Source organism: Aestuariivirga sp. (assembly GCF_047600585.1).
Lineage (GTDB): Bacteria > Pseudomonadota > Alphaproteobacteria > Rhizobiales > Aestuariivirgaceae > Aestuariivirga.
In genome coordinates this window covers 1,470,677-1,526,344 of sequence record NZ_JASGKP010000001.1, presented here as the reverse complement: position 1 = coordinate 1,526,344, position 55,668 = coordinate 1,470,677, and the positions used below count along the sequence as shown (strand labels likewise).

Annotated in this window: 58 protein-coding genes, 1 tRNA gene and 1 riboswitch (2 of these 60 only partly in view); of the genes, 22 read left to right on the top strand and 37 right to left on the bottom strand. The window is 63.2% G+C overall.

Annotation, left to right across the window (positions count from 1 at the left end; translation table 11 throughout):
• The 3 genes in view from QM801_RS07460 to QM801_RS07450 are tightly spaced (at most 42 nt apart) and all read right to left on the bottom strand, a layout consistent with a single transcriptional unit that may run on beyond the window.
• Positions 1-1,675 carry the 5' portion of an SPOR domain-containing protein gene (locus tag QM801_RS07460; protein ID WP_415018577.1) on the bottom strand. 821 nt of this gene lie to the left of the window's left edge, so the window shows 1,675 of its 2,496 coding nt (coding positions 1-1,675); the start codon lies at positions 1,673-1,675; its stop codon lies beyond the left edge, outside the window.
• A gap of 14 nt (positions 1,676-1,689) precedes the next feature.
• Entirely contained in the window at positions 1,690-3,432 is a 1,743-nt protein-coding gene (gene argS, locus QM801_RS07455) for an arginine--tRNA ligase (protein WP_415018576.1), read from the bottom strand.
• A gap of 42 nt (positions 3,433-3,474) precedes the next feature.
• Entirely contained in the window at positions 3,475-4,668 is a 1,194-nt protein-coding gene (locus tag QM801_RS07450) for a deoxyguanosinetriphosphate triphosphohydrolase (protein WP_415018575.1), read from the bottom strand.
• Between the two features lie 57 nt (positions 4,669-4,725).
• Here QM801_RS07450 and QM801_RS07445 point away from each other — a divergent pair, with 57 nt between their 5' ends.
• Complete coding sequence (locus tag QM801_RS07445) at positions 4,726-5,049, top strand: HesB/IscA family protein (RefSeq protein ID WP_415018574.1); 324 nt, start codon at positions 4,726-4,728, stop codon at positions 5,047-5,049.
• 6 nt (positions 5,050-5,055) lie between these two features.
• On the opposite strand, the gene ribH is transcribed toward QM801_RS07445, so the two are convergent.
• The 4 genes from ribH to ribD are packed head-to-tail and all read right to left on the bottom strand — an operon-like array spanning position 5,056 to position 7,750.
• Positions 5,056-5,523: a 6,7-dimethyl-8-ribityllumazine synthase gene (gene ribH / locus QM801_RS07440; protein WP_415018573.1), complete on the bottom strand. Its 468-nt coding sequence runs from the start codon at positions 5,521-5,523 to the stop codon at positions 5,056-5,058.
• 10 nt (positions 5,524-5,533) lie between these two features.
• The gene (gene ribA / locus QM801_RS07435; protein ID WP_415018572.1) at positions 5,534-6,169 is read right to left on the bottom strand and encodes a GTP cyclohydrolase II; all 636 of its coding nucleotides are present in this window, start codon (positions 6,167-6,169) and stop codon (positions 5,534-5,536) included.
• On the bottom strand, positions 6,145-6,753 hold the full coding sequence (locus tag QM801_RS07430) for a riboflavin synthase (RefSeq protein WP_415018571.1): 609 nt from the start codon (positions 6,751-6,753) through the stop codon (positions 6,145-6,147). Before QM801_RS07430 ends, ribA begins: the two co-directional genes overlap by 25 nt.
• Before the next feature lie 13 nt (positions 6,754-6,766).
• The gene (gene ribD, locus QM801_RS07425; protein ID WP_415018570.1) at positions 6,767-7,750 is read right to left on the bottom strand and encodes a bifunctional diaminohydroxyphosphoribosylaminopyrimidine deaminase/5-amino-6-(5-phosphoribosylamino)uracil reductase RibD; all 984 of its coding nucleotides are present in this window, start codon (positions 7,748-7,750) and stop codon (positions 6,767-6,769) included.
• An 87-nt stretch (positions 7,751-7,837) separates the two neighbouring features.
• A riboswitch (FMN riboswitch) is annotated at positions 7,838-7,985 on the bottom strand.
• A gap of 153 nt (positions 7,986-8,138) precedes the next feature.
• On the opposite strand from ribD, the gene QM801_RS07420 reads away from it, so the two are divergent.
• Complete coding sequence (locus QM801_RS07420) at positions 8,139-8,573, top strand: MarR family winged helix-turn-helix transcriptional regulator (protein ID WP_415018569.1); 435 nt, start codon at positions 8,139-8,141, stop codon at positions 8,571-8,573.
• 49 nt (positions 8,574-8,622) lie between these two features.
• Positions 8,623-9,012: a tautomerase family protein gene (locus QM801_RS07415; RefSeq protein WP_415018568.1), complete on the top strand. Its 390-nt coding sequence runs from the start codon at positions 8,623-8,625 to the stop codon at positions 9,010-9,012.
• Positions 9,013-9,068: 56 nt separating this feature from the next.
• Here QM801_RS07415 and glmS read toward each other — a convergent pair whose 3' ends face one another.
• Together glmS and glmU are read right to left on the bottom strand one after the other, a co-directional pair.
• The gene (glmS, locus tag QM801_RS07410) at positions 9,069-10,895 is read right to left on the bottom strand and encodes a glutamine--fructose-6-phosphate transaminase (isomerizing) (RefSeq protein ID WP_415018567.1); all 1,827 of its coding nucleotides are present in this window, start codon (positions 10,893-10,895) and stop codon (positions 9,069-9,071) included.
• Between the two features lie 37 nt (positions 10,896-10,932).
• The gene (gene glmU, locus QM801_RS07405; RefSeq protein ID WP_415018566.1) at positions 10,933-12,288 is read right to left on the bottom strand and encodes a bifunctional UDP-N-acetylglucosamine diphosphorylase/glucosamine-1-phosphate N-acetyltransferase GlmU; all 1,356 of its coding nucleotides are present in this window, start codon (positions 12,286-12,288) and stop codon (positions 10,933-10,935) included.
• Between the two features lie 238 nt (positions 12,289-12,526).
• Here glmU and QM801_RS07400 point away from each other — a divergent pair.
• A tRNA-Lys gene (locus QM801_RS07400) sits at positions 12,527-12,601 on the top strand.
• Positions 12,602-12,770: 169 nt separating this feature from the next.
• On the opposite strand, the gene QM801_RS07395 is transcribed toward QM801_RS07400, so the two are convergent.
• Complete coding sequence (locus QM801_RS07395) at positions 12,771-13,538, bottom strand: DeoR/GlpR family DNA-binding transcription regulator (protein WP_415018565.1); 768 nt, start codon at positions 13,536-13,538, stop codon at positions 12,771-12,773.
• A 176-nt stretch (positions 13,539-13,714) separates the two neighbouring features.
• Here QM801_RS07395 and QM801_RS07390 point away from each other — a divergent pair, with 176 nt between their 5' ends.
• The 8 genes from QM801_RS07390 to QM801_RS07355 are packed head-to-tail and all read left to right on the top strand — an operon-like array spanning position 13,715 to position 19,754.
• Entirely contained in the window at positions 13,715-14,998 is a 1,284-nt protein-coding gene (locus QM801_RS07390) for an aspartate aminotransferase family protein (RefSeq protein ID WP_415018564.1), read from the top strand.
• Positions 14,998-16,515, top strand: a complete 1,518-nt coding sequence (locus QM801_RS07385) for an aldehyde dehydrogenase family protein (protein ID WP_415018563.1) — start codon at positions 14,998-15,000, stop codon at positions 16,513-16,515. The genes QM801_RS07390 and QM801_RS07385 overlap by 1 nt, the downstream gene beginning before the upstream one ends.
• Entirely contained in the window at positions 16,515-17,114 is a 600-nt protein-coding gene (locus tag QM801_RS07380; RefSeq protein WP_415018562.1) for a BMC domain-containing protein, read from the top strand. Before QM801_RS07385 ends, QM801_RS07380 begins: the two co-directional genes overlap by 1 nt.
• Before the next feature lies 1 nt (position 17,115).
• Entirely contained in the window at positions 17,116-17,505 is a 390-nt protein-coding gene (locus QM801_RS07375; RefSeq protein ID WP_415018561.1) for a hypothetical protein, read from the top strand.
• On the top strand, positions 17,506-17,760 hold the full coding sequence (locus QM801_RS07370; protein WP_415018560.1) for a EutN/CcmL family microcompartment protein: 255 nt from the start codon (positions 17,506-17,508) through the stop codon (positions 17,758-17,760).
• 24 nt (positions 17,761-17,784) lie between these two features.
• The gene (locus tag QM801_RS07365; protein WP_415018559.1) at positions 17,785-18,063 is read left to right on the top strand and encodes a BMC domain-containing protein; all 279 of its coding nucleotides are present in this window, start codon (positions 17,785-17,787) and stop codon (positions 18,061-18,063) included.
• A 12-nt stretch (positions 18,064-18,075) separates the two neighbouring features.
• Positions 18,076-18,729, top strand: a complete 654-nt coding sequence (locus QM801_RS07360) for a microcompartment protein (RefSeq protein WP_415018558.1) — start codon at positions 18,076-18,078, stop codon at positions 18,727-18,729.
• A gap of 14 nt (positions 18,730-18,743) precedes the next feature.
• Positions 18,744-19,754 (top strand): phosphotransferase enzyme family protein, encoded by a 1,011-nt coding sequence (locus QM801_RS07355; protein WP_415018557.1) that lies wholly within the window; start codon positions 18,744-18,746, stop codon positions 19,752-19,754.
• 9 nt (positions 19,755-19,763) lie between these two features.
• Here the strand turns inward: QM801_RS07355 and fabG are convergent, their stop codons facing one another.
• The 10 genes from fabG to QM801_RS07305 all read right to left on the bottom strand — a co-directional run bounded on the left by fabG (position 19,764) and on the right by QM801_RS07305 (position 28,697).
• On the bottom strand, positions 19,764-20,534 hold the full coding sequence (gene fabG, locus QM801_RS07350; RefSeq protein WP_415018556.1) for a 3-oxoacyl-ACP reductase FabG: 771 nt from the start codon (positions 20,532-20,534) through the stop codon (positions 19,764-19,766).
• Complete coding sequence (locus QM801_RS07345; RefSeq protein ID WP_415018555.1) at positions 20,531-21,355, bottom strand: ABC transporter permease; 825 nt, start codon at positions 21,353-21,355, stop codon at positions 20,531-20,533. Before QM801_RS07345 ends, fabG begins: the two co-directional genes overlap by 4 nt.
• A 3-nt stretch (positions 21,356-21,358) precedes the next feature.
• Positions 21,359-22,195 (bottom strand): ABC transporter permease, encoded by an 837-nt coding sequence (locus QM801_RS07340; protein WP_415018554.1) that lies wholly within the window; start codon positions 22,193-22,195, stop codon positions 21,359-21,361.
• A gap of 4 nt (positions 22,196-22,199) precedes the next feature.
• Positions 22,200-22,553, bottom strand: a complete 354-nt coding sequence (locus QM801_RS07335; RefSeq protein ID WP_415018553.1) for a TOBE domain-containing protein — start codon at positions 22,551-22,553, stop codon at positions 22,200-22,202.
• Positions 22,546-23,268, bottom strand: a complete 723-nt coding sequence (locus QM801_RS07330) for an ABC transporter ATP-binding protein (protein WP_415018552.1) — start codon at positions 23,266-23,268, stop codon at positions 22,546-22,548. Before QM801_RS07330 ends, QM801_RS07335 begins: the two co-directional genes overlap by 8 nt.
• A gap of 68 nt (positions 23,269-23,336) precedes the next feature.
• Positions 23,337-24,500, bottom strand: coding sequence for an ABC transporter substrate-binding protein (locus tag QM801_RS07325; protein ID WP_415018551.1), 1,164 nt, complete (start codon positions 24,498-24,500; stop codon positions 23,337-23,339).
• Between the two features lie 95 nt (positions 24,501-24,595).
• A complete protein-coding gene (locus QM801_RS07320; protein WP_415018550.1) occupies positions 24,596-25,288 on the bottom strand; it encodes a cysteine hydrolase family protein in 693 nt (230 codons plus the stop codon).
• Positions 25,289-25,296: 8 nt separating this feature from the next.
• Complete coding sequence (locus QM801_RS07315) at positions 25,297-25,716, bottom strand: diol dehydratase small subunit (RefSeq protein WP_415018549.1); 420 nt, start codon at positions 25,714-25,716, stop codon at positions 25,297-25,299.
• Positions 25,713-27,983, bottom strand: a complete 2,271-nt coding sequence (locus QM801_RS07310) for a propanediol/glycerol family dehydratase large subunit (protein ID WP_415018548.1) — start codon at positions 27,981-27,983, stop codon at positions 25,713-25,715. Before QM801_RS07310 ends, QM801_RS07315 begins: the two co-directional genes overlap by 4 nt.
• A gap of 165 nt (positions 27,984-28,148) precedes the next feature.
• On the bottom strand, positions 28,149-28,697 hold the full coding sequence (locus tag QM801_RS07305; protein WP_415018547.1) for a cupin domain-containing protein: 549 nt from the start codon (positions 28,695-28,697) through the stop codon (positions 28,149-28,151).
• Positions 28,698-28,812: 115 nt separating this feature from the next.
• On the opposite strand from QM801_RS07305, the gene hisD reads away from it, so the two are divergent.
• From hisD to QM801_RS07275, 6 genes are all read left to right on the top strand, one after another.
• Positions 28,813-30,132: a histidinol dehydrogenase gene (gene hisD, locus QM801_RS07300; RefSeq protein WP_415018546.1), complete on the top strand. Its 1,320-nt coding sequence runs from the start codon at positions 28,813-28,815 to the stop codon at positions 30,130-30,132.
• A 19-nt stretch (positions 30,133-30,151) separates the two neighbouring features.
• A complete protein-coding gene (locus QM801_RS07295) occupies positions 30,152-31,681 on the top strand; it encodes an amidase (protein WP_415018545.1) in 1,530 nt (509 codons plus the stop codon).
• Between the two features lie 25 nt (positions 31,682-31,706).
• Entirely contained in the window at positions 31,707-32,810 is a 1,104-nt protein-coding gene (locus QM801_RS07290) for an ABC transporter substrate-binding protein (protein WP_415018544.1), read from the top strand.
• A 71-nt stretch (positions 32,811-32,881) separates the two neighbouring features.
• Positions 32,882-33,991, top strand: a complete 1,110-nt coding sequence (locus tag QM801_RS07285; RefSeq protein WP_415018543.1) for an ABC transporter ATP-binding protein — start codon at positions 32,882-32,884, stop codon at positions 33,989-33,991.
• 5 nt (positions 33,992-33,996) lie between these two features.
• The gene (locus tag QM801_RS07280; protein ID WP_415018542.1) at positions 33,997-34,902 is read left to right on the top strand and encodes an ABC transporter permease; all 906 of its coding nucleotides are present in this window, start codon (positions 33,997-33,999) and stop codon (positions 34,900-34,902) included.
• Entirely contained in the window at positions 34,899-35,735 is an 837-nt protein-coding gene (locus QM801_RS07275) for an ABC transporter permease (protein ID WP_415018541.1), read from the top strand. Before QM801_RS07280 ends, QM801_RS07275 begins: the two co-directional genes overlap by 4 nt.
• Positions 35,736-35,792: 57 nt before the next feature.
• Here QM801_RS07275 and QM801_RS07270 read toward each other — a convergent pair whose 3' ends face one another.
• The 7 genes from QM801_RS07270 to QM801_RS07240 all read right to left on the bottom strand — a co-directional run bounded on the left by QM801_RS07270 (position 35,793) and on the right by QM801_RS07240 (position 42,889).
• The gene (locus QM801_RS07270; RefSeq protein WP_415018540.1) at positions 35,793-37,502 is read right to left on the bottom strand and encodes a methyl-accepting chemotaxis protein; all 1,710 of its coding nucleotides are present in this window, start codon (positions 37,500-37,502) and stop codon (positions 35,793-35,795) included.
• 200 nt (positions 37,503-37,702) lie between these two features.
• On the bottom strand, positions 37,703-38,455 hold the full coding sequence (locus tag QM801_RS07265) for a hypothetical protein (protein WP_415018539.1): 753 nt from the start codon (positions 38,453-38,455) through the stop codon (positions 37,703-37,705).
• A 190-nt stretch (positions 38,456-38,645) separates the two neighbouring features.
• The gene (locus tag QM801_RS07260) at positions 38,646-39,809 is read right to left on the bottom strand and encodes a M20 aminoacylase family protein (protein WP_415018538.1); all 1,164 of its coding nucleotides are present in this window, start codon (positions 39,807-39,809) and stop codon (positions 38,646-38,648) included.
• Positions 39,806-40,495: an ABC transporter permease gene (locus tag QM801_RS07255; protein WP_415018537.1), complete on the bottom strand. Its 690-nt coding sequence runs from the start codon at positions 40,493-40,495 to the stop codon at positions 39,806-39,808. The genes QM801_RS07260 and QM801_RS07255 overlap by 4 nt, the downstream gene beginning before the upstream one ends.
• Before the next feature lie 7 nt (positions 40,496-40,502).
• Positions 40,503-41,213 (bottom strand): ABC transporter permease, encoded by a 711-nt coding sequence (locus QM801_RS07250; protein ID WP_415018536.1) that lies wholly within the window; start codon positions 41,211-41,213, stop codon positions 40,503-40,505.
• Positions 41,214-41,272: 59 nt separating this feature from the next.
• Entirely contained in the window at positions 41,273-42,067 is a 795-nt protein-coding gene (locus QM801_RS07245; protein WP_415018535.1) for a transporter substrate-binding domain-containing protein, read from the bottom strand.
• 63 nt (positions 42,068-42,130) lie between these two features.
• Positions 42,131-42,889 (bottom strand): ABC transporter ATP-binding protein, encoded by a 759-nt coding sequence (locus QM801_RS07240; protein ID WP_415018534.1) that lies wholly within the window; start codon positions 42,887-42,889, stop codon positions 42,131-42,133.
• Between the two features lie 247 nt (positions 42,890-43,136).
• On the opposite strand from QM801_RS07240, the gene QM801_RS07235 reads away from it, so the two are divergent.
• The 4 genes from QM801_RS07235 to QM801_RS07220 are packed head-to-tail and all read left to right on the top strand — an operon-like array spanning position 43,137 to position 47,111.
• A complete protein-coding gene (locus QM801_RS07235; RefSeq protein ID WP_415018533.1) occupies positions 43,137-44,318 on the top strand; it encodes an ABC transporter substrate-binding protein in 1,182 nt (393 codons plus the stop codon).
• Positions 44,319-44,378: 60 nt separating this feature from the next.
• Complete coding sequence (locus QM801_RS07230; RefSeq protein ID WP_415018532.1) at positions 44,379-45,389, top strand: ABC transporter ATP-binding protein; 1,011 nt, start codon at positions 44,379-44,381, stop codon at positions 45,387-45,389.
• The gene (locus QM801_RS07225) at positions 45,386-46,300 is read left to right on the top strand and encodes an ABC transporter permease (RefSeq protein ID WP_415018531.1); all 915 of its coding nucleotides are present in this window, start codon (positions 45,386-45,388) and stop codon (positions 46,298-46,300) included. The genes QM801_RS07230 and QM801_RS07225 overlap by 4 nt, the downstream gene beginning before the upstream one ends.
• The gene (locus QM801_RS07220) at positions 46,290-47,111 is read left to right on the top strand and encodes an ABC transporter permease (protein WP_415018530.1); all 822 of its coding nucleotides are present in this window, start codon (positions 46,290-46,292) and stop codon (positions 47,109-47,111) included. The genes QM801_RS07225 and QM801_RS07220 overlap by 11 nt, the downstream gene beginning before the upstream one ends.
• A 55-nt stretch (positions 47,112-47,166) precedes the next feature.
• Here the strand turns inward: QM801_RS07220 and QM801_RS07215 are convergent, their stop codons facing one another.
• The 10 genes from QM801_RS07215 to QM801_RS07170 all read right to left on the bottom strand — a co-directional run.
• Positions 47,167-47,793, bottom strand: coding sequence for a CoxG family protein (locus tag QM801_RS07215; protein ID WP_415018529.1), 627 nt, complete (start codon positions 47,791-47,793; stop codon positions 47,167-47,169).
• A 23-nt stretch (positions 47,794-47,816) separates the two neighbouring features.
• Positions 47,817-48,944 carry a tRNA guanosine(34) transglycosylase Tgt gene (tgt, locus tag QM801_RS07210; RefSeq protein ID WP_415018528.1) on the bottom strand — a complete coding sequence of 376 codons (1,128 nt, stop codon included), beginning with the start codon at positions 48,942-48,944 and terminating at the stop codon, positions 47,817-47,819.
• A complete protein-coding gene (queA, locus tag QM801_RS07205; protein ID WP_415018527.1) occupies positions 48,941-49,972 on the bottom strand; it encodes a tRNA preQ1(34) S-adenosylmethionine ribosyltransferase-isomerase QueA in 1,032 nt (343 codons plus the stop codon). The genes tgt and queA overlap by 4 nt, the downstream gene beginning before the upstream one ends.
• Before the next feature lie 32 nt (positions 49,973-50,004).
• The gene (locus tag QM801_RS07200; RefSeq protein ID WP_415018526.1) at positions 50,005-50,403 is read right to left on the bottom strand and encodes a hypothetical protein; all 399 of its coding nucleotides are present in this window, start codon (positions 50,401-50,403) and stop codon (positions 50,005-50,007) included.
• 19 nt (positions 50,404-50,422) lie between these two features.
• On the bottom strand, positions 50,423-50,908 hold the full coding sequence (locus tag QM801_RS07195) for a peptidylprolyl isomerase (RefSeq protein ID WP_415018525.1): 486 nt from the start codon (positions 50,906-50,908) through the stop codon (positions 50,423-50,425).
• Entirely contained in the window at positions 50,908-51,426 is a 519-nt protein-coding gene (locus QM801_RS07190; protein ID WP_415018524.1) for a peptidylprolyl isomerase, read from the bottom strand. Before QM801_RS07190 ends, QM801_RS07195 begins: the two co-directional genes overlap by 1 nt.
• A gap of 142 nt (positions 51,427-51,568) precedes the next feature.
• Positions 51,569-52,075: a pantetheine-phosphate adenylyltransferase gene (gene coaD / locus QM801_RS07185; RefSeq protein WP_415018523.1), complete on the bottom strand. Its 507-nt coding sequence runs from the start codon at positions 52,073-52,075 to the stop codon at positions 51,569-51,571.
• A 1-nt stretch (position 52,076) separates the two neighbouring features.
• Positions 52,077-52,691: a LysE family translocator gene (locus QM801_RS07180; RefSeq protein WP_415018522.1), complete on the bottom strand. Its 615-nt coding sequence runs from the start codon at positions 52,689-52,691 to the stop codon at positions 52,077-52,079.
• A 45-nt stretch (positions 52,692-52,736) separates the two neighbouring features.
• The gene (gene gyrA / locus QM801_RS07175; protein WP_415018521.1) at positions 52,737-55,457 is read right to left on the bottom strand and encodes a DNA gyrase subunit A; all 2,721 of its coding nucleotides are present in this window, start codon (positions 55,455-55,457) and stop codon (positions 52,737-52,739) included.
• Positions 55,458-55,650: 193 nt separating this feature from the next.
• Positions 55,651-55,668, bottom strand: partial view of a hypothetical protein gene (locus tag QM801_RS07170; RefSeq protein WP_415018520.1) — the end only. 324 nt of this gene lie beyond the right edge of the window; only the last 18 of its 342 coding nucleotides appear in the window; its start codon lies off the right edge, out of view; the stop codon is at positions 55,651-55,653.

Genomic DNA, 55,668 nt, shown 5'->3' with positions numbered 1-55,668 from the left:
CGGGAATTGGCATCAAAGTCTGCTGCTGGGAGCTTGAAAGACCGGTGGAATCACCCTTCCTTGCGGAAATTATTCCTTCCTGATCTGATTTCGTGGTTCCCGTCAAAGACGTCTCTGCCGCCTGGCTTGCGCCGGCGGCAGTCACGTTGGAGGCCTGATTGCTGTTGGACCGCGGAGCAAGTGAGCCCTGCTGGTCGCTTCCGCCATCACCTGGCGGAGGCGGGAGCGGCAAGGGCACCGGATCATCCAGGCCACCTCCCTGCCCCTGGGTTGCACCACCACCCTGTGCCGCCGGATCGGCCGCACCGGGGTCCTGCTGCATGTTGGTGCTGTCACCGGGCTGGCTCGGCACTTCTTCCGAATTGATCACGTCACCACCGAGAACCTCACGGTCACCCACGATGCGGTCATAGATCAGCTTCTTGGGCGGAGCGTTGTTGGCGGGCGCAGGCGCAGGCGCGACCTTTGCCGGCTGGGCCGGTGCCGAGACCACGGGCGCGGTGCCGGACTGGCCACCCGTTGCCGACTTCTCGACGCTGCTCTGGTAGACCCACCACAGGCCGAGGCCAGCGGCGAGTGCGAGCAGGAACAGCAGGATCAGCGGCAGCAGCGGGCCACGCGATGGCGGCAGGTCTTCCTCGTAGTCCTGCTCGTCGCGATAGGCCTGACTGTAGTCGCCGGCAGTGGCCCGGCGCGGTGCACGGGCTTCACCGAAAACGTCACCCTGATCGCCGAAATCTTCGCGATAACCACCCACGGCCGGGCGCGGCGGCGGGCGCATGGAACGGGCACCACCGCCATAGGCGTCGGCCCCATAGGGCGCTGCCGGTGTGGCGGGCATGTTGAGACGGGGCGAGGTGTAGCCCCCGGTCGACGGCGGCGGAGGAGTCGGCGTGTAGGCCGGAGGCGGCGTGTAGCCGCCGGTATAGCCCCGCGCGCCCGGATCCATCGGACGATAGGGCGGAACCTGGGAGCCGAAGCCCGTGCCCGTGCCATAGGTACTGGGCGGCGGGGTGAAGCGGGACGGCGGACGCGACGGCACCACGGGCGGCGGCATGGCCGTCGTCGGCGTGCGGGGCGGCATCACCGGCGGCTGCGCGCCCAGCGGGCTGCGGGGCGGCACGATCGGGGCCGGCGTCATGGTGGGCGGAGGCGCAAGCTGGCGCGACGGGGCAGCAGCCTTTCCGCCCGCGGGCGGCGGCGCCGAAGGCTTCGCAGCGGCCTGTGGCGGCGGTGCAGGCGCCTTGGCGGCAGGAGCCGGTGCAGGCGCTGCGGGTTTGGCGTCCGCATCATCACCCGCGAAGGTGAACTTGGGCTTGCCCGAACCGTTGCCGTTCGTTTCGGTGATCTTCACTTCGGCGCGCTGGCGGGCAGCCTGCACGCGCTGTTCGGCGAGGCGCTCCTGCGCTTCACGCTGGGCCTTCAGTTTTTCGGCGAGCTTTTCACCCGCGGCAGCCGAGGGCGCAGCCGCAGCGGAGCCACGCGGCGGGGCCGCCTTGACGCCGGGACGCGGCGCCATGGGCGCGGGCTTCACGGGCGGGCGCGCCGAACTCGCGGCCGGGGCCGCAGGAGCGGAAAATTCCTCGGCAATGCGCGGCATATCCTTGCCTGCGCCAATGCCAAGGCGCTCACGCCAGCTGCGCTTGTCCGTACCGTTACTGGAATTCTGATCCATACCTTCGCCCGTTCCTACATCTCCTCGACCGGTGTGACGCCGAGGATGCCAAGCCCGTTCGACAGACAATAGCGGATTGCGGCAAGAAACGCCATCCGGGTGTTCGTCAGTTGCCGTTCAGCCGGAACGATGAAGCGCAAATGGGGCGCTTCTTTGCCCTTGTTCCACAACGCATGAAAGTCGGAGGCTAAGTCATAGAGATAAAAGGATATTCTGTGCGGCTCGTGAGCCAGTGCCGCGGCTTCGAGGAGGCGCGGGAAGGCCGCCATCCTCCGGATGACCGCAAGTTCGGCTTCGTCCGTCAACAGATTAAATTGCGCCTCCCCCGGACCGGCCGGGCTGAAGCCCTCAGATTCGGCATTGCGCAGCACCGACGAAATGCGTGCATGAGCATACTGAACGTAGAACACCGGGTTGTCCTTCGACTGCTCGGTGACCTTGGCGAAGTCGAAATCTAGGGGAGCTTCATTCTTCCGGTAGAGCATCATGAAGCGGACGACATCGGGACCAACCTCATCGACCACGTCGCGCAGGGTGACGAATTCCCCTGCCCGCTTCGACATGCGCACCGGCTCGCCGTTGCGGAAGAGCTTCACCAACTGGCAAAGCCGCACGATCACCTGCACCTTGCCCTCGCCCGCGATGGCCGAGGCCACGGCCTGCAAGCGCTTGACGTAGCCGCCATGGTCTGCGCCGAGAATGTAGATGAGCTGCTTGAAGCCGCGCATGATCTTGTCGCGGCTGTAAGCCACGTCGGAGGCGAAGTAGGTGTAGCTCCCGTCCGACTTGAGGAGCGGCCGGTCAACGTCATCGCCGAAGGCGGTGGCACGGAACAGCGTCTGCTCGCGGTCTTCCCAGTCTTCCGGCACTTCGCCCTTCGGCTTGTCGAGCCGGCCCTGATAGACATGGCCAAGCTTCGAGAGCGAGGCGAGCGTCTCGGCGACCGCACCCGAGGTATGGAGCGAGCGTTCGGAGAAGAACACTTCCTGCCGGATGTTGAGCGCCGCGAGATCGTCGCGGATCAGGTCCATCATCATGGCGATGGCCTTGGCGCGCACCGGTTCCAGCCATTCACTTTCGGGAAGGTTGTGAAGCGACGTGCCGTATTCCTTCGCCAGGGCCTCGCCCACGGCCTTCAGGTATTCACCCGGATAAAGGCCTGCAGGGATCTCGCCAATGTTTTCGCCCAAAGCTTCCTTGTAACGGAGGAAGGCGGAGCGGGCGAGCGTATCGACCTGCGCACCCGCATCGTTGATGTAGTATTCCTTGCTGACGGCATAACCCGTTGCACTGAGGAGAGCGGCAAGCGCATCACCGAACACGGCGCCACGGCAGTGGCCCACATGCAGCGGTCCCGTGGGGTTGGCCGAAACATATTCGACGTTGACCTTCTCGCCCTTGCCGAGTGTGGAATGTCCGAACTTGTCCTTCAGCGCGAGCGCTGATGCGAGGAACTTCGGCCAGATGCTGGGCGCAAGGCGCAGGTTGATGAAGCCGGGGCCTGCAATCTCTGCTGCGGCCACATCAGGTGCTGCCGCCAGCTTCTTGCACAGCAGTTCGGCCAGCGCCTTGGGTGCCATGCCTGCGGGCTTCGCCAGCACCATCGCGGCATTGGTCGAGACGTCACCATGGGCAGGATCGCGCGGAGGCTCGGCAACAACGCGCGACAGGTCGAGGCCAGCCGGAACCGATCCCTCGGCTGCCAGAGTAGAGAGTGCCTGTTCGACGAGGCCGTGGAAGTGCGCGAAAAGATTCATACTGATTCACTAAATAACTGGATTGATTCAATTAACTTTCGCTTAACGAAAGAGGGGGTCGAGGTCAAACAAGCGCTTGTGCTGGTCGAGCGCGAAGCGGTCGGTCATTCCCGCCAGGAAGTCACACACCTGGCGTGCATAGCGGCTCTGGTCCGAGATCGGCGCATCCTCGCGCCAATCCTTGGGCAGCAGCGTCTCGTCGTTCATATAGGCATTGAAGAGATCGCGGATCACCCGCTGCGCCCGCCCCATGATGTCCATCACCCGCTCGTGCCTGTACATGGAGTGGGTGAGGAACTGCTGGAGGATGCGGTTGTTCTCCTTCATCTGGGCGCTGAAGGTGATGATCGCTTCGCCCGCCGCACGCACGTCTTCCGGGCTCTTGGGCGCAATCCGTTTGGCATTCTTCTTGGCATTGGCCAGCACGTCGTTGACCATGGCTGAGATCACGCGGCGCACCGTTTCGTGCACGATGCGGCCCTGCTCGAGGTTGGGATAGGCCTTGAGCACCTGCCCCAGCGCCTCACCCACCAGCGGAATGTCACCGAGGTCGATGATCTTGAAGAGCCCGGCGCGGAGACCGTCGTCGATGTCGTGGGCGTTGTAGGCGATGTCGTCCGAGATCGCCGCCACCTGTGCTTCGGCCGAGGCATGTTGCGAAAGACCGAGATCATGGACCTCCGCGTACTCGATGATGGCGGAGGGAAGCCCCTTTTCACGGTAATGGCCAAGCGCGTGACCTTCGGCATCGGTCAGCGGGCCGTTGTGCTTCACCAGCCCTTCCAGCGTTTCCCACGTGAGATTGAGTCCGTCGAAGGCGGCGTAGCGCTTCTCCAGCCGCGTGACGATGCGGAGTGCCTGGGCATTGTGATCGAAGCCGCCATAGCCCGCCATCAGCGCGTCAAGCTCCCGCTCCCCCGCATGGCCGAAGGGCGTGTGGCCAAGGTCATGGGCAAGGGCGAGCGCCTCGGTCAGGTCTTCGTCCAGCCCCAGGGCCCGGGAAATGGCGCGGGCAATCTGGGCCACCTCGATCGAATGGGTGAGCCTCGTCCGGTAATGGTCGCCCTCGTGGTAAACGAAGACCTGGGTCTTGTGCTTCAGGCGGCGGAAGGCGGCGGAATGGATGATCCGGTCCCGGTCGCGGGCAAAGTCGGTGCGGGGCGGTGCGGCCTGTTCCGGCACCAGCCGGCCCCGGCTGCGGGCCACATGGCAGGCAAAGGGTTGCAGATGGCTCACCCCTGCCTCCGTCCGGCTGTTCTTGACTTTTGCCGCGCCAATCCCAAAATCCAGTCCATGTCCACGCCCGCCATTACAGTAACTCCGGCTGCCGCAAAACGCATTCTTGAGATTGCGCCCGCCCACCCGTCGCTCCGCATTGCGGTGAATGGCGGCGGCTGTTCCGGCTTCCAGTACGAGTTCAAGCTGGAAAATGCCCGCGCCGACGACGACACGGTGTTCGAGCGTGACGGCGCGACCGTGCTGGTCGACAGCGTGTCGCTGGGCTTCATGGATGGCTCAACCGTCGATTTCGTCGACGACCTGATGGGCCAGTCCTTTCGCGTGCAGAACCCGCAGGCCAAATCGTCCTGCGGCTGCGGCACCAGTTTCTCGCTCTGAGCGGGCTTACTTCTTCCCGGACTTCAGCGCCTTCACCTGGCGCAGCGTCTTGACCGAGGCGAGGCAGGCGGACGCCGCCTCGCGGCCCTTGTTGAAGTCATCATCCTTGGCCCGGCGTTCGGCCTGTTCGGCCGTGTAGGTGGTGATCACGCCGAAAGCGATGGGCACGCCCGAATTGAGGGTGGCCATCATCGTGCCATGCGTGACGCCAAGGCTGATGTATTCGAAATGCGCCGTCTCGCCCTTGATCACGCAGCCGAGCGTGATGACGCCATCGAACTTTCCGGTTCGCGCGATCTTTTCCGCGATCAGCGGCAATTCGAATGCACCCGGTGCAGAGAAGATGTGTTCTTCCTTGAGCGGCATGCCCTGCTCTTCGAGATAGGCCTTGGCGCCGCGCAGCAGCCCGCCCGTCACGCCCTCATTCCACGAACTGACGACACAGGCGAAAACCGGCTTCTTGGACTTGCTCATCTGAAACTCCTTAGTCGATGCTGAGCGCATGGCCGAACTTGTCCCGCTTGGCCTCGAGGTAGCGCTTGTTATGGGGGTTATGGTCGATTTCGATGGGGCGCACGGCGGCGACGGTAATGCCATGGTCCTGCAGCGCCAGCGACTTCGCCGGATTGTTGCTGAGCAGTTCCACCTTGCTCATGCCGAGGGATTCCAGAATGCGGGCGGCAATCGCAAAGTCGCGGCCATCCGCATCGAAGCCGAGGGCAAGATTGGCCTCCACCGTGTCCATGCCCTGATCCTGCAGCGCATAGGCGCGGATCTTGTTGGCAAGACCGATGCCGCGGCCTTCGTGTCCGCGCAAATAGATCACCGCCCCGCCTTCGCTCTTGTCGATCTGGCGGATCGCTTCCTGCAATTGCGGTCCGCAATCACAGCGCAGGCTGCCGAAGGCTTCACCCGTCAGGCATTCGGAATGGATGCGCACGAGCGGAAGCGACGCCTTGCCCGCTTTCACGAGCGCAACGTGCTCGATCCCCGTTGCGCGGTCGCGGAAGGCGCGCATTTCCAGCTCGCCATCGGAATAGGCCGACGGCATGCGGGCGCGGGCGATCTCCTCGACGCCGGCCAGTGTTCTCGGGTTCAACGCGACAGGTAGGGCTGACATAGGCGCTCCACGTATTTGGCGATGACATCGACCTCGACATTGACCTCGTCGCCCTCGGAGAGGTCGCTCAGGTTGGTTTCTGCCCAGGTGTGCGGAATGATGGTGATGCCGATGCGGGTTTCCGCCGCTCCGGTCTCGACGCTGTTAAGGGTGAGGCTGATGCCGTTGATGGCAATCGAGCCCTTCTCCACACAGTATTTGCCGAGCGCCGGCGACATGGCGAAGACGAGCTTGAAGGCCTCGGCATCGGGCGTGATCGATTCGAGTGTCGCAAGCCCGTCCACATGTCCCTGCACCAGGTGCCCGGACAGCCGCGTCTCCAACTTCACCGAGCGCTCGAGGTTGACGACGCTGAGCGGTGCCAGATGACCGAGGTTGCTGCGCGCGATCGTTTCGCGGCTCACAAAGAAGGTGGCCGAGCCCTTTGCGTTGAACTTCACCACCGTGAGGCAGACGCCGTTCACGGCGATGCTCTCACCGAGTTCGAGGCCCTCGTAGCCGGTCGAGACTTCGATCACGACGGTGCCGTCCTCTTCCTCGACGGAATGGACCGTGCCGCGCTTTTCAATGATACCCGAAAACATCGATCAACCTCATCTACGCTTGACGCAATTGCACTTCGACCCGGTCCTGACCGGGTGCGGTGCCGTTCTTGTGAATGGTGTAGAGTTCGTCCCACTGGCCGCTGTCGAGCACATGGCCCGTCAGCGCCGGCCCGGCCTCGACGAGCACTTCGAGCGCCCCTGCCCGCGCCGCCACGGCAAGCGCCTCCTGAAATGTATCGCAGACTTCAACAGCGAAGCCACGCGCCGTGGCCTGCGCAAGCCAAGCCGCGCTCACGCGCCTGCGCCGGTCCAAAACGATCAGTGTACGGCGCTTCCCGGCGTGGTCGGGCACATGCCGGACGGTGAAGTGGGGATCATCGGCCAGCACCGTGCCCGAGCCCGTGATGATGGCATCGGCCCGCTTGCGCAACTGATGCGCCAGCAGCAGCGATGACGGCGAAGTAAAGGTCTTCTGCCCCGGCGGGGGGATCATCGAGCCCTGCTCGTCCACCGCCCGCTTCACGGTGACCCACGGCAGCCCGCTGAGCGCCCGCTTGGCGAAGGGTGCCAGCAGCGCCTCCGAGGCACGCGCCAATTCCGGTGAAATCGACCCGATGTCTTGAACAGACAAGCCAGCGGCGTGAAGACGATCAGCGCCACCACCCCTCACATTCGGATTGGGATCGCGCGAGCCGATCCAGACGTGCGAGACCGGGCTTGCGAGAATGGCATCGCAACAGGGCGGCGTGCGGCCGGTGTGATTGCAGGGTTCCAGCGTGACGACGAGGGTGTGGGCGCGAGCCAGTGATCCAGCCTCGCGGCACAGGCCCAAAGCCTCAGCCTCGGCATGGGCCTGCCCCGCCTTCTCGTGCGCCGCAACGGCCAGCACCTCGCCTGACGCATCCAGCACGGCGCAGCCCACAGGCGGGTTGGGCGCCGTCGCCCCGCGGAACGCATCCGCCACCGCAAGGGCGCGCGCGAAAGCTTCCGCGATCACGCGCGGCGGCAGTTCGGTTCCTGTTGGTCGCTTGTCCATGCGGCCCGGGCTCGATCCTGTTGGACGGCATTCCAGGGCGCAACGGCAAATGCCCGACACCGCCCGGCAAAGGGCGGATCGGTCCTGCTGTGTTCTCTATCATCCGGACTATACCGTCGGCCCCGGAATTGCACCGGATCTGCTGACACCCCTGCTTGCGCCGGGGCCGCTCGCGGGCTTGCGGGGAAACCCGCTTACCGCCGGTGGGGACTTTCACCCCGCCCTGAGAACATCGTCTGTTGTTACAAACTGGCCCCTATTTAGGCCTCCGTGCCGGAAAGGCAAGACCGCCGCATGTCATGGCTCGCTTCAACTTCCCTCATGGGTCGAGGGCGGCAAGACCCCGCCTCGTACCCTCGTGATGATTATAGTTGCATAGCGAACTATCTTGGTCTATGACGATTGCATGTTCGAGCATTGCCTCTACTTCAACACCACATCGCTGGCCCGCGACCTTGAGCGCGAATGGAGCCGCGCCTTCAAGCCGTTCGGGCTGACACCGCCCCAGGCCTTCATGCTGCGTTACATCCTCGACAAACAGGCGATCACCACGACCGATCTGTCCGCCGGGTTGAACATCGCCAAGGCCACCTGCTCCCGCACTGTCGATGGCCTCATCGGCCTTGGCCTCATCAAGCGCGCCCCCGCCCCGAAGGACGCAAGAAGCCATGAACTGCAGCCCACTACCAAGGCGCAGGAGATGCGCGAGGGGATCAATCACGCGAGTGCGGACGTGACCCGCAGGATCAAGAAAATCATCGGCAGCGAAGAATTCGAAACCACGGTGAAAACCCTGAGGAGCATCAGTACCGCCATCCGGTGATGCCCTTTTGCTGCCCATATAGTTGCATAGCTAACCAAGGAGAAAAGAAATGCCGATCCTGACCGTAAAGGTGAGCGGAGAGAAATCCAGCCACCGCACCAGCGAAATCGCTTCGTTCCTGATGGAGATCACATCGGGCATTCTCAAGAAGAAGGCCGAGCTTACCGCGATCGTGATCGAACATGTTGAGCACGACGCGTGGTTCGTCGGTGGCAAGCGCCTGAGCGAAAGCGGGCTGAACAGCTTCTCGCTCGACATCAAGATCACCGACGAGACCAACACCAAAGCCGAGAAAGCCGACTATATCGCTGCAGCCTTTGCCGGCTTCGAACGCATCCTCGGCAATCTGCACGAGGAGAGCTACGTGTATGTGCAGGATGTACGCGCGACGGCCTATGGCTACGGTGGAAAAACCCAGGAGTACCGCTATCACCGCTAGCCCAGCCGACGATCAAACCGGAACGATTTGAGAGTAGAACACGCACCCGTGCCGCGTCACTCCACGGTGACGCTTTTTGCAAGGTTGCGGGGCTGGTCCACGTCGGTACCCATCTGGACAGCGGCGTGGTAGGCCAGCAGCTGCACCGGCAGCGCATAGACCATCGGATTGATGAAGGGGTGCATCTTCGGCATCGAGATGCAGTGGAAGGTCTTGCCGGAGCTGTGCTGGCAGCCGGCCTCGTCGGTCATCAGGATGATCTTGCCGCCACGGGCCGCAACCTCTTCCATGTTGGAGATGGTCTTCTCGTAGAGATCGTCACGCGGCGCCAGCACCAAGACCGGCACATTCTCGTCGATGAGCGCGATGGGGCCGTGCTTCAGTTCGCCCGCCGCATAACCTTCCGCATGGATGTAGCTGATTTCCTTGAGTTTAAGGGCGCCTTCCATGGCGATCGGATACATGATGCCACGGCCGAGGAAGAGCACGTCGCGGGCATGAGCCACGTCCTTCGCCACCTGGGCGATATGCTTTTCCTGGTGAAGCACCTCGGCCATGTGGCGCGGCGCCTCGAGGAGCGCACCCGCCAGCTCCTGCTCCTTCTCGGGCGGGAGGTGGCCACGCTGCTTGGCGGCAAGAAGCGCAAGGGCTGCAAGCGCCGAAAGCTGGCAGGTGAAGGCCTTGGTGGAGGCAACACCGATTTCCGGCCCGGCATAGGTGCGGACCACCATTTCGGATTCACGCGCGATCGTTGATTCCGGCACGTTCACCACCGCGAGGGTGTGCTGCCCTTGCGACTTGGAATAGCGGAGTGCTGCAAGCGTATCCGCCGTCTCGCCAGACTGGGAGACGACGATGGCGAGGCCGTTCTTGGCCAGCGGCGCTTCGCGGTAACGGAACTCGGAGGCGATATCCACATCGCACGGCAGGCGGGCGATGCGCTCGAACCAGTACTTCGCGGTGAGGCCGGCATAGGAGGCCGTGCCGCAGGCAGTGATCGAGACGCGGTCGAGCTTGGAGAAATCGAAGGCCATGCTCTCCGGCACGCGCACGGCGCGGTTGGCGAAGTCGATGTATTCGGCAAGCGTGTGGCCGACCACTTCCGGCTGCTCGGCAATTTCCTTCGCCATGAAGTGGCGGTGGTTGCCCTTGTCCACGAGCATCGACGAGGCCTGGCTGAAGCTCATCGGCCGCACGACCGGCATGTTCTGCGCGTCGTAAATCTTGGCTGAGCCACGGGTGAGAACAACCCAGTCGCCGTCTTCCAGATAGGTCACCTTGTTGGTGAAGGGCGCAAGGGCGATGGCGTCCGAGCCCAGATACATCTGGCCCTCGCCATGACCCACGGCGAGCGGCGAGCCCTGGCGCGCGCCGATCAGAAGATCAGGCTCGCTCTTGAACAGGATGGCGAAAGCGAAGGCGCCATGGAGGCGCGGCAACACCGTCTTCACCGCATCGACGGGCGACTTGCCGCGGGCGCGCTCTTCGGCAATGGCGTGAGCCACGACTTCGGTGTCGGTCTGGGTCTGGAAGCTGTGGCCCTTGGCGGCCAGTTCTTCCTTGAGTTCTCGGAAGTTCTCGATGATGCCATTGTGCACAATGACGACATCACCCGCGGTGTGCGGGTGAGCATTGGTTTCGGTCGCCGCACCGTGGGTGGCCCAGCGGGTGTGGCCGATGCCGGAGACGCCGAGCATGGGTTCGGCCCGAAGCCGCTCTTCCAGGTTCTTCAGCTTGCCGGGGGCGCGGCGGCGCTCGATGCCGCCATTCTCGAGGGTGGCGACACCGGCCGAGTCATAGCCGCGGTATTCCAGCCGCCGCAGCGCCTCGACGATCGAGAGTGCCACGGGCTCCTTGCCCAGAATGCCGACGATGCCACACATGAAATCCGCTCCTTAACCTTTGCCTCGGCCTGTCGGCCTATTTCTTGGTTTTTTGCAATTTGCGTGCCTGCTTCACGGCCCGGTAGCGCTTGGCCCAGCCATCCTTAATGTCGAGCTGAGGCCTTGAAATCGCGAGGGAATCTGGCGGCACATCGGCCGAAACGACGGTGCCCGCAGCTATGTTGGAGCCTGCCCCTACCGTGACCGGCGCCACCAGTGCCGAATTGGAACCGACGAAAACATTCTCGCCGATCCGCGTCACGTGCTTCTCGTAGCCATCGTAGTTGCAGGTGATGGTCCCTGCCCCGATGTTGGACCCCGCCCCCACCACGGCATCGCCGATGTAGCTGAGGTGGTTCGCCTTCACGCCCTTGCCGAGCTTGGCCTTCTTCACCTCCACATAGTTGCCGACGTGGACGTTCTCTCCCAATTCGGCGCCGGGCCGGAGCCGCGCGAAGGGACCGATGCGGGCGCCGCGGCTGATGACTGCGCCTTCGATGTGGGAGTTGGCGAGGATCTGCACGTCATCCGCCACGGTAACGCCCGGACCGAAGAACACGTTGGGCTCGATCACGACGTCACGGCCCAGCACCGTATCAGCAGAGAGATAGACCGTCGCCGGATCGACCAGCGTGGCGCCGTTGAGCATGGCCTTCTGGCGCAGGCGGCGCTGCATCTCCGCCTCGATGGCGGCAAGCTGCACGCGGTCATTGACGCCTGCGGTATCCGCCTCGGGGCAGAGCGAGACGGCGCAGGAGTTGCCCGCCTCGTGCATCAGTTCGACCATATCGGTCAGATAGAGTTCGCCCTGCGCGTTGGCCGGAGACAGCTTGTGCAGCATCGGCCACAGGTGATGCGAGCCGATGGCAATGACGCCGGAATTGCAGAGGTCGATGTCGCGCTCCGCCTCGCTTGCATCCTTCTGCTCGCGGATGGCGACGAGCCTGTCGCGCTCCATGATGAGGCGGCCATAGCCGAAGGGGTTCGCGGCGCGGAAGCCGAGCACCGCCATGCGCGCACCCGCGTCCTTCACGGCCACGAGATCAAGCAGGGCCTGCGGCTGGATCAACGGCGCATCGCCATAGAGCACGAGCACCGTGCCGGTGAAATCCTTCAGGGCCTTCTCCGCCATCATCACGGCGTGGCCGGTGCCGCGGCGCTCCTTCTGCTCGGCAAAGCGGGCATCCGGAATGATCGACAGGGTTTCGGTCTTCACCTGGTCGTGGCCTGGCCCATGCACCACCACCACGTGGCGCGGCGCCACCGCCTTGGCGGCATGGAGGACGTGGGCCAGAAGGCTCCGCCCCGCCGCCCGGTGCAGAACCTTCGGCAGCTCCGATTTCATGCGGGTGCCCATTCCCGCGGCAAGAATGACAACTGCGATGCCTGACATGTATCCCCGTTGGCCACCTCGGCCGGCAAGCCATCATGCCTGCCGGATTCGGCCCTATATGAAACGGGTGATTAGTCCCTTAATTGTGGCAAAGCTACCCGGCAGGCCAGACCTGTGGAGCAGGCCTTCCGGGCTGCCCACGGCCTCGGTGCGGCGGCCGGGCGCGGCCCTTCCCCGCTTGACCCCCCTGCGCCCCGCCCCTAGAAGGGCCCCCGCAAGTCCGGATTCTGCGCCGGTCGGGCCCGTAGCTCAGCGGTAGAGCATCTGACTTTTAATCAGAGGGTCTCGGGTTCGATCCCCGACGGGCTCACCAATCAAATCGAAGATATGATTCGACGTTTCACCGGCATGTTTGCGCCGGCGAATGATGACTTCCGGCAAACGCCACCCACAATCCATTCAACAGAAACCTGGCAACTCCCAGGGGCGACGGCAACTTCTGGACATCACATTCTTCCAGTTCTGAGACCTTCTCGCAGGCACTAGGCGTGCGCGACGATGATCTCCGTGCCCGATTCTTCCAGAACATCGGCGAGTCCTCTTTCCGGCGTCTGATCCGTCACCAGCAGGACATTTTCGGACCATGTGCCGTATACGGCGAGGGACGATCTGCCAAACTTCGTGTTGTCTGCCAGGATCACCGTTTCGGACGAGCGCCGCATCATGGCCCCATAGATGAGACCAGGCCCAACACCGGCGTCGCTCGGCCCTTCGACAGTCAGGCCGCTGGCGCCCAGAAAGGCCTTTGAGGCGCGGTACTTTTGAAGCGCATCAATCGTGTCCGGTCCGCTGATCAGCCCTTCCCGGCCGTCATATTGCCCGGGAAGCATGAGGACTTTGTGGAGGGGGTTGGACGCGAGCGCCACGGCAATGGAGAACGCATGCGTGATGATGGTCAGATGATTGCGCTCGGCTGAAAGACGGCGGGCAAAATGCAGCGTGGTTGCTCCGCCGCCAATCATCAGGATGTCGTTGTCTTCAACAAGCGCCACGGCGGCGTTGGCGATGCGCTCCCGTTCAGCCACCATCATCTGCTCGCGCTCGGCGATCGCAGGCTCGAGACTAAGCGGACGCGTGGCGCCGCCGTAGGTGCGGTTGATCAATCCCCGTTCACTGAGCTCGGTGAGGTCGCGCCGCACGGTCTCGGTGGAGACGTCGAGCTTCTCGGCAAGGTCGTTCACGCGCAAGGCCGGCGCAGCCCTGAGTTCAGCCACGATGCGCGCCTGCCTGTCGGATTTCGATACCTTCATGGTCTTTTCCGCCCTTGTACCCCCACCTACCTAACCCAGCAGTCTAAACAAACCATGACCAACTTGCCAAGTCCACTGATTCAAACCCCTCAGTTTTCGAGTGCTTGACAACAGAAAAGAGTTGTGTTTGCATCATAAGACGACCACATACAGTCATATGATGTTGGATTTGCCACATGTTTGATTATGGCCACTTTCGCTTCGGCTCGAAGCAGGAGCTCTTCGAAAAGGCGATCAAGTTCTGGAATCCCGACAAGACGAAGTTCTGGCAGTCGGTCGGCGTGGACCTCGTCATCGACCGCCGGGAGGGTTACTGCCTCTACGACATGTCGGGCCGCAGGCTGATCGACCTCCACCTCAATGGCGGCACCTACAATTTCGGCCACCGCCATCCGGAACTGGTTGAGACACTCAAGGGCGCCCTCGATTACTTCGACATCGGCAACCATTGGTTCCCCTCGGTGGCGCGCTCCGCCCTTTCGGAAGCCCTGATCAAGGTCTCGCCCGGAATGGCCTATGCGGTCTTCGCGCCGGGCGGTGCGGAGGCTGTCGACATTGCTCTCAAGTCGGCGCGCTATGCCACCAAGCGGCGCAAGATCGTCTCGATCATCAAGGGGTATCACGGCCACGCCGGCCTCTCGGTGGCAACGGGCGACGACCGCTTCACCAAGATCTTCCTCTCCGACCAGCCCGGCGAATTCATCCAGGTGCCGTTCAACGACATCGATGCCATGGAGAAGGCCTTGAAGGGCGGCGACATCGCAGCCCTGATCATGGAAACCATTCCGGCGACCTACGGTTTCCCCATGCCGAAGGAAGGATACCTCAAGGCCTGCCGCGATCTCTGCACGCGCTATGGCACCATGTACATCGCCGACGAGGTGCAGACCGGCCTGATGCGCACCGGTGAAATGTGGGGCTGGCAGGCTTACGGCATACAGCCGGACATCATGGTGACGGCCAAGGGATTGTCAGGCGGCCTCTACCCCATCAGTGCAGCGCTGGTGAATGAGAAGGCTGGCGGCTGGCTGCATGAGGATGGCGCTGCCCACATCTCGACCTCGGGCGGCGCGGAACTCGGCTGCATCGTGGCACACAAGGTCATCGAGATGCTGCAGAGGCCGGAAGTGCGGTCCAACGTTCAATTCGTCACCGACTTCATGCGCGAGAGCATGGCCGAGATGGTGCAGCGCCATGGCGACATCTTCACCGGCGTCCGCCAGAAGGGCATCATCCTCGGTCTCGAGTTCGGCCACTCCGGCGAGAACGCCGTCGCGGTGTCGCGCGCCCTCTATGAGAATGGCGTCTGGGCCATCTTCTCCTCCCTCGACAAGCGTGTCCTGCAATGGAAGCCGGGCGCCCTGCTCTCCGTCGACATGTGCCAGGAAATCATGGACCGCTTCGATGCGGCCATGCCGCGGGCCCGGGACCTGCTGCAAGCCAGGAAAAAGGTGAACTGATGCCTGCTTCATCGACACCCCTGCTGAAAGTGCCGGACGCCGCGCTGGAACAGGCGCGCATGATGCTGGACAAGGCCCGTTGGGCCGCATCGCGCCTGCAGAAACTCGACCGCGCCACCATTCTCCGCATTAGCGATGCGGCGGCAAAGGCGGGCCATGGCAAGGCCCAGCAGTATGCCGAATGGGCCGTCCGCGAAACCGGCATGGGCGTCGTCGCCCACAAGAAGATGAAGAACGAGGCCTGTTCCACCGGCCTCGTCGACCTCTACCGGGGTGAGGATTTCGTTGCGCCGCGCATCCATGCCGAGCGCAAGATCGTGGAACTGCCACGGCCCGCGGGCGTCATCTTTGCGCTCGTCCCCGTCACCAATCCCGTTGCCACCGTCTTCTTCAAGAGCCTGCTGGCCCTGATGACGCGGAATGCCATCATCCTGTCACCCCATCCCCAGGCGAAGGACTGCTGTGCCGATGCGGTGCGGACACTGGCCGATGCCGCCCGGGCAGCCGGTGCGCCGGATGGCTGCATACAGGTCATCGCAGAGCCCACCATTCCCCTCATCGAAAACCTGATGTCCGACAGCCGGATTGATCTCATCGTCGCAACGGGCGGGCCCGCCGTTGTCAAGGCTGCCTACCGCAGCGGCAATCCGGCAATCGGGGTCGGCCCCGGCAATGCTCCGGCCGTGGTGGACGACACCGCTGACATCAAGCTTGCCGCGAAGCGCATCGTGGCCTCGAAAACCTTCGACAACTCCATTCTCTGCACCAATGAATCCGCCGTGCTCGCCTTCGATGCCATCGCAGACAGGCTGCTCGACGCCATGAAGGCGGAGCGCGCACACATCTGCAGCAAGGACGAAGCCGACAAGCTGCGAACCCTGCTTTTCACCGAAACAGGCTTCAACACAGCGATGATCGGCAAGGATGCCGAGGTGATTGCACGGGCCGCGGGGTTCAGTGCCCCAGGCGCGAAGATCCTTGTGACACCGGTCGATCTCGTCCAGCCGGAAGAAAAGCTGGTGCGGGAAAAGCTGCTGCCTGTTCTCGCCTTTGCCCGCGTCGCCACCATCGACCAGGCGATTTCCGCCGCACGGTCGATGATGCGGACAGCGGGACAAGGACACTCCGCCGCCATCCACTCGCGCAATGAAGCGAACATCATGGCTTTCGCGGCTGCGGTGCCCGCACTTCGCGTCGCAGTCAATGCGGGCTGCTCACTGGGGGCGTCCGGATTTGAAACAAACCTCGGGCCCTCCATGACGATCGGAACGGGCTTCGCCGGCGGCTCTTCACTTGGCGAAAACCTGACGCCGCACGCCTTCATGCAGTTCACGCGCATCGCCTACAACAAGGACGCTGCGGAAGGCTTCGGCAACTTTGCAGGCCTCGACCCGCTCAATTTGCGCAAACGCACGGCCCAGCCGGTCTCCCTTGCCGTCAGCAACGCGGACAATGAACTCCGCGCTGAACTGCGCAAGATCATCCTCGAAGAACTGAAGGCGGTCCTGGCAGCGTGATGGCAACACTCCGGTCCCATATCTTCATCGATCAGCTGCAGCCGCAGACCATGTGCTACATGGGATCCTGGGTGAAGGGCTCGCTGCCCCGCACCAACATGGCGGCACAGATCATCGAGGTGGCGCCCGGGATCGACATCGAACCGCTGACCGACGTGGCCCTCAAGGTCGCCGACGTGCAGGGCGGCATTCTGGTGGTCGAGCGGCAGTTCGGCTATCTGGAGTTCCATTCCCGCGACATTGCCGCCGTCAAGGCAGCGGCGGAGGCGGTGCTGGATGCGATGGGGCTTTCGCCTGACCAGGCCATGAAGCCCAAGATTCTCGCCTCCAAGATCATCACCAAGATTGATCCCGGCCACGCATTCCTCATCAACCGCAACAAGGGCGGTTCGATGATCCTCGCTGGCGAAACCTTGTTCGTGCTGGAGACGGAACCGGCCGCCTATGCCATCCTCGCCGCCAATGCCGCCGAAAAGGCCGCAACAATCAAGGTGGTGGACTACCGCATGATCGGCGCCACCGGGCGGCTTTACCTGTCGGGCACGGAATCGGAAGTGCGGGCCGCGGCCACCGCAGCCGAACAGGCCCTGGAGATTTGAGATGGCGGTGAACACACACGAGCTGAGAGAGATGGTGCGGGACATCCTGAAGGAAGTCGTCCCTTCGAAGGCACAATCTGCCGCGGGGGTGGAGCGCGTCAGTCTCCTGACGGACGCCGACCTTGCTACCTTCGTCCGCCGCGTGCTCGAGCAGCAGGATGCAATCCGCGCGGGCCGCCTGCGCTTCACGCTGGCCGGCAGCGCATCCCCTGCTCCCGCTGCTTTGCAGGCCGCGCGAAGCGGCACCGAACTCCGCGGTGTCATCACCGAAACCATCATCGACCGCCACGCCGGCGGGGGCACGCTGGTGCTTGCCGCCGATGCCGTCATCACGCCGCTTGCCCGCGACCGCGCCCGCAAGCTTGGCCTCAAACTGGAAAGGAGACGCTAGATGCTCAAGGCAACAGTCACGGGCCGCATCTGGTCCACCAAGAAGCTCAGCGAAATGCCGGCAGGCTCCATCCTCGAGGTGGTCGTTGATGAATCGAGTTCCAGGCTTCTCGCCTTCGATCCGCTGGGCTGCGGCGAAGGAGAGAAGGTCATCGTGGCCACGGGCTCCGTGGCGGCGGGCTGGTTTCCCGGAAAGGCTCCTCCCATCGATGCGCTGATCATCGGCTCCATCGACGAGAGCGCCACAAAGAAGTGATCCCAAAATCTGAAGGAGTACGACATGTCTAGCAATGCCATCGGAATGATCGAAACCAAGGGTTATGTTGCGGCCCTCGCCGCCGCGGATGCCATGGTGAAGGCTGCCAACGTCACCATCATCGGCCGCGAACAGGTGGGCGACGGCCTTGTCGCCGTCATCATCAACGGCGACGTGGGTGCCGTGAAGGCGGCAACGGAAGCCGGCTCGGAAGTGGCGGGCCAGGTGGGCACGCTTGTCTCGGTGCATGTCATTCCGCGTCCCCATGCGGATGTCTCGAAGCACTTCACGGCCGCCAAGTAACGGGTGGCAGCGATGACCGCCGCGCTGACGGCGGCCAAAGGCGAGTTGCGCGTGTTCCTGACGCTGGACACGCTGCAGCCGCAGTTCGCCGCCTACATGGGAACGCCCACGCGGGCACGGGGCTACCCGCCCTATGCGGGTCAGCACGCGCTGATCATCGAGGTGGCGCCCGGCCTGATGATCGAGCGCGTGATGGATCTCGCCCTGAAGGCAGACCCTGACCTCGAACCTGGCATCCTGTTTGTCGAGCGGCAGTTCGGCATTCTGGAAATCCATGGCAACGACAAGGACAAGCTTCTCGCAGCAGGCCGCGCCGTGCTCGCGGGTCTTGGCCTCGCGGAGGGTGACCAACTTGCACCGCGCCTTCTCTACGCCGACGTCATCGAGAACATCGCCGACCAGCACGCGGTGATCATCAACCGCAACCGCCAGGCCTCCATGGTCATGCCGGGCGAGACACTGCTGGTGATGGAGATGGTCCCCGCACTCTATGCAGCAATTGCAGCCAACGAAGCGGAGAAGACTGCCCCTGCCCTCACCCTGGTCGATGTGCAGATGATCGGCGCCGCGGGCCGCCTCTACATGTCTGGCACCACGGCGGATGTGGAAAAGGGGCTTGCCGGGATCAAACTGCTTCTGGCAGGAATCGAAGGGCGAAAAGCCTGAGGGAGACCAGCGCCGTGGCAGACTTCGACACCCTTCCGCACGATCGGCAGTTGCCCCTTTTGCTGGAGCTGGCGGAAGCGGCAACCGGGCTCTACGCGCTGCCGGCGGGTCTCAAGGTCAATCTCGTCAATCTCTCCGAGAATGCCACCTACAAGGTCGAGGCCCCGGATGGCCGCCGTTGGGCGCTGCGCATCCACCGGGACGGTTATCACTCGCGCACCGCCATTGCCTCCGAACTGGCCTGGCTCATGGACCTGCGCCGCACCGGCGTTGTCACCACGCCTGCACCGGTCAAGGGCCGCGACGGCGAGATCATCCAGCAGCTTGGCCACGCGACCATGCCGCGCCCGCGCAACATTGTGCTGTTCGATTGGGAAACCGGTGCCGAGCCGGGGATCGGCGAAGATCTGGCCGAACCCTTTGAGGTGCTGGGCGAGGTGACCGCCCGTATGCACCTCCACACACGGAACTGGACGCGTCCGCCATGGTTCGAGCGTCTCACCTGGGATTTCGAGACGAGTCTTGGCGAAGACAAGCCCCACTGGGGGCGCTGGCGCGACGGCATGGGCGTTGACGCAAGCAAGCAGAAGCTCTTCGGCCGGACCGTCGATCTGATCGGCCGCCGCCTCGCGGCCTACGGAAAATCACAGGATCGCTTCGGTCTCATCCATTGCGACCTTCGCCTCGCCAATCTGCTCATCGACGGCAAGGACGTGAAGGTCATCGACTTCGACGACTGCGGCTTCGGCTGGTACATGTATGACGCCGCCACGCCCGTCTCCTTCTATGAGCATGAACCGCAGGTGCCGGGCCTGATCGAGAGCTGGAAGAAGGGCTACCGGCGCGTCATTCCGCTCAGCCGCGAGGATGAAGCGGAAATTCCCACCTTCGTGATGCTGCGCCGGCTGCTGCTGGTGGCGTGGATCGGTTCCCACAGCGAGACCGATCTCGCGAAATCCATGGGGCTGCCCTACACGGAAGGCACCGTTGGACTGTGCGAGGACTATCTCCGCCGCTTCGGTTGATGCAGGCGTTCAGGCCTGCGCCAGAGCATCAAGGCTCTCGGGCAGAATCTGCCCGCCATCCACGATGATGGTCTGTCCGGTGACGTAGCTTGCTTCCTTCGAGGCGAAATAGAGCGCGGCGTGGCCGATGTCATCGACAACACCAAGCTTCTTGAGCGGCACCGAGCTCGCCATCGATTGCTGATAGGCCTCGCCCATTTCGATCAGCCCCTCGGTGAGAATGTTGCCGGGCAGCACCGCGTTCACCGTGATGCCATACTTGGCGAGTTCCAGGCAGGCGGTGCGCATGAAGCCGAGCTGCCCCGCCTTCGTCGAGCCGTAGTGGGTCCAGCCCGGAAATCCGGTCACGGGGCCCGTGATCGACGAGGTGAGCACGATCCGTCCCTGGTCCGATTGCTTGAGGTAAGGAACCGCCGCCTGCACCGACAAGAAAGTACCCTTGAGATTGGTGTTCTGCACCTCGTCCCACTGCGCCTCCGTCATCTCTTCAAGACGTGCCGGCGGGAATATGCCGGCATTCGCACACAGCACGTCGAGGCCGCCATTGCGCTTTGCCACCTCTGCCAGCGCCTTCTCGATCGACGCCTTCGAGGTCACATCGCCCGCGACACCGAATGCGCCATGGCCGATCTCCTTCGCCGCGGCTTCGGCCGCCTGCTGGTTGCGCGCAATGATGCCCACCTTGGCGCCGGCATTGGCAAAGACCCGGGCAATGCCCTTTCCGATCCCCTTCGACCCGCCGGTGACTGCGACGGAGCGGCCCTTCAGTGATTGTGTCATGCGTCTTGTCCTCCCTGTTCGCTGCCGCGCGAGCGGCGCAAAAGCGTAATGAGTGCGTAGCCGCCGATCAGCAGCACCACGGCACCAACAGTTGAAATCGTACCGAGCACAGGTACGCCCGGCGTATAGCCTGCCACCATCTTGGCATAGAGATATTCGGGCACGGTCGTATCTGCGCCCGTCGTATACAGCGACAGCGGGAAATTCCCCCAGCTCAGCAGGAAGGCGAAAAGCGATCCGGAGAACAGGCCGGGAAACAGCACGGGCAGCGTCACTTCCTTCAGCACCTGCCAGCGGGACGCGCCGAGATCATACGCCGCTTCCTCCAGTGCCGGATCGAAACTGTAGACCTGGATCGAGATGACGAGTGTGACCACCGGCACGATCCAGACGAGATGGGCGAAGATCGCAGTCTTCCACGAGAGTGGAAGCCCCAGCGTGTTGAACCAGAGCAGCAGGGCAAGCCCGAGCACAGACTGGGGAAAGAAAATCGGCAGCAGGATGATCTTCTGGTAGATGGAGCGGCCTTTCCAGTCATAACGGGCGAAGGCAAGCGCGCCGAAGAAGGCGAGGAAAACCGCCACCACGGTCACCAGCAGCGCAATCGAGATGGAGGTGGACAGGAGCTGGCGCACCTCGATCGAGGTCAGTGTCTTGTGCCACCAGTCGAGACCCCATTTGCTGATCGGGAACTGGAAGTAACGGCTCGCCGTCAGCGACGCGAGCACGATGCACACTGTCGGTATGTAGAGGAAGATCACCACCGCCACGGACCAGGCGATGATGAGCGAATGGCGGATGCGGCTGGCGCGGTTGAGCATTGCCTACCTCCGTCCCAAGAGCTCGTCGAGATCGAAGCGGCGCAGCACCACCAGCACCAGCGCGCCGACCACGATCATCAGCAATACCGCCAGCGCCGCGCCCAGGGGCCAGTTCTGGGCATAGGTGAAGGCGATCTCGATATCGTGGGTGATGGGAATGATCTGCTGCCCACCAAGCACCTTGGCTTCGGCGATGGCGCCAACGGCGAGCACGAAGGTGAGGAGACAGCCAATCAGGATGCCCGGCATGGAAAGTGGAAGTTCCACTTCGCGGAACACCTGCCAGCGCGATGCACCGAGATCGACGGCTGCATCACGCGTATCCTGCGGCACCATGCTGATCCCCAGCGACATGGGGAAGAGCATGAAGGGGAGATAGACATAGACCATGCCGAGAATGATGGCAGGCAGAGTGAACAGCATGCTTTCTGCCTGGATCCCGAACAGGGATTTGAGCGTGCCGAGCAGTACGCCGTTCTTGATCAGGAAAAGCACCCAGCCATAGAGCCGGATGTTCTCCGATACGAAGAGCGGGATGGTGAACAGCAAAGTCACCAGCATCGACCACTTGCCGAAGACCCTGACGAGCCCGTAGGCCACGGGATAGGCAATGAAGGCCAGCAAGACGACGGTGACAGCCGCGAGGGCCAGTGACCAGAGAAACGAGATGTAGCTGGTACTCTCGATGATGGTCCGGTAATTCTCAAGCGTCGCTGCGCCGGAAAACGCGAAGGTCCGAGCCGGCATGAAGCTGAACCACGTCACGGCTATCAATGGCGCGGCAAAGCCCGCCAGCAGGAAGATGATCACCGGAAGCGATGCGCGGAAGCCGGGTGACATTGGCTTAATCCGTCACCACGATGCCGTCCTTCGCATCCCAGCCGATGATGACGGTATCATCGAGCTTGCCTGCGAACGGCTGTTGCCTCAGCTTTTCTACAACGAAGACGGCATCGCCCACGCGCACCTGATACTGGATGCGGGAGCCCAGGGCATACTCGTTGTAGAGCTTGCCCTCGACGGCATTGTCGGCATCGCTCCGCTTGTCGAGGAAGCGGATGTATTCCGGGCGGACCACAAGATAGCCTGACTCGAAACCCTCGGGCAGCCGCGGCGGCTTCAATTCGCGGCCGTTCTCGTTCATCTGCAGGCGGCCGCCCTTCCCCACCGTCACCGGGATCACGTTCACATCACCCACGAACTCGGAAACGAAGCGCGTGGTGGGCGAGGTATAGATCTCGATGCGGCGTTCCCACCTGCACCAGCTTCCCTGCCCGCATGACGCCGATGCGGTCGCTCATCACCATTGCTTCCTCAAGGGAGTGAGTGATGTAGATGAAGGTCTTCCGCGTCTCGCGGTGGATGTCCTTCAGTTCCTTTTCGAGCGTCTTGCGCAGCTTGTAGTCGATGGCCGAAAGCGGCTCGTCGAAGAAAAGGATCTGCGGATCATAGGCAAGTGCCCGGGCCAGCGCCACGCGCTGCCGTTCACCGCCCGAACACTTCATGACATTCTTCGCGTAGTAATGCTCAGGAAGGCGCAGCAGCGCCATCAGCTGCAGCGCACGCGCCTTGCGCTTCTCCGGCTCCTCGCCGCGGATCTTGAGCGGGAACTCGATGTTCTGCCCCACACTGCGGTGGGGAAACAGCGCCAGGGACTGGAAGACCATGCAGGTGGGGCGCTTGTTGGCGGGAATGTCGTTGATGCGCTCGCCCCGCAGCATGATGTCGCCGGAGGTCGGCTGGTCCATGCCGGCCAGCATGCGGAGCAGCGTCGTCTTGCCGGAGCCGGAAGGACCGACGATGGTGAAGAACTCGCCTTCGGAAATGTCGATGTCGACGTCGTCCACCGCTGCATAGGGGCCGAACATCTTGCGGACGGACTTGAGCGAAAGAATGGGCGTGCTGTCGGTCATCAGGTCATGCTTGTTCAAACAAGGAGAGCCCCCGCACTCGCGTGCGGGGGCGGTCCGCTGTCGCGCGGTCAGCCGCCGGAAGCTTCACGCTTCGCCGCCGTCATGATGTCGAGCAGCTTGTCGTAGTCCGGAACGATGTCGTACTCGACGGAACGTCCCATTTCCTCTTCGAGCGAATCCCACTGGATTGCGTCCAGTTCTTCCTTGCTGAAGAGCTTGTAGCAATCGGGATTGCCCATCTGCGCAACCGGATTGTACGTACCTTCCGCGAAGGCGACGGTATGGGCCACATCCGGCGCCTGCACATAGGCGAGGAAGTCTTCCGCCAGCGGCGAGAGCGTGGGATTGTTGACCACCGAGGTGATCTCGATCCAGGCGATGCCGCCCTTTCCGCCTTCCAGCGGTCCGGACTTGGGCGTGACGCCACGGATTTCCGGATGACCGTCGGCGCGGGCCGGCGAAGCGGAATAGGTGCCGCCGGTGAGGTGGAAGTCGATTTCGCCCGCCACCAGCGCCTGGTTCATCGCGGCGATGTCGCCGACCAGCTTTGCGCCCTTGAAGACGCGCTTTGCCGTTTCGGTGAATTTCGCGACCTCGTCATCGCTGTGCGGCTTGAACGGATCGAAGCCCGCGATGCAGCACAGGCAGAAAACGTTCCAGTCGTCCGATTCAAGAATGCCGTACTTGCCAGCATTGCCGGCATCGTTCCACAGGTTCCAGCCCTGGTCTTCGGCCGTGGCGCGGCTCACCTTGTCGGTGTTGACCACGAAGCTGTAGGGCCCGAAGCGCTGCGCCATGCCGATGAGCTGCTGGCCACTGTCGTCCATCGCCCATTTGTAGGGCGGCTTGAACGCCGGCATCATCTTCTCGAAGAAGGGTTCGAACTTGGCGCGGTCGAGCGGCTTGATCAGCTTCTCGGGAAGCATGATCTTGCGGGCCCAGGGATTGTTGACGTTGATCAGATCCCAGATGCTGGTTTCGCCAGCACGCAGGCGGTTGATCATGGTGGGATCGTTTGTGAGGCTTTCGGCCTTCACCGTGGCTCCACGCGAGGAGCGGAACGGATCGAGGACCTGGGCGGAGTTGTAACCCTCCCAGCACAGGATGTTCAGTTCTTTTTCCCGGGCCGCAAGCGCCTGCCCGGTGCCCATCGTGCCGGCGCCTGCGAAGGCGGCGGCCCAGAGAGCGGATTGCTGCATGAAGTTACGACGGGATATTGGAGCATTCGACATGACATTCTCCCTGTCTGCGTGTCTTGTATGTGCCGCAGTGCGCTCATTCAGCACCATTTTTTCGTCAGCGTAAAGAGGAATGCGGTTGCAGCGTATCAGCTTTGCACGATTGCCTGCAGCTCGTCCGACGACATGACGTGACAATAGATCATGTTGATGATCTCGAGTTCCTTGCGGTGAAGCTCATCGGTCGCCGCGGCACAGCAGTCTTCCAGAACGATCACCTGATAGCTCTCGTCGGCCAGGCTTCGTACCGTTGATGAGACGCATTGATCCGTGAAAATGCCCGCGCAGATGACGGTCTTGACGCCCAGGTTGTGCAGGATCAGCCGCAGATTTGTGCCGGTCAGAGCCGAGTCCGTGGTCTTGGTGACGGTGATTTCATCAGCCACTGGCTGAAGTTCCGGCACGATCTGTGACGCCTGCTCGTTCTTGGGCAGGAGCAGATTGTTCCACCCCGGCATCTTCTGCGAGAGCGAGCGGTCACGGCCATCATTCGTGTGGCAGGCAATCCGGGCGAACAGGCATTCGATGCCGTGGCGGCGGGCGAAGTCCAACATTTTGCGCGTGCCCGGAATGACCGACTTCCGCAAGCGCTCGTGGAATGGTGTCCACAGATCAAAGCGCACCTGCTCTTCAGGTGACAGAGAGCTGCGCTCCGGCCGCTCGAGATAGGTGTTCTGGATGTCGATGACGAGGAGCGCCGTCTCCTTCGGGATGATGACCGGATCCTCAGGCTCAGGCGCACCGAGATAATAAAGCGAACGGAAATCCGTCTTCCACGGCATGGCAAACCTCAAAAGCGCTTAGTGAACAATCCGCGCGCCTCGTAGACATCGGCGGCTTCACGGATGAAGTGGGCAATCCGTTCTGCACCATGATGCGTGAGCAGATGGTCTGCCATGGCGAGAAGATCGTCCTTAGATTTCGCCCGCCCGGGGCGGAGCAATTCATAGGCCTGCATCACGACGTCCTGGGGCACCGCAACAAGATCGGCTGCGCGGAGAAAGTTGTCGGCGAGGCGCGGCCGCCCTGCAGCGCGCGCCACTTCGGCCTGTGCGGCAAGCGCCTGCGGCGTGATCCGCAGATCCTCGATCGTCACCTCGCCCTTTAATAAACTGTCGAGGGTGATGTCGCGCAAGCTCTTGCCGCGTGCACCCTTCACCTTGTCAGGATGGTTTTCCGCAATGGGATAGTCCTTGACCGAAAAGGTCATGCCGTAGCCCCTTTCAACTGCACCTCGATCTCCACGGGAGATGCCCCTTCCGACGTCATTTCGGTTTCGATCGCGTAGATCATCGCCACCCGGGCATGATAGCGCGAACCCATGGCCTCGCCCCGGGTGGGCACCACGACAGGTTCCGGCATTTCACCCAGCGCATAGGCCGCGGCATTGGCGGCAAGTCCGCGGTAGTGTTCCAGCTGCGTAATGGGTGCGTTCGAGAAAAGCTCGAGATTGTGATGCGGCAGGCGATCCTTCTGGTGGATCACCGCCGTGCCCTTCGCCTGAAGGCCGATGCCGATGCCGGAGCCTGCAAGCCGCGCAGCCGAAAGGCCGAGGAACGACGTGTCCGCCGTGTGGCGGAACCGCACGATGCGGGGCGTGAGTCCCCGTGCCCGGATGGCGCCGATCATCAACGACAACACGTCCGACAGGCGATGGCCGCCCGTGGTTTGGAAGAGCTTGATGCCGAAGGCGGGCGAAATACCGATCACCACATCCCGGCGGTCAACACTGCCCTGCGCTTCGCCGCGCTCAAGATAGGAAATGGCGCGGGCTTCGTCCTTCTGGTGCTGGGACTCGCTGCGCAGCACTTCCTTCTGGTCGAGCACGTCGCGAATGCCGATCACCTCACGCCGGCGCTCTTCCGAGAGGCGATATCCCGATCCCGGCCCCGCATAATCATTGGGATCGTTGACGGCGGATACGACCCGCCCTGCCCGCACCATGGCCGACGTCTGCAGATAGTCTCCCGACAGGCGGAGCTTGACCACATTCAGCAGGTTCTCAGCTTCATCGCGGAAGCCGCGCGCGGCCAGCGCCTTGATCACATCGATGACGGTGATGCCGCGCGCCTTGATCTGTTCGCTGATCATGGCGACGTCACGCGGCATGTAGCTCTCAGTCTCGTCCGAACCGGAGGCCAGCACCACGCTCGCCTTCATGGCAGGTGTGGCCGTGGCAAGTCCCAACTCCTCGTAAACGGCGGCGAGCGCATCGACGCCGCGCTGGCGCACATCCAGTGCGCGCCCTTCGCCCACCGGCGTGAGGCCGCCATCGGCCTCGAAGTCACGCTGCAGCACTAGGTAGTCTTCCAGTTCCTCGCCATTGAGAAGCGACGGATTGAACGAGTTGTCGTATTTCAGGATGGAGCCGAAGCCCGAACAGATGAGATCGGATCCCGCAATCAGATAGGGCATGATCTTGGCGCCGACACGGATCTCCGATTCCGTCGCCCGCGCATCGTTGCCTGATGCGCATTCGAGATCGAGCCACACGGCCAGCAGGTTCTCTGCCATGAGTTCGCGCATGCCGCCCGGCACTGTCGCCGTGACCGGTGCACCATCGATACCGCCATTCTGCGTACCCTGCACGCCCATGCCACGCTGCAGGCAGAGACAGCGCGCCTCGAGATAGAGAAGTGACTTCGACTCATGAAACCCCATCAGGAGTTCGGAACCGGCCCCCGAGGTGCAGCGCATCTTGATCCCGCGCGACGCATAGGCTGCCGCAAGAAAGGCCTTCGACCAGGGCGTGTCGTCACCGTCGACGAAGGTTTTCTCGGTGCCGTAGACTGATACGGTTTCGGCGTAGGAGGTGAAGCCCGCCATGCCGATCTGCAATTCTTCCGCCTCCTCGCTGGAACACTGGAACAGCGTGCCCCAGCGCCCGACGGAGGCGCCCACCGCACACGCCACGGCATTGGACCAGGCATTGCGCGCCACACGCATGGTGGTTTCAACTTCGTCGAACCCCAGCGCGACCGCCGTTGCCGCATCTGCAGCAAGCTGCAGGGGATCATCCTTGGCATTGGTCACATGCGCCTGGTTGCCGGGCGTCTTTCGCGCCCGCATCTTCGAATAGGCGAAGGCGATCTCCAGCGCATTGAGGCGTGACACCACGTCAGCGAGCTTGGCGGGTGTCATGCCGTGAGCGAGACGCACGAGCTCTTCACGCGGAACGTGCATGTCCACCAGCATGCGGGCGACTTCGGCCGAGTCCAGCGCCATGGCTTCGGGCGCAACCTGCGGGTCGATGTGATAGGCGGCGATGAAGCGGTCGATCATGTCGAAGTCATGCGACATCACCCCGTCGAGGCTGATCACCTTGCCGCCTTGCAGCCCGAGACCCGGCTTCGGATCAGCAGGCGAGGAAAACGCCGCAAAGCCATGGGCCGGATCTTCCGCCGCAAACTTGTCGAGACGAAGAGGCCGGGCGTCCCAGTCCGAGAAGCGCTTCCAGCGGTTCGGGGTATCAACCATGATGCGTGAGCGTATTGCGGATGGAGGGCTCTGGCAACGTCCTTGAATTGTGTTGAGCGAGGCAAGACCGCGTCACTCCATGCGCTTCACTGCACAACACCAGGATGCAGACCGGTGAGATCTGGCCGCCAGACATGACGTTCATTATCCTGTCCAGCCGATGCCCTAGTAGGTGGGCGGAGTGACGGCGCTCAGGATCTCGCTCGGGCCCTTGTCCACGTTGCGGAAGCGGTGCGGCTTGCGGCTGTCGAAGTAGTAACCGTCGCCCGCACGCAGCACGCGCCGGTGATTGCCCACGAACACTTCCACCGCGCCGCTGATCACCACCCCCGCCTCGTGGGCGGCATGGGAGAAGACTTCGCCCGTATCGGCGCCGGGGGCATAGGTTTCCCGGAGCATGAGTAGCTGCCTGTTGGACTGATTCATGCCGATGACCTTGTAGGAAATTGTCTGCGGATTTCCGATTTCCGGAGCCTCCTCGGCCGGATAGAAGGGCGAGACATCCGCCTCGGGTTCGATGCCCGAGAAGAAGGCCGTGAGCGTGCCGCCGAGCGCATCAACGATCGCGGTCAGTGTGTCCACGCTCGGACTGATCATGTCGCGCTCGATGAGCGAGATGGTGGAGTGCGAAACACCCGACCTCACCGCCAGTTCGCGCACCGCGAGGTTGCGGCGGCGGCGAAGTTCCCTGAGCTTTGCTCCCACCCGCGACATGGTCCACTTCTCCCTGCTTTGATCTCTGTCTAGTATTATAGACAAAGCGCGCAATGGCAATTGTCACCTCCGCTTCTTTGCCGGATGTTCCTTCCTCTGTTTGAACGGGATTGCCATGCAGGAACCAGCGGGATTTGAAGGCCAGGTCAGCTTCATCAAGGCGCCGGAGCCGGGAGCGGAAACGAACCTCTCCGCCATCGAGGCCACGGTGCGCGACGTTCTCGCCAACGTGAAGGCGCGGGGAGACGCGGCTCTCCGCGACTACAGCAAGACCTTCGACAACATCGAGGTCGACGCCATCGAGGTCAGCAAGGCGGATCAGGACAAGGCCGTCGCCGCACTCGACCCGCAGACCCGCCGGGACACGGAGTTCGCAATCGCACAGGTGCGGAACTTCGCCGAAGCGCAAAAGCGGACGATGCTGCCGCTCGATATCGAAACCCTCCCCGGGGTCCACCTCGGGCACCGCATCATCCCGATCAGCAAGGTGGGTTCCTACGTGCCGGGCGGCCGCTATCCATTGCTATCAGCGCCGATCATGACGCTGGTCCCGGCAACAGTTGCGGGCTGCAAGGAGATCATCGCCTGCCTGCCACCCACGGCGCATCAGGCCATGATCGCGGGCTGCGTGCTCTCGGGGGCGCAGCGCATCTTCCGCGTCGGCGGTGCCCAGGCCATTGCCGCCATGGCCTTCGGCACGGAATCCGTTCCCGCCGTTCACAAGATCTTTGGCCCCGGCAATGCCTTCGTCAACGAGGCCAAACGCCAGGTCTTCGGCCCCGTCGGCATCGACCAGCTCGCAGGACCGAGCGAAATCTTCGTTGTGGCCGACGAGACCGGAGACGCCGAGATGATCGCCGCCGATCTTCTCGCCCAGGCCGAGCATGACGTGCGGACCCGCGTCGGCCTCATCACCACGAGCGAGAAGCTGGCAAAGGAAACGGCCGCGGTCATCCTCAAGTTCCTCGAGCACCTGCCCACCGCACAGGTGGCCGCGCCCGCATGGCGGGTCTTCGGCCAGATCGCGCTCTGCAAGGACGAGGCCGCGATGATCCGATATTCCGATCACGTGGCGGCGGAACACCTGCAGGTGCACACCCGCGATCCGCATGCGACCGGAGAGAAGCTGAGCAACTATGGTTCGCTCTTCATCGGCACGCGCTCGAGCGTGGTGTATTCCGACAAGTGTTCCGGAACCAATCATACGCTGCCCACCATGGGCGCGGGCCGCTACACGGGCGGTCTCTGGGTCGGGTCCTATCTCAAGGTCGCCACCCATCAGTGGCTTGACGACATGGGTGTGAAGGCCGTGGCACCCCCGGCAATCCGGCAGAGCACAAGCGAAGGCATGGAAGGCCACCGCCGCGCCGCGGCGCTCCGCCTCGACCGGGACAGCGTGATCAGGGCCTACACCGGAGACACGCCAAAGCGATGATGATGTGGACGCACCGCGCATGAAGATTCCCACGGTCGAGGACCTTCGGCGGCTCGCCAGCAGCAGTGGTCTCGCACTGAAGGATGCCGAACTGCGTGACCTCGCCGCGCTCTGTGAAGGGCTTGCGCCCGCCTACGACCGCATCGAGCAGCTTGCCGCGCCCCGGCTCCCCGTGAAATATCCGCGGGAGCGGGGTGAAGCCCCCGACCCTTCCCGAAATCCGCACAATGCCTGGGCCTGGCGATGCGAGATCACCGGTGCGTCCAAAGGACCGCTTTCCGGCATACGCGTGGGCATCAAGGACAATATCTGCGTGGCGGGCATGCCGATGCGGAACGGCAGCGACCTGCTGGCCGGGTTTGAACCGGATGAAGATGCCACCGTGGTGACCCGCATTCTCGATGCCGGCGGGATCATTGCGGGAAAGACCACCTGCGAGGATCTTTGCTTCTCCGGCGGCAGCCACACGAGCAGACCGCAACCCGTGCGCAATCCCCATGACCCTGCCCGGTCTGCCGGCGGCTCATCGAGCGGCAATGCCGCGGCAATCGCTGCCGGCGATCTCACGATGTGCGTGGGTGGCGATCAGGGTGGCTCGGTGAGAACCCCGGCAAGCTGGTGCGGGGTCGTGGGCCTCAAGCCCACGCACGGCCTCGTTCCATACACCGGCGCTTTCCCGATCGAACCGACGCTCGATCACTTGGGACCGATGGGAAAAACAGTGGCAGACGTGGCGTTGCTGCTCTCCGTCATCGCAGGGCCTGACGGGCTTGACCCGCGCCAGCGCCAGAGCGGCATTCCCGTGGACTACCTCGCTGCCCTCAACCTGCCGCTGAAGGGCATGCGGATCGGTGTTGTCCAAGAGGGATTTGGGCGCCCCGAAAGCGATCCCGCAACGGATCACGTGGTTCGCGCGGCGCTTAAGTTCATGGAACGGGCGGGGGCCGAGGTCGCGGAGGTTTCAATTCCCTGGCACCGGGACGGCTACGACATTGCAGCCGCAGTCGTGCTCGAAGGGTCCGCCCGTTTCCTGTTCGGACAGAATTTGGTCGGCTTCGGCCAGAATGGTCACCATCCAGAGGCGATGGCCGCAGCCTGGGCAAGTGCATGGCGGGCAGAGCCCGACAAGCTGCCCGACATCGGAAAATTCGCCTTGCTGTTTGAGGCCTTCCTCTCGGCGCACAGACCCGGAACCTATTACGGGAAGGCGCAGAATCTGAGACGGCCCCTGCGGGCGGCCTATGACGAGGCCCTCAGCCGTTTCGATGTGCTGGCCATGCCGACCACGCCATTTCCGGCCACGCTGCTTCCCCTGGAGAATGCCGGGTTCGCCGAACGGGTGAGCCGCGGTCTCGACATGGAGGGCAACACGGCCCCCTTTGATGCCAGCGGCCATCCGGCCATTTCCGTGCCTTGCGGCCTTGTCGGCGGCCTGCCCGTCGGCCTGATGCTCGTCGCACGGCACCATGACGAACAAAACCTATTGCGCGCTGCCGCCGGTTTCGAAATGCTTGGCGACTGGAAGTCCAATTCCGTGGCGCGAACTTGAATTGGACAACATAGGGAGAAAGCACATGAGCCATTACACACGTCCCCTGACCGGCATCACGCGCCGCAGGTTCCTCCACACCGCCACTTCGCTCGCCGCACTTGGCGTCGTGGCCCCCTGGCACAAGGCCCACGCCGAGGGCGTGGAGCCGCAACTGAGCATGATGGGGTGGGCCGACTACATCGGTCCCGACGACATCAAGGACTGGGAAACCCAGAACAGCAGCAAGCTCGTCTACGACAGCTATGCCAGCAACGATGAAATGTATTCCAAGCTGCAGCTTGCCCAGGGCAACAGCGGCTATGACCTCGGCATGAACACCGACTTCATGATCAAGCTGCTCATCGACAAGCAGCTTATCCAGAAGCTGGACAAATCCCTGATCCCCAACATCGGCAACATCCGCCCCGAGTTTGCCCACCCCGGTTTCGACCCGGAGAACGCCTATACCATTCCGAAGAGCACCGGCTCGCAGGGCTTCATCTACGACAAGAGCGTCATCACCCGTCCGATGAAGACGTGGGGCGACTTCCTTGAAGCGGTGCAGAACGAGGGTAGCGGCCGCACCTCGCTGCTCGATGATGCACTCTCGATCGCTCCCATCTTCTGGTCGAAAGGCCTGTCCTGGAACACCACGGACGAGGCGGCCCTGAAGGATGCGGAGGCCATGGTGGAAACGCTTGCTAAGCACATCAAGACCTTCAACTCCTATCCGGTGCAGGATGTGGCCTCCGGTTCCGTCATTCTGGCCCAGTGCTGGAACGGCAATGCCCGTCAGGCCATCGACTCTTCGAAGAACGAGAACCTCGTCTTCGTCTATCCGGAGCCCAAGTCGGAGCTCTGGCTCGACAGCTACCATATTCCTGCGGGCGCCAAGAGCCTGAAGGCGGCCCATTCCTGGATCAACTATGTACTCGATCCTGCCGTTGCGGCGAAGGAGACGACGTACACGGGCTTCCTCTCGCCCGTTGCGGGGATCGAGGCCCATCTCGATCCCAAGGTGGCAGCGGATCCGCTGATCTTCCCGCCGGCCGACGCGATCAAGCGCGGTGAAAGGACCGAGCGCAACGAAACCTACGACCGCCGCGTTGCCATCCTGACGAAGTTCAAGGCGGCAGCGGCACAGTAACGCTGCACGGCATGGCCAACCGCACCGGGCCGCGAGGTCCGGTGCGCTCCTCTTTCTGATATGGGACAGACATGGCGGCTGACGTTGAAGTGGAGCGGGTGAGCAAGATCTACGGCGGGTTCAAGGCCGTCGATGATGTGACGCTGCGCATTGCAAAGGGATCCTTCGTTTCCCTGCTGGGCTCATCCGGGGCGGGCAAGTCCACCATTCTCCGCATGATTAGCGGTTTCGAATTCCCTGACTACGGAACGGTGAGGATCGGCGGGAAGGACGTCACCATGCTGCCGCCCTATTCCCGCGACGTGAACACTGTCTTCCAGAACTACGCCCTCTTTCCGCACATGAGCGTGGCGGAGAACGTGGCCTATGGCCTCAGGCAGGATGGCGTACCCGGCGACGAGCGGCGCAAGCGCGTGCGCGAGGCGCTCGAGATGGTGGAGATGCTGGCTTTTGCCGAGCGCCGCCCCAACCAGCTTTCGGGCGGACAGCAGCAGCGGGTCGCGCTCGCCCGGTCGTTGGTCAAGCGCCCGTCGGTGCTCCTGCTCGACGAGCCTCTCGGCGCCCTTGACCGCAAGCTGCGCCAACAGATGCAGGTTGAACTCAAACTCCTGCAGCGCCAGCTTGGCCTCACCTTCGTGTTCGTCACCCACGACCAGGAGGAAGCGCTTGCCATGTCAGACCAGATCGCCGTCATGCGCCACGGCAAGATCGAACAACTGGGCGGACCCACGGAACTGTACGATGCTCCGGCCACCGCTTTCGTCGCAGGCTTCATCGGCACGCAGAACTTCATTCCCGGGCAGCGCCGCGAGGCGACACAGGCCATGACGAGTGATGCGGGAACGACGTTCATGGCCGCGCGGATCGCGGGCGAACCCGCACGCAATGCCCGTGTCCTCGGCGCCGTCCGGCCCGAGAACATCCTGCTGTCGGATCGTGAGCCGGTGGCGTCTCCCAACCGTCTCAAGGCACGTGTCGATGCCAGCGTCATGCTCGGCGATACGCTGGAGTTCGTACTCTCGCTGCCGGGTGGCACCCATTTCATGGCCCGCGTGCCGCGCCGCGGAGCCCGGCAATTTGCCCCGGACACCGAAGTCTGGGCCCATTGGGAGCCGGAATTCTTCACGCTCTATCCTTACGAGGACCTGCAAGGCAACCGCACTGGAGCGGGGCCTGCATGAGCGCAATGGCGCCACCTCTTCGCATGCGCCGCCAGGTGCTGCCCAACTGGATGATGGCGTGGCCGGCTCTCGCCTGGTGGACAGTCTTCTTCGTCATCCCGCTGGCCTGGATCGTGGTCTACAGCTTCGGGGCGAAGCCCGCGGCCGACGCCACCGGCGCTGTCGATCTCTCGCAATTGTCGCTCGCCAACTATGGCGCGGCTCTCGATGAAATCTTCTTCCGCGTCTTCCGCATCACCATGCGGACGGCCGGACTGGGAACCATCCTCTGCGCCTTGCTCGGCTTCCCTGTCGCCTATGCGCTGGCCTTCCATGTGCCGCAGCGCTGGCGGTCGCTTCTCGTCTTCCTGCTCATTCTTCCCTACTGGACCAGTTTCCTGCTCCGCACCTTTGCCTGGCGCATCATCCTGGCGCCGGACGGCACGCTGGCGCACATCCTCAAATTCACCGGTCTGAACAATGGCCCCCTGCTCGTGCTCGATACGAATGCGGCAGTCCAGCTCGGCATCATCTACAACTACATGCCTGTCATGATCCTGCCGATTTATGTCGCGCTGGAAAAGATCGACGGCTCGCTCGTGAAAGCGAGCATGGATTTGGGCGCCGGCCCCATACGCACCTTCTGCTTCGTCACGCTTCCATTGGCAGCACCGGGCCTGTTCGGGGGAATGCTGCTGACCTTCATTCTTGCAGCCGGCGACTATGTGGTGCCCACGATCCTGGGCGGCACCAAGGGTCTCATGGTCGGCAATCTGGTGGCAACGCAGATTCTCGCCTCGCAGAACCTGCCGCTGGGCGCGGCCATGGCGGTCATGCTGATTGCGCTGCTCACACTCGTCGTCGCCGTGGTGGGCGGGAGCCTGTGGCTGCTGCGCGCCATTGTGCGCAAAATCGCGGGGCCTGCCCTATGACCAACCCCGTTCCCGCCAACCGCCAGCCACGCGACTTTGCACGCACCGCCCTTCTGGTGTGGACGGCGCTGATGTTCCTCTTTCTGTTCCTGCCGATCTTCGTGATCGTGATCTACAGCTTCAATGGCGGCCGCAATCTCTACGTGTGGACCGAGTGGTCGGCCCACTGGTATGCGGAAGCGCTCGGGAACAGCCGCGCCATCGGCGCGCTGTGGGTCTCGTTGCAGACAGCGCTCGCCAATGCGGTGATTGCCGTGCTGCTGGGGGTTTTCGCAGGCATCGCGCTTGCCCGCCGGAAGGGCGCGTGGACGGGGCCCTATCTCGCACTCATCTTCGTCATACTCTGCATTCCGGAACTCGTCTCGGCCATTGGCCAGATGATCTGGCTGGACCGCATCGGTCTCTTCAATGGCCTTGCCCGCCTGTCCATCGGCCATTCCCTGTTCAACACCGCTGTCGTAGCACTGGTCGTCAAGGCGCGCGCCGAAGGCATGGGCGAAACGCTGGAACAGGCGGCGGCAGACCTCGGGGCAAGGCCCTGGCGCAGCTTCCTCGACATCACCTTGCCGATCATGTTCCCGGCGGTTTTCGCCGGTCTGCTGCTGTCCTTCACCTTTTCATTCGATGACGTGATCATTTCGCTCTTCGTGCAGAGGCCGGGAACGTCGACGTTCCCGATCTACATTCTGTCCTCCATGAAGGCAGGTCTCAAAGGCGATGTCGCAGCGCTGGCGGTCATGACCCTGATCCTCAGCTTCGTCGGGATCGGCCTTGCCGCTCTTCTCCTGTCCCGGGGTGGAAAGGGGAAATCCCTGGGCGGGCTCATGGGCTGACCTGACGCCGGTCGGCCAACCCCACGCCTTATGACAACGCGAGCTGCTGGGTAACCCTCACGCAGCGCGGCGGGTGTTGAACTGGCCGATCAGCTTGTTCAGGTCGCTCGACTGGGTGGCAAGATTGATCGTGGCGGCGGTCGCCTGCTCCACCATGGCGGCGTTCTGCTGGGTGGTCTGATCCATCTGCACCACGGCCACATTGATCTCCTTCAGACCCATGGCCTGATCGTTCGCCCGCTCGGCGATCGAGGCGATGAGGTCATTGATCTCCGCTACGCGTGACAGCACTCCGCCGATCGAGGCGTCGGCGGTGCCCACCAGTTCCACGCCCTCGCTGATCTGCTGGGTGGAGTTGGCGATCAGCACACCGATTTCCTTCGCCGCATCGGCAGAGCGATAGGCAAGCGCGCGGACCTCGGAGGCCACCACGGCAAAGCCCTTGCCCATGTCGCCGGCCCGCGCCGCCTCCACACCGGCGTTGAGGGCCAGCAGGTTGGTCTGGAAGGCGATCTCGTCGATCACGCTGGTGATCTGGCGGATCTGTTTCGACGAGGCTTCAATGGCGCTCATCTTCTCCATGGCGCTCTTCATGACCTCACCCACGCGGGTGGCCTCTGCCGTGGCCTGGGCAACGCTGTCGCGCGCCTGCTGCGCGCCGCTCGCCGTCTCGTTCACCTTGTTGGTGATCTCGGCCACCGCCGCTGCCGTTTCCTCAAGTCCCGCGGCCTGGGACTCGGTGCGCCGCGCCAGATCGTTCGAGGCGATGGAGATTTCGCGGGTGTTGCTGTCAATGTCGGTTGAACTCATCGAGACATGTTGGAGAACCGCTTCCAGCGCCGCAGCGCTCTCGTTGAAGTTCCGGCGCAGGTCCTCATAGGCCTCGGGAAGATTGTCACTCAGCCGATAGGTCAGGTCCTTGCTGGCAAGCTTGTGCAGGGCGTGGCCGATCGAGTTGCTGACAAGCTTGCGCTCGCCATCAATCGCGTCCTGCTCGGCCGTGCGCAGGACGACGAGCGTGCGGGCCATCTCGCCGATCTCGTCCTTGCGCTCGGTACCCGGAATGTGATCGATGCGCTCCTTGTTGGCGAGGCGGATCATCACCTGCACGATCCGCCCGATGGGACCGCTGATGCCGCTGTTGGCGATCACAGTGGCCAGTCCGGTAATGGCGGCCAGCGAGGCGATCACGAGAATGAAGCTGTGGAGAATGGTGCTGTCGGTTTCCGCCTGTTCGGCCTTGACGCGGGCCTCCATGTCGGCGCGGAACTTGGCGGAAATCTTTTCAAGTTCGGTCGCGATGCTTTCAAGCTTGCCACGCATCTCAACGGCCAGCCGTGTGGTCTCGCTGTCCTGTCCGGTCGCAACCGCCCCCTTCAGGTCAGCGAGGCGCTCCTTGGTTTTCCTGAAGCTCTCTTCCATCGCGCTGAAACGGTCGGCGAGGCTCTCCTCGTGACTCTTCGCATCCTCGAGCTTCTCAAGAAACTTCTCGGATTGAGTGATCAGCTCGTTCGAGAGCTCGGTCAGTTCCTTCGGGTCGCTGGCCGCCGCCAACCCCAGAAGTGCGCCCGAGAAGCGCGCGATCTGGATTTCGGCTTCGAGGTTGTCTTCGACGGCAAGCGCCTCGTTGTCGATCATGTCCATGTAGCCGGCATCGATGTCGGCCATGGCCCAGGACGTGTAGCCCAGCGTGCCCAGCGTCACGACGCCCAGCATGCCGATGCACAGGAGGATCTTGCTCAAAACCGAAAGGTCGGAAAGCTTCATCACTTTCACTCCACAGGGTTCCAGAGATGCCATGCAAGTTGCTGCCGCACAGCGATTGCGCGAAAAAATTGCAGTAAAACCCTGTGCCGACCTTGCAGGCACAGTCGCTAAAAATCGCGCGAAATCAGAGAATGTCTTCAACCTTGTTTGAGGATTGAAGATCGCACAACAACTTGGGGGTGCAGGCTTATGACAGAATGTCAGCGCCGACCGGACAGCAGCTTCTCACCGATGCCGACAAGAGAATTCGCCACGCTTTCGAGGTCTTCAGCGCGCGATTGCTCGACCTCGGCCCGCCACTTGGAAATCCGCTGTTCGAGCGCCGCCATCGACGTGGTCTCAGCCTTGTGCAGCAGTTCGTGGGTTTCCTTCCGCATCACGTGCACGTCCTTCACAAGGGCGTTGATGGCGCGTTCCGCTTCGGCGTCGGCGCGGCGGAGCGTGTCCTGCACGGTCTTCGACAGGGCATAGACCTTGGATTCGAACTCTTCCTGGAGCATGCGCGCTGCTTCGCTGAACTGGCTCTGCACCGCGTGCTTCTCGTGCTCGGCAAGCTGCAACACGCGCTCGATGCGCTGGCCGAGGGCTTCATAGTCCTCGCGCAGCACCTTGGCCTCTTCGGACAGGTCCTGCAGCCCTGACTCGAGGGACTGCATGCGGCCGCGGTTGGCGCTGTCATGCTGCTCCAGAATGTCGAGTAGCTGGGTGAAGCGCTCTTCCGCCTCGCGCTGGGCAGGCCCCACAAGAAGTTCGCGAAGCTGCATCAGCGCCTGTTCGCCGAGCCTCGGATTGATGCTCTGGTTCCGCATCTCGTCACGCAGGCGTTGGCCGTTCTGGCGGGCGGCGGCCAGCTTGCTCTCCGTGCGCTCGAGGGGCGACGTGGATGTGGACGGGCGGAGACCGGTTTCAAGCCGTGTCTTCCGGAATCCGAAGAGCTCATCACTCGCGCCCATTCCCGCCCCTCCAGAGCAATCAATAATTCGCAAACGCACCCGGTAAATACTTGTAACTCTCGCTATCTATTTGAGTTGCTCTAAGATTTTATTAAGAGGAAGTTCATCCCGCCTGCGGATGCGCACGCCCAAGACCGTCGGCGGGCAAACCCCGCCAACTTTCCATCTCATTGATACGGAAGGCTTTCCGTTACTGGGCCGGCAAGGCCGCTTCGACGATCCGCGCCCAGAAGGCGACGCCGGGCACAAGGGCCGCGTCGTTGAAGTCGTAGCCCGGGTCATGCAGGCTCTTGATGTCGCCGCTGCCGAAACCGAAGTAGCAGCCCGGCACCTGCTGCAGGAAATAGGCGAAGTCCTCGGAAAACATGATCGGCCCCGGCAGGTCCACGACACGCGGGTCCTGGCCCATGTTCACGGCAATATCGCGGACGAGGCTTGCAACCTGCGGATTGTTCACGCCCACGGGATAACGGTAGCCCTCGCCGTACACGACCTCCGCCCGGCACCCGAAGGACGCCGCCTGCTGCTGCAAGATTTCGGGGATACGCTTCTCCATGAGGGCTCGCGAGGCCTCGCTGGTCGTCCGCACACCGATCTTGAGAGACACTTCCTCGGGAATGGCCGTGGCCATGACGCCACCGTTGATGGCGCCAACCGTGACGACCGTCGGTTCGAGGGGGTCGGCATTCCGCGCCACCGCCGTTTGCAGCGCCATCACGGCGGAGGACGCCGCAACAACGGGATCAACCGCCTGATGCGGCAAAGCACCGTGCCCCGCCACGCCGATGATCCTTGCACTGACGATATCGACGGCAGCCGTGATGGCCCCCGGCCTCACCAGCACCTGCCCCACGGGATAGCCCGGCATGTTGTGCAGGCCGAATACCGCATCCACGGGGAATCGGTCGAAGATCCCCTCCTCCACCATGCGGAGCGCGCCGCTGATGTCCTCTTCCGCCGGCTGGAAGATCAGGTGGACGGTACCGTCGAAATTGCGGTTGGCCGAAAGGTAGAAGGCCAGCCCCAGCAGCATGGTGGTGTGGCCGTCGTGGCCGCAGGCATGCATCACGCCGGGGCGGCAGGAAGCGTAAGGAACGCCCGTCGTCTCGTTGATCGGCAGCGCGTCCATGTCGGCGCGGATGGCGATGGCGCGCTCGTCCGAACCGTTGCGGAGCGTTCCGATCACTCCCGTGACGGCGATGCCGGTGGTCACCTCGAAGCCCAGTTCCTGAAGGATCTGCGCCACGATGGCCGAGGTGCGGTGCTCCTCGAACTGGAGTTCGGGGTTGGCGTGGAGGTCACGCCGGATATCGATCAGTTGAGGTTCGAATTCGGCAACGATCTGCTCGATCATCGGCGCACCGGAATTCGCTTTTCAACCGCGGCGAAGATGCGGGTGATGATGAAGGTGAGGATCATGTAAACAGCCATCACCAGAAGTAACGGCGGATAGATGATATAGGTTTCCTGGCGCACCCGGTCAGCAGCGCCGAAAAGATCGACCACGGTCACAAGGGCGGCAAGTGGTGTGGACTTGAGCGTGAGGATGGTCTCGCCACCCAGTGTCGGCAGCACGTTGCGGATCGCCCGTGGCAGCCAAACGCGCCGCAGCACCAGCCAGGGTGACATGCCAAAGGAGCGCGCAGCCTCCAACTCACCCTTCGGAACCGAGAGGAAGGCGCCGCGCATGATTTCGCCGGCGTAGCCCGCCTCGTTCAGGGCAAAAGCCAGCACGGCATAGAAGTAACCCTCGCGCAGGATGGGCCAGAGGAAGCTCTGGCGAAGTTCAGGCACGGTCGCGAGGATGCTGCCGATGCCGTAATAGAACAGGTAAAGCTGGATGAGCAGCGGCGTTCCGCGCATCACCGTGCAATAGCCGCGCGCGATGGCCGCGAGCCATTTGGGGCCCGTCACCTGTACGAGGCCGATGGGGATCGCCAACAGAAGCCCCAGTACCATGGAGGTGATGAGCAACTGGATGGTGATGCTGACGCCCTGGATCAGCATCGGAAGGTATTTGGGAAGCCAGCTCCAATCCATCTTTGCCTCACGCCAGCTTCGGTTGACCGCGGCGGACGTAGGCCTCGAGCTTCTGCAGGAAGTAGTTCGAAACCAGTGTCATCGCGAGATAGATGCAGCCCGAGACGAAGTAGAACAGGAAATACCGCTTGGTGAAGCCGGCGGCATTCTTGGTCATCTGGGCGAGTTCGGCTGAAGCCCCGGTCACGGTGATCAGGGCGGTGTCCTTGATGACGATGAGCCAGAGATTGGCTAGGCCCGGAATCGCGTTGGGCAGCATGGCGGGCAGGATCACCCGGAAGAACACCTGCGAGCCCGACATGCCGAAGGCCCGCGCCGCCTCCACCTGCCCGTTGGGCACGGCCTGGATGGCGCCGCGGATCACCTCGGTGGAATAGGCGCCCTGCACGAAGCCCAGCACGAGGATGGCGGCCAGGGTACCGTTGATGTCCACGGGGCCATAACCGATCGCCTCACCGAGCGCGCTGATGCCCTTGGTGCCGGCGAAGAAAAGAAGAAGAATGAGGACCAGTTCCGGCACTGCGCGGATGACGGTCGTGTAGATGTTCGCGATGAAGCGCGAGAACGGCCCGCCATAGAGCTTGGCCGCAGCACCAAACTGCCCCAGCACCAGACCGATGATGAAGGACGAGGCTGCGATGATGAGCGTCGAGAGGGCACCTCTTGCCAACTCGTCGCCAAAGCCGTTGCGGCCGAATTCAAGAACCGTTGGAAACATCGCCTGCCCGGAGAAGAAAAAGGCCGCCTCTTTTCAGGGAGGCGGCCGTCGGATGCGTATCAGCCCTTGGGCGGCAGCGTGAGCAGCCCGTCAAGCTTGTACTTCTTGGTCATCTCCTCGAACACGCCCTTGTTGGCGAGCGACTTGATGGCCGCGTTGATCTTGTCGCGGAGAGCGGTGTCTTCCTTGCGCAAGCCCACGCCCACGCCAGGGCCCAGCACTTCCACGTCAACCGGAACAGCACCGTAGACTTCGCAGCATGCGCCATCGGCGCTGGCGAGGAAGGAGCCCAGCGTCACACCATCGGCCTGCACGAGGTCGAGGCGGCCGGCGGCGAGGTCGGCGTTGGCTTCATCCTGACCCTTGTAGGTCTTGGAGATCGCACCGGCCGGAACGAAATACTTTTCCACGTAGTTGGCGTGGGTGGTCGAGGCCTGCGCGCCGATCGTCTTGCCCTTCAGGGCTTCCGGCGAGATGTTGTGATCGCCGCCCTTCGGTCCGATGATCACCGAGGCCGAGTTGTAGTACATGTCGGAGAAGTTGATCTGCTTCTGGCGCTCCGGCGTGATCGACATGGAGCCGAAGATGCCGTCCATCTTCTTTTCGAGGAGAGCCGGAATGATGCCGTCCCAGGCGATCGGGATCAGCGTGCACTTCTCGTTCATCTCGGCGCAGAGCGCCTGCAGGATGTCATACTCCCAGCCTTCCCACTCACCAGCCGCGTTCTGCGAGGTGAAGGGCGGATAGGGCGCAGCGTCGGTGGCGAACACGAGGTCGGCCTTGGCGCTTGTGGCACCGGCTGCACCCAGCATCAGTGCCGCGGTGGCGGCCAGCAAAAGGTTCTTGATCTTCATTCTTGTACTCCCTGTTTCAACTGTGCCGGAGGCCGGCACTTCTTGCTCCGTTTGCGGAAAACCTCAGTGGATTCCCGAGACGAATTGCTTGCAGCGTTCGCTCTTGGGCGAACTGAAAACTTGCTTCGGCGGACCCTCCTCCTCGATCACGCCCTTGTGCAGGTAGATGACGTGGGAGGAAACATCGCGGGCGAACTTCATTTCGTGGGTGACGAGGATCATGGTGCGGCCTTCATCGGCAAGGCCGCGGATCACCTTCAGCACTTCACCCACGAGTTCCGGATCGAGCGCCGAGGTGGGTTCGTCGAAGAGCATGACCTTGGGCTCCATGGCGAGCGCCCGGGCGATGGCAGCGCGCTGCTGCTGGCCGCCGGACAGGAAGGCCGGATACTGGTCACGCTTCTCATAGAGGCCGACCTTCTGCAGCAGGGCCTCGGCCCGCTCCTTGGCCTCCGCCTTCGGCACCTTCAGCACATGCACGGGCGCTTCCATCACGTTCTGCAGCACGGTCATGTGCTGCCACAGATTGAAGCTCTGGAACACCATGCCGAGGCGGGTGCGCACCCGTTCCAGCTGGCGTTTGTCGGAAGGGTGGAGGTCGCCGTCCTTGCCGGGCTTCAGCGCCACCTCTTCGCCGGTCACGACAATGCGGCCGCGGGTCGGCATTTCAAGGAAGTTGATGCAGCGCAGGAAGGTGCTCTTGCCGGACCCGGATGCCCCGATCATTGAGACCACATCACCCTGCCGGGCATGGAGTGAGACGCCTTTCAGGACCTCGAGCGGGCCGAATGACTTGTGCAGGTCGTCAACGACGACAGCCATATTTCCAGTGCTGCTTTGCGCTGCGGATGAGTCCACTCGTTTCGCCCCGTACACGTGTCCGTGCGGGCTCTTCCGGCCCGCTTTGTCCGTTGACCTTAGGGGTTCTTTACCTCCCGGTCAAACTCAGGTTATCGTGCCTGCGCTGCCCATTGAACACGCAGGGCCTGGGCCAATTTCTGGGGCGGCCCCCTGCGGATGAACCGGGCAGATCAAACTGGCCCCCAAAAACGTTGCAAGGGAGAACATCATGAAATCAATGCTCAAGGCCTGTGTATCGGTCCTGACAGCAGCCGCGGTCACTTCGGCGCTGTCGGGTGCGGTCATGGCCCAAGAGGCACTCAAGGAGATCGGCAAGGGTGAAGGCCAAGTCGATATCGTGGCCTGGCCCGGCTACATCGAACGTGGCGAAACCGACAAGAACTTCGACTGGGTGACGAGCTTTGAGAAAGAAACAGGCTGCAAGGTCAACGTGAAGACGGCAGCCACCTCCGACGAAATGGTCACCCTCATGAACCAGGGCGGCTTCGACCTCGTCACCGCGTCGGGTGACGCGTCGCTGCGCCTCGTTGCCGGCAAGAAGGTTCAGCCCATCAACACCGCCCTGATCAAGGATTGGGCAAGCGTCGACGACCGTCTGAAGGATGCCCCGTGGCACACGGTCGATGGCGTGCACTATGGCGTGCCCTACCAGTGGGGACCGAACGTGCTGGCCTACAATGCCAAGGTCTTCCCGGAGGCCCCCAAGAGCTGGTCGGTGGTCTTCGAGGAGCAGAACCTGCCCGATGGCAAGTCCAACAAGGGCCGCGTCCAGGCTTTCGATGGCCCGATCTATGTGGCCGATGCCGCGCTCTATCTGATGAAGAAGAACCCCGGCCTCGGCATCAAGAACCCCTACGAGCTGAACAAAGACCAGTTCGCGGCGGTGATGGAGCTTCTCTCCAAGCAGCGCCAGCTCGTCGGCCGCTACTGGCATGACGCCATGGTGCAGATCGACGACTTCAAGAACGAAGGCGTCGTCGCCTCTTCGTCCTGGCCCTTCCAGGTAAACCTGCTGCAGGCCGACAAGGCGGTGATGGAGAAGACCCCGATCGCCTCCACCGTGCCTGAGGAAGGTGCGACCGGCTGGGCGGACACCACCATGATGCATGCCGAAGCGGCTCATCCCAACTGTGCCTACATGTGGATGAACCACTCGATCTCGGCCAAGCTGCAGGGCGACCTCGCGGCCTGGTTCGGTTCGGTGCCGGCGGTTCCGGCGGCGTGCAAGGGCAACATGCTCCTGACCGACACGGGCTGCGCCACCAACGGCTTCGACAACTTCGACAAGATCTGGTTCTGGCGTACGCCGACCTCGAAGTGCGAAGCGGAAGGCAACTGTGTTCCCTATTCCCAGTGGGACAAGGAATACCGCAAGGTCATGGGCCAGTAACAGGCTGACCGGACACGGGAGCCCCGGCCGCCAGCCGGGGCTCCTTTTTCGGATTTGAACATGCAGAACGCCGTCCGCTTCCAACACGTGTCGCGCCACTTCGGCACGGTGCGCGCCGTCGATGATGTCTCGCTCGATATCGCCGAGGGCGAATTCTTCGCCATGCTGGGCCCCTCGGGCTCCGGCAAGACCACCTGCCTCAGGCTCATCGCCGGATTTGAACAGCCCACCGCAGGCCACATCGAGATCTTCGGAACCACGGCAGAAGGCGTTCCACCCTATCGCCGCAACGTCAACACGGTGTTCCAGGACTATGCCCTCTTTCCCCACATGACGGTGGGCGAGAACGTGGCCTACGGCCTGATGATCAAGGGCATTGGCCGCGCAGAACGCGAGGCCAAGGCCAGCGAGGCGCTGAAGATGGTGAAGCTTGACGGCTTCCAGGCCCGCCGGCCCTCCCAGCTTTCGGGCGGCCAGCGGCAGCGCGTGGCACTCGCCCGCGCCCTCGTCAACCAGCCGCGTGTCCTCCTGCTGGACGAACCGCTCGGCGCGCTCGACCTCAAGCTCCGCGAGCAGATGCAGGAAGAGCTGAAGGCGCTCCAGAAGCAGCTGGGCATCACCTTCATCTTCGTCACCCACGACCAGGGCGAAGCCCTCTCCATGGCGAACCGCGTCGCCATCTTCAACGAGGGCAAGATCGTGCAGGCGGGCGCCCCGTCCGATGTCTACGAACGCCCACGCTCGCGTTTCGTGGCGGACTTCGTCGGCTCGGCCAACGTGCTGACGCCCGATTTCACCGCCCGCCATGGCGGCGGCAAGACATGGGCGAGCCTGCGCCCCGAAAAAATCCGCCTCCTCCAGCCCAAGGAGCAGCTCACCAGCGAGTGGACGAGCGCCACAGGTCTCGTCACCTCAGTCAGCTATCAGGGGGCCGTCACCCGCATCGTCATCACCTCCGAGGGCAACCGCATCGCCGCCGCCATCCCGGCGCGCGACGCCGCCGTGGCCGAAGGCGACACGCTCACCTTGGCCTGGGCCCGCAGTTCCGCCGTCCCGATGGAGGACGCATGACCGCCGCGACGCGATCAAGCGGGGATTTCTTCTTCCGCAGGCCGGGGCTTCTCACCCTCCTCTTCCTGCTGCCGCCGCTCTTGTGGATCGGCATCGTCTACCTGGGCTCGCTCTTTGCGCTGCTCCTGCAGAGCTTCTATTCGCTCGACGAATTCTCGGGCCTCGTCGTTCACGAGTTCACCCTCGCCACATATGGGCACCTGTTCGAATCCTCGAATTTCGCCATCCTCTTGCGCACGGTGCTGATGGCGGCGGCCGTCACGCTGGCCTCTGCTATCCTCGCCTTCCCGATCGCCTATTATGCCGCCCGCTATGCCCGCGGCTGGAAGAAGGCGCTCTTCTATCTCGCCGTGATGATGCCCCTGTGGTCGAGCTATCTCGTCAAGGTCTATGCCTGGAAGCTGATCCTCGCCAAGGAGGGGATCGTCACCTGGGTCGCCAACAAGCTTGCGCTCGGCTGGCTGCTGGATGCCATTCTTTCGCTGCCAACCGTTGGCGGCCCCTCGCTCTCCATCAGCTACATCGGCACCTTCATCGTCTTCGTCTACATCTGGCTTCCCTACATGATCCTGCCGACGCAGGCGGCGCTTGAACGCGTGCCCAACACCTTCATCGAAGCCTCGGCCGATCTGGGCGCTTCACCGCGCCAGACCTTCCGCACCGTGATCCTGCCGCTCGGGCTTCCCGGCATCATCGCAGGCTCGATCTTCACCTTCTCGCTCACTCTCGGTGACTACATCATCCCGCAGATCATCGGCAATTCGCGGCCTTTCATCGGTTCAACCGTCTATGCCCTGCAGGGCACGGCGGGTGACATTCCGCTTGCTGCCGCCTTCACCGTCGTGCCCATCGTGATCATGGGCCTCTATCTCGTCATTGCGCGGCGCATGGGGGCTTTCGATGCACTCTGAACAGCGCGCCGGTTTCCCGCTCACGCTCGCCGCCATCGGCGGGCTGCTCTTCTTGCACATCCCGCTGATGCTGATCGTGCTCTATGCCTTCACCACGGAGGAAAAGAGCTTCCAGTTCCCGCCCCCGGGCTACACGCTGCATTGGCTTTCGGTCGCCTGGAACGATCGCCCCGACATATGGAACCCGCTCTATCTCTCGCTCAAGGTGGCGCTGGTGGCGACGGCGATTGCGCTTGTCTTCGGCACGCTGGCCGCGGCGGGCCTGTCGCGGGCGCGTTTCTTCGGCAAGGATTCCATCTCGCTGCTCTTCATCCTGCCGATTGCGCTGCCCGGCATCATCACCGGCATCGCGCTGCGCTCGGCCTTCGACATCATGGGTCTGCCCTTCTCGACCTGGACCATCGTGCTCGGCCACGCCACCTTCTGCATCGTCGTGGTCTACAACAATGCTGTGGCGCGCTTCCGCCGCATTTCCGGCTCGATGGTGGAGGCCTCCATGGACCTGGGCGCCGATGGCTTCCAGACCTTCCGCCACGTCATCCTTCCGCAGATCGGCTCGGCCCTGCTGGCGGGCGGCATGCTCGCGTTTGCGCTCTCCTTCGATGAGGTGATCGTCACCACCTTCACGGCCGGCACCGGCGTGGCCTCGAAGACGCTGCCCATCTGGATGCTCGACGAGCTGATCCGCCCGCGGCAGCGCCCCGTCACCAATGTGGTCGCCATCTTCGTCATGGCGGTCACGCTGATCCCCATCGTCTTCGCCTACTACCTCACGCGGGACGGCGAGCACACAGGCGGCACCGGCAAATAGAAAGGCCGGCCCCGCGTTTCGGGACCGGCCCTGCCTTGCACCCCTTGGGGTGAGATTACTTCTTCTTCGCCTTCTTCTTGGCAGGCGCCTTCTTGGCGACGGGCTTCTTGCCCGCTGGCTTTTTGGCGGGGGCCTTCTTCACGGCTTTCTTCGCCGGAGCCTTCTTGGCAGGAGCCTTTTTCACCGCCTTCTTGGCAGGCGCATGCGCAGGTGCAGCCGCCGCCGCAGGAGCAGCTGCCCCCATTTCAGCGGCGAGCTTGGCGAACCTGTCGAAGAACTGACCCGCCATGCTGCGCGCCGTGGAGTCGATCAGGCGCGAACCCAGCATCGCCATCTTGCCGCCCACCTGGGCATCGACGTCATAGGTCATGCGCGTGCCTTCCGGCACGGTCTCCAAGTTGACCGTGGCGCCACCCGTGGCGAAACCGGCGAGGCCACCCTCGCCCTTGCCCTCGATGCGGTAGCTCTTCGGCGGATTGAGGTCCTTGAGGTGGACGACGCCGGTGAAGCCGGCCTTCACCGGACCCATCTTCACCGAAACGCGCGCCTTCATTTCCGTGGGCGAGGTCTGGGTGATGCTCTCGCAGCCGGGAATGCACTGTTTCAGGATGTCCGGGTCGTTGAGCGCCTTCCACACCGTCTCGATGGGGGCCTCGATGATTTCTTCACCGTTCATTTTCATGGGGGTTTTCCTCCTGGGGGCAATTATGCAGCAGATTCGCCAGCCCGCCACTGTTCCTTGGTCTGACGCCGGAAGTCCTCGAAGCGGCCCTCGGCGATAGCTGCACGAATGCCCTGCATGAGGGACTGGTAGTAGGCGATGTTGGCCCAGGACATCAGCATCATGCCCAGCATCTCGCCGGAGCGGATGAGGTGGTGCAGATAGGCCCGGGAATACTTCGACAGCGCCGGACAGGGATGTTCCTCATCCAGCGGGCGGAGGTCGTTCGCGTGCTTGGCGTTGCGGATGTTGACCTTGCCGAAGCGGGTGAAGGCCTGGCCATGGCGGCCGGAGCGGGTAGGCAGCACGCAGTCGAACATGTCGACGCCGCGCGCCACCGCTTCCAGAATGTCGTCCGGCGTGCCCACGCCCATCAGGTAACGCGGCTTGTCCGCGGGGAGAGCGGGTGCGGTGAAATCGATGGTGGACAGCATCAGGGCCTGCCCCTCGCCCACCGCAAGGCCGCCGATGGCATAGCCCTCGAAACCGATATCGACGAGGCCCGCCGCACTCTTGAGGCGCAGCGTCTCGTTGGTGCCGCCCTGCACGATGCCGAAGTTGCCGCGCCCCGGCTGCGAGCCGAAGGCCTTTCGCGAGCGTTCGGCCCAGCGCAGTGACAGCTCCATTGCCTTCACCGCCTGCTTGTCGGTGTGGGGGAACTCGATGCACTGGTCGAGCTGCATCTGGATGTCGGAACCCAGCAGCCGCTGGATCTCCATGGCGCGCTCGGGCGACAGCTCGTAGCGCCGCCCGTCGATGTGCGACTGGAAGGTGGCGCCTTCCTCGCGGATCTTGCGGATCTTGGAGAGCGACATGATCTGGAAGCCGCCGCTGTCGGTGAGGATCGGCCCGTCCCAGCGGATGAAGCTGTGCAGCCCGCCAAGCTTCGCCACCTGCTCGGCACCGGGACGCAGCATGAGGTGATAGGTGTTGCCGAGAATGATGTCGGCCCCCGTCTCCTTCACCTGATCGAGATAGAGCCCCTTCACCGTGCCCACCGTGCCCACGGGCATGAAGGCCGGGGTGCGGATGTCGCCCCGCCCGGTGTGAACCGTGCCGAGGCGGGCCTTTCCGTCGGTCTTGTGCAGCGTGAAGCCGAAGTCGCGTGTCATGGCCCGGGCCATAGCAGGCTGGCATCGCCATAGGAATAGAAGCGATAGTGCTGCGCGATGGCATGGGCATAGGCCTGCTTCATCCGCTCCGTTCCGGCGAAGGCCGAGACCAGCATGAACAGCGTCGAGCGCGGCAGATGGAAATTGGTGATCAGGCCATCGATGGCGCGGAAGCGGTAGCCCGGCGTGATGAAGATGTCGGTCGAACCCGAGAAGGTCTCGAGGCCGCTCGCTTCAAGCAGGCGGAGGCTTGTGGTGCCAACAGCGATCACGCGGCGGCCTTCGGCCCGCGCCTTCCGCAGACGTTCCGCAACGGTGGCGGTCACCTCGCCCCACTCGGAGTGCATCTTGTGGTCGGCAGTGTCATCGACCTTGACCGGAAGGAAGGTGCCTGCACCCACATGAAGCGTGACGAATTCCTGTTCTATTCCAGCCACTTGCAATGACTTCATCAAGCCTTCGGTGAAGTGCAGTCCGGCGGTGGGAGCGGCCACCGCACCGGCGTGTTCGGCATAGATGGTCTGGTAGTCGCGACGGTCCTGCTCATCCTGCGCGCGCTTCGACTCGATGTAGGGCGGCAGCGGCACGCGGCCCACTTCGGCAATCGCGGCATCGAGGTCGGGACCTGAGACCGTGAAGGCGAGCGTCACCTCGCCCGCCTCGCCCTTCTCGGCAATCTCGGCCTCAAGGCTGCCGAAGCGCACGCGGTCACCCGCGATCAGCTTCTTCGCCGGCTTGACGAAGGCCTTCCAGCGGCTGCCGTCGAGCCGCTGGTGCAATAGCGCCTCGATCTTGGGAGACGTACCCAGACGACCCACCCGCTGGCCCGAGAGCGCGGCCGGGATCACCTTGGTGTTGTTGAAGACGAGGATGTCTCCCGCCCGCAGCTCGCCCGGCAGGTCGGCGACCGTGCGGTCGCGCAGTTCAGCCGGAGAGACGACCAGCAGTTTGGCAAACTCCCGCGGCACGGCAGGCCGGAGCGCGATACGCTCGGGTGGAAGTTCGAAATCGAAATCGGAAACGCGCATGGGCTGAGGCTCCGGTCAGCGGGCGAAGGGCATCAGCCCTCGCCGCCGTCGCACGCCACGCTCCAGGCGCCAACGCCCGGCATGCGCAAGGTTCCGCCCATGGCGGTGGGTTCATCGCCTTCGCGCGCCTTGAAAACGCGGAGTTCGGCAACGACGGCGCCCATGTCGTCGGTCCGCACATCGATCAGGATGGTGTTGTCGTCCTCGAAGCTCTGGCCGCGCACGATGGGCGTGCCTTCGCCCGTGGTCGTGGACCACATCTTGCCGCCCTGCTCGACCTTGAACTCGTTCGCCGTGCCGATGCCGAGCGAGCCCACGAGAACGCTGAAGGACGCTTCGCCCCCCTTCGAGGCGCAGATCGTCCACTCCGTCGCGGCGGCAGGTGCCGCCATGAGGGAAAGGCCGATGGCCGGGAGGGCGAAGCGGATCATCGTGTGACTTGGCGTCAGCTTACTTTGCGTCAGCCGCAACCTGCAGCTTGGCGATCTTGTCGGGCTGGCGCACGGGTTCGCCGCGCTTGATCGTGTCGACGATCTCCATGCCCTCGGTCACCTTGCCCCACACCGTGTACTGGCGGTCGAGGAAGGTGGCATCGCCGAAGCAGATGAAGAACTGGCTGTTGGCCGAGTTCGGGTTGGACGAGCGCGCCATGGAGCAGACGCCACGCACGTGCGGCTCGGACGAGAACTCGGCCTTGAGGTCGGGCTTCTTTGAACCGCCCATGCCGGTGCCGGTGGGGTCGCCACCCTGGGCCATGAAGCCCTCGATCACGCGGTGGAAGACCACGCCATCGTAGAAGCCTTCGCGGGCCAGTTCCTTGATGCGGCCGACATGGCCGGGCGCCAGGTCGGGGCGGAGCGCGATCGTCACGCGGCCCTTCGCCTTGCCGGTGGCATCGGCGATGTCCATGTACAGGGTGTTTTCGAGATCAGCCATTATTGCACCGTCACCTTGACCATCTTGTCGGGATTTTCCACGGGCTCGCCGCGCTTGATCTTGTCAACGCACTTCATGCCCTCTTCATCGACCTGGCCAAACACGGTGTACTGGCCATCGAGGAAGCCGCCATCGGCGAACATGATGAAGAACTGGCTGTTGGCCGAGTTCGGATCCTGCGAGCGGGCCATGCCGACCGTGCCGCGGGCGAAGTGTTCCTTGGTGAATTCGGCCGGAAGGTCAGGCTCGTTGGAGCCGCCCATGCCGGTGCCGGTGGGGTCACCCGTCTGGGCCATGAAGCCGTCGATGACGCGGTGGAAGACGATGCCGTCATAGAAGCCGGAGGAGGCGAGCTTCGTCACCTGGGCCACATGCTTGGGCGCAAGGTCCGGGCGCAGCTTGATGGTGAAGCTGCACTTGTTGGAGGTTTCGACGGTGATGCTGTCGGCCGCAAAGGCGGGGGCGGACAGGGCCAGCAGGGCCGCGCCGGCCAGCACCAAATTCCTGATCTGATTCAAGGGTAGGTTCTCCAGTTGAGGATGATGGGGTTAGCTGACCTTCAAATGCGGCGCAACTTGGGTCTTTCCCTGCCGTGGTGAACGATCCGGCAACGCTCCCGTGCAATTTCCAGCGGTTACGCCGACCCGTCATGGAGCCCTATCAGGGCGAGCGGCGCGCCATGGCGGCCCGCAGCGCCGTCTCCACCTCGTGGGGCAGGAAGAGCGAGGTGTCTCCACCCATGCGGGCAATCTGCTTGACCAGCGAGGACGCAATCATCCTGGTTGCGGGCGAGGCCGCCAGGAACACCGTCTCGATCTCGGGCGAGAGCGAGCCGTTCATCTGCGCCATCTGCACCTCGTAATCGAAGTCGCTGGCATCCCTCAGGCCACGGATGATGACCTGCGCCTGGGCTCGCTTGGCGGCGGCGACGGCAAGATCGTCGAAGGAGATCACCTTGATGGTGAGGCCGGAGTGATCGGCAATCGGCTGCGAGACGAGTTCGATCAGGCTGATCCGTTCGGCGGCGGAGAGAAGCGCCTGCTTGCCGGCGTGAACGCCGACGCCCACCACCAGTGTGTCCACGATCCGGGCCGCGCGCGCGATGATGTCGAGATGGCCGAAGGTCACCGGGTCGAAGGAGCCGGGATAGAAGCCGATGCGCGCCATGTTACCTCCCCTTCAAGGCCATCCAGATGCCGGCTGCGGCAAGGAACGTGCCGCTCGCGATTTCGACCATCCGGATGCGCGGGCGCGAGAGCCATTCTCCTGCCCGTCCCGCCATCAAAGCATAGGCAGTGTCGGTAAGGAAGGCGATCACGATGAAGGAGCCGCCCAGCGTCAGGATCTGCAGCGAGGCGGAGCCGTTCTCCGTGAGAAACGGCGGAATCAGCATGCCGAACAGCACCAGCACCTTGGGATTGGTGGCCGTCACGATGAAGCCCTGAAGGAAAAATCCGTGCGCCGCCCGGGGCTGCGTCTCCCCTCGCCCCAGTTCGCCTTTCGCCGTGAGCAGCTTCCAGCCGAGCCAGACGAGATAGGCAGCACCGGCATAGCGCAGGAGGTCGAACCACACGCCCATGATGTGAACCGCCGCTGTCAGGCCCAAGGCTGCGATGACAAGCCACATCAGCCCTGCCAAAACCGTTCCCGCCACATTGAGAAGCCCGGCCCGCGCCCCGAAGCGGAGCGCATTGGCGATCACCACCGTCACGGTCGGTCCCGGGACGGCGGCAAGCGCTAGGCCTGCAAGGCAGAAGGCAATGTAGTTCTCGAGCGAGATCATGGCCGGCAGAAAGCCACAGCCTCAACCTCACCGCAAGCCGAAGGCTTACTCGGCGTCGTCGTGACCGTTGCCGTCGCCGTTCTCGCTGATGCGCTCGACCGAGACCACATGCTCGTCATCCGCGGTATCGAACACGATCACGCCCTGGGCGGAGCGTCCGGTCTTGCGGATGTCATGGACAGGGCAACGGATCATCTGCCCCTGGTCGGACACCAGCATGATCTCGTCCTGCTCTTCCACCGCGAAGGACGCGACCAGCGGACCGTTGCGATCATTGACTGCCATCGCGGTGATGCCTTTGCCGCCGCGGCCCGAGACGCGATACTCGTAGGCACTGGTGCGCTTGCCGTAGCCATTGGCGGAGATGGTCAGGATCACCTGCTCCGCCGCACTCATCTCGGCGTAGCGCTCCTGGCTCAGCATCGCCTCGACCGGTGCTTCGTCATCACCCTCCTGGGTCTGCTCGTCGCCAGCAACGGCGCGCGACATCTTGACGAAGGCGGCGCGCTCCTGCGGGGTCGCCTCGAAGTGCTTGATGATCGACATGGAGATGACCTTGTCACCATCCTCCAGCCTTATGCCGCGCACGCCGTCGGACTCGCGGCCCTTGAAGACGCGGATGTCGCTCACTTCAAAGCGGATGCACTGACCCTGCGCCGTGGTGAGGAGAACGTTGTCCTGCTCCTCGGCGAGATCGACACCGATGATGGAATCGCCATCGTCCAGCTTCATGGCGCGTTTGCCGTTGCGGTTGATCTGCTCGAAGTCCTCAAGCTCGTTGCGGCGCACGTTGCCCGAGGCCGTTGCGAACATCAGGAACTGCTTGGCCGCGCCCTCGCCGATTTCCGGCAGCGGCAGGATGGTGGTGATGCGCTCGCCGGACTCCAGCGGCAGGATGTTGATCAGCGCCTTGCCGCGCGATTGCGGCGTGCCCTGCGGCAGGCGCCATACCTTCATGCGGTAGACGGTGCCGTGGGAGGAGAAGAACAGGATCGGCGTGTGGGTATTGGCGACGAACATCTTCGTCACGAAATCTTCCTCGCGCACGGCCGCACCCGACTTGCCCTTGCCGCCGCGGCGCTGCGCCCGGTAGGCCGAGAGCGGCACGCGCTTCACGTAGCCGGCGTGGCTCACCGTCACCACCATGTCTTCCGACTGGATCAGGTCCTCGTCGTCAACCTCGCCCTCGTTCTCCACGATGTCGGTGCGGCGCGGCGTGGCAAACTCGGTCTTGATGGCATTGAGTTCGTCGCGGATGATCTGGCGCACGCGCACGCGCGACGACAGGATGTCGAGATAGTCCTTGATCTCGGCGGCGAGCCTTTCCAGCTCGTCGGTGATTTCCTCGAGCCCAAGCTGGGTGAGGCGCTGCAGGCGGAGATCGAGAATGGCGCGGGCCTGCTCGTCCGAAAGCCGGTAGGTGCCGTCGCCCTTCAGACGGTGGCGCGGATCGGCGATGAGCGCGATGAGCGGCTCAAGCTGACGTGCCGGCCAGTCGCGCCCCATCAAGGCCTCACGGGCCTCAGCGGCATCCTTCGACGCACGGATGAGGCGGATCACTTCGTCGATGTTCGCAACGGCGATGGCAAGGCCCACCAACACGTGGGCGCGGTCGCGCGCCTTTTTCAACAGGAACTTGGTGCGCCGGGTGATCACTTCCTCGCGGAAGCTGATGAAGGAGCGCAGCAGGTCGAGCAGGTTCAACTGCTCCGGCCGTCCGCCGGAGAGCGCCACGTTGTTCACCGAGAACGTGGTCTGCATGTCGGAGTAGCGCCAAAGCTGGTTCAGCACGATTTCCGGCTCGGCATCGCGCTTCAGTTCGATGACGACGCGCATGCCTTCGCGCGAGCTTTCGTCACGGATGTCGGAGATGCCTTCGATGCGCTTCTCGCGCACATGTTCGGCGATCTTCTCGATCATCATCGACTTGTTGACCTGATACGGGATCTCGGTCAGCACCAGCGCCTGGCGGTCCTTGCGCAACTCTTCCGTCTGCACCCGCGCCCGCATGGTGATCGAGCCGCGGCCCGTCATGAAGGCACTCTTGATGCCGGCCCGGCCGAGGATGATGCCACCCGTGGGGAAGTCGGGGCCCGGCATGATCGGAAGGATTTCTTCTACCGTGATCCCCGGATTGTCGATCATTGCCAGCGTGGCGTCGACCACCTCGCCCAGATTGTGGGGCGCCATGTTGGTGGCCATGCCGACGGCAATGCCGCCCGCACCGTTCACCAGAAGATTGGGATACTTCGCCGGAAGGACGCTCGGCTCCTGCCGCTCGCCATCATAGTTCGGCTCGAACTTGACCGTGTCCTTGTCGAGGTCGTCGAGGAGCGGCATGGCGGCGCGCGCAAGCCGCGATTCCGTGTAGCGCATGGCCGCCGGCGGGTCGCCGTCGACGGAACCGAAGTTGCCCTGCCCGTCGATCAGCGGCAGGCGCATGGAGAAGTCCTGCGCCATGCGCACAAGGGCGTCGTAAATGGCGCTGTCGCCGTGCGGGTGATAGCGGCCCATCACGTCGCCCACCGTGGTGGCGGACTTGGAGTACTTCTTGTCGGGCGTCCTGCCCGCCTCGTCCATGGCGAAGAGGATGCGGCGGTGAACCGGCTTCAGGCCGTCGCGCACGTCCGGCAGCGCGCGGCTGACGATGACAGACATCGCATACGAGAGATAGCTCTGCCGCATCTCCTCTTCGATGGTGATGGGCGAAATCTCGTTCGGATTGGCAGGCGGCAAGCCTGCCTTGTCGTCGTTCTTGTCGGCCACAAATGCCTCTGCTGGTTCCCGCTGCGAATCGCCCGCTTCGGCCCTTGAAAAAGGCGCGCCAACGACTCGCGAAATGACCTGCGGACACTAGCCGCAGAGCGCCTCCGGAGCAACGAAATCAGGCGGGTTTTAAGCCGCCTGTTGCAACGCTAAGGGACGAGGAAAGCCGGGAAAATCCGCAGCCGGAGGAGGCTCAGATCCGGCGGATGGA

Coding starts and splice junctions, on each gene's coding strand:
- argS (WP_415018576.1), bottom strand. CDS start 3,432: ATGAATCTTTTCGCGCACTTCCACGGCCTCGTCGAACAGGCACTCTCT.
- QM801_RS07445 (WP_415018574.1), top strand. CDS start 4,726: ATGTCCACGCCCGCCATTACAGTAACTCCGGCTGCCGCAAAACGCATT.
- ribH (WP_415018573.1), bottom strand. CDS start 5,523: ATGAGCAAGTCCAAGAAGCCGGTTTTCGCCTGTGTCGTCAGTTCGTGG.
- ribA (WP_415018572.1), bottom strand. CDS start 6,169: ATGTCAGCCCTACCTGTCGCGTTGAACCCGAGAACACTGGCCGGCGTC.
- QM801_RS07430 (WP_415018571.1), bottom strand. CDS start 6,753: ATGTTTTCGGGTATCATTGAAAAGCGCGGCACGGTCCATTCCGTCGAG.
- ribD (WP_415018570.1), bottom strand. CDS start 7,750: ATGGACAAGCGACCAACAGGAACCGAACTGCCGCCGCGCGTGATCGCG.
- QM801_RS07415 (WP_415018568.1), top strand. CDS start 8,623: ATGCCGATCCTGACCGTAAAGGTGAGCGGAGAGAAATCCAGCCACCGC.
- glmS (WP_415018567.1), bottom strand. CDS start 10,895: ATGTGTGGCATCGTCGGCATTCTGGGCAAGGAGCCCGTGGCACTCTCG.
- glmU (WP_415018566.1), bottom strand. CDS start 12,288: ATGTCAGGCATCGCAGTTGTCATTCTTGCCGCGGGAATGGGCACCCGC.
- QM801_RS07395 (WP_415018565.1), bottom strand. CDS start 13,538: ATGAAGGTATCGAAATCCGACAGGCAGGCGCGCATCGTGGCTGAACTC.
- QM801_RS07390 (WP_415018564.1), top strand. CDS start 13,715: ATGTTTGATTATGGCCACTTTCGCTTCGGCTCGAAGCAGGAGCTCTTC.
- QM801_RS07385 (WP_415018563.1), top strand. CDS start 14,998: ATGCCTGCTTCATCGACACCCCTGCTGAAAGTGCCGGACGCCGCGCTG.
- QM801_RS07380 (WP_415018562.1), top strand. CDS start 16,515: ATGGCAACACTCCGGTCCCATATCTTCATCGATCAGCTGCAGCCGCAG.
- QM801_RS07375 (WP_415018561.1), top strand. CDS start 17,116: ATGGCGGTGAACACACACGAGCTGAGAGAGATGGTGCGGGACATCCTG.
- QM801_RS07370 (WP_415018560.1), top strand. CDS start 17,506: ATGCTCAAGGCAACAGTCACGGGCCGCATCTGGTCCACCAAGAAGCTC.
- QM801_RS07365 (WP_415018559.1), top strand. CDS start 17,785: ATGTCTAGCAATGCCATCGGAATGATCGAAACCAAGGGTTATGTTGCG.
- QM801_RS07360 (WP_415018558.1), top strand. CDS start 18,076: ATGACCGCCGCGCTGACGGCGGCCAAAGGCGAGTTGCGCGTGTTCCTG.
- fabG (WP_415018556.1), bottom strand. CDS start 20,534: ATGACACAATCACTGAAGGGCCGCTCCGTCGCAGTCACCGGCGGGTCG.
- QM801_RS07345 (WP_415018555.1), bottom strand. CDS start 21,355: ATGCTCAACCGCGCCAGCCGCATCCGCCATTCGCTCATCATCGCCTGG.
- QM801_RS07340 (WP_415018554.1), bottom strand. CDS start 22,195: ATGTCACCCGGCTTCCGCGCATCGCTTCCGGTGATCATCTTCCTGCTG.
- QM801_RS07330 (WP_415018552.1), bottom strand. CDS start 23,268: ATGACCGACAGCACGCCCATTCTTTCGCTCAAGTCCGTCCGCAAGATG.
- QM801_RS07325 (WP_415018551.1), bottom strand. CDS start 24,500: ATGTCGAATGCTCCAATATCCCGTCGTAACTTCATGCAGCAATCCGCT.
- QM801_RS07320 (WP_415018550.1), bottom strand. CDS start 25,288: ATGCCGTGGAAGACGGATTTCCGTTCGCTTTATTATCTCGGTGCGCCT.
- QM801_RS07315 (WP_415018549.1), bottom strand. CDS start 25,716: ATGACCTTTTCGGTCAAGGACTATCCCATTGCGGAAAACCATCCTGAC.
- QM801_RS07310 (WP_415018548.1), bottom strand. CDS start 27,983: ATGGTTGATACCCCGAACCGCTGGAAGCGCTTCTCGGACTGGGACGCC.
- QM801_RS07305 (WP_415018547.1), bottom strand. CDS start 28,697: ATGTCGCGGGTGGGAGCAAAGCTCAGGGAACTTCGCCGCCGCCGCAAC.
- hisD (WP_415018546.1), top strand. CDS start 28,813: ATGCAGGAACCAGCGGGATTTGAAGGCCAGGTCAGCTTCATCAAGGCG.
- QM801_RS07295 (WP_415018545.1), top strand. CDS start 30,152: ATGAAGATTCCCACGGTCGAGGACCTTCGGCGGCTCGCCAGCAGCAGT.
- QM801_RS07290 (WP_415018544.1), top strand. CDS start 31,707: ATGAGCCATTACACACGTCCCCTGACCGGCATCACGCGCCGCAGGTTC.
- QM801_RS07285 (WP_415018543.1), top strand. CDS start 32,882: ATGGCGGCTGACGTTGAAGTGGAGCGGGTGAGCAAGATCTACGGCGGG.
- QM801_RS07280 (WP_415018542.1), top strand. CDS start 33,997: ATGGCGCCACCTCTTCGCATGCGCCGCCAGGTGCTGCCCAACTGGATG.
- QM801_RS07275 (WP_415018541.1), top strand. CDS start 34,899: ATGACCAACCCCGTTCCCGCCAACCGCCAGCCACGCGACTTTGCACGC.
- QM801_RS07270 (WP_415018540.1), bottom strand. CDS start 37,502: ATGAAGCTTTCCGACCTTTCGGTTTTGAGCAAGATCCTCCTGTGCATC.
- QM801_RS07265 (WP_415018539.1), bottom strand. CDS start 38,455: ATGGGCGCGAGTGATGAGCTCTTCGGATTCCGGAAGACACGGCTTGAA.
- QM801_RS07260 (WP_415018538.1), bottom strand. CDS start 39,809: ATGATCGAGCAGATCGTTGCCGAATTCGAACCTCAACTGATCGATATC.
- QM801_RS07255 (WP_415018537.1), bottom strand. CDS start 40,495: ATGGATTGGAGCTGGCTTCCCAAATACCTTCCGATGCTGATCCAGGGC.
- QM801_RS07250 (WP_415018536.1), bottom strand. CDS start 41,213: ATGTTTCCAACGGTTCTTGAATTCGGCCGCAACGGCTTTGGCGACGAG.
- QM801_RS07245 (WP_415018535.1), bottom strand. CDS start 42,067: ATGAAGATCAAGAACCTTTTGCTGGCCGCCACCGCGGCACTGATGCTG.
- QM801_RS07240 (WP_415018534.1), bottom strand. CDS start 42,889: ATGGCTGTCGTCGTTGACGACCTGCACAAGTCATTCGGCCCGCTCGAG.
- QM801_RS07235 (WP_415018533.1), top strand. CDS start 43,137: ATGAAATCAATGCTCAAGGCCTGTGTATCGGTCCTGACAGCAGCCGCG.
- QM801_RS07230 (WP_415018532.1), top strand. CDS start 44,379: ATGCAGAACGCCGTCCGCTTCCAACACGTGTCGCGCCACTTCGGCACG.
- QM801_RS07225 (WP_415018531.1), top strand. CDS start 45,386: ATGACCGCCGCGACGCGATCAAGCGGGGATTTCTTCTTCCGCAGGCCG.
- QM801_RS07220 (WP_415018530.1), top strand. CDS start 46,290: ATGCACTCTGAACAGCGCGCCGGTTTCCCGCTCACGCTCGCCGCCATC.
- QM801_RS07215 (WP_415018529.1), bottom strand. CDS start 47,793: ATGAAAATGAACGGTGAAGAAATCATCGAGGCCCCCATCGAGACGGTG.
- tgt (WP_415018528.1), bottom strand. CDS start 48,944: ATGACACGCGACTTCGGCTTCACGCTGCACAAGACCGACGGAAAGGCC.
- queA (WP_415018527.1), bottom strand. CDS start 49,972: ATGCGCGTTTCCGATTTCGATTTCGAACTTCCACCCGAGCGTATCGCG.
- QM801_RS07200 (WP_415018526.1), bottom strand. CDS start 50,403: ATGATCCGCTTCGCCCTCCCGGCCATCGGCCTTTCCCTCATGGCGGCA.
- QM801_RS07195 (WP_415018525.1), bottom strand. CDS start 50,908: ATGGCTGATCTCGAAAACACCCTGTACATGGACATCGCCGATGCCACC.
- coaD (WP_415018523.1), bottom strand. CDS start 52,075: ATGGCGCGCATCGGCTTCTATCCCGGCTCCTTCGACCCGGTGACCTTC.
- QM801_RS07180 (WP_415018522.1), bottom strand. CDS start 52,691: ATGATCTCGCTCGAGAACTACATTGCCTTCTGCCTTGCAGGCCTAGCG.